This is a genomic window from Curtobacterium sp. 458 (assembly GCF_030406605.1).
In the GTDB taxonomy this organism is placed as follows: Bacteria; Actinomycetota; Actinomycetes; order Actinomycetales; family Microbacteriaceae; genus Curtobacterium.
Genome location: NZ_CP129104.1, coordinates 846,664 through 901,553, shown reverse-complemented (window position 1 = coordinate 901,553; position 54,890 = coordinate 846,664). Strand labels below are relative to the sequence as shown.

The 54,890-nt window shown below is 71.9% G+C and carries 58 protein-coding genes and 3 tRNA genes (2 of these 61 only partly in view); 36 read left to right on the top strand and 25 right to left on the bottom strand.

The window, feature by feature from the left end:
• The 6 genes in view from hemQ to hemL are tightly spaced (at most 59 nt apart) and all read left to right on the top strand, a layout consistent with a single transcriptional unit that may run on beyond the window.
• Positions 1–544 carry the 3' portion of a hydrogen peroxide-dependent heme synthase gene (gene hemQ, locus QPJ90_RS04445; RefSeq protein WP_290133265.1) on the top strand. 188 nt of this gene lie to the left of the window's left edge, so the window shows 544 of its 732 coding nt (coding positions 189–732); its start codon lies beyond the left edge, outside the window; it ends in the stop codon at positions 542–544.
• Complete coding sequence (locus QPJ90_RS04440) at positions 541–1,779, top strand: ferrochelatase (protein ID WP_290133264.1); 1,239 nt, start codon at positions 541–543, stop codon at positions 1,777–1,779. Before hemQ ends, QPJ90_RS04440 begins: the two co-directional genes overlap by 4 nt.
• Positions 1,780–1,838: 59 nt before the next feature.
• The gene (hemC, locus tag QPJ90_RS04435) at positions 1,839–2,894 is read left to right on the top strand and encodes a hydroxymethylbilane synthase (protein ID WP_290134163.1); all 1,056 of its coding nucleotides are present in this window, start codon (positions 1,839–1,841) and stop codon (positions 2,892–2,894) included.
• A 20-nt stretch (positions 2,895–2,914) separates the two neighbouring features.
• Positions 2,915–3,754, top strand: a complete 840-nt coding sequence (locus QPJ90_RS04430; protein ID WP_290133263.1) for a uroporphyrinogen-III synthase — start codon at positions 2,915–2,917, stop codon at positions 3,752–3,754.
• Positions 3,751–4,806, top strand: a complete 1,056-nt coding sequence (hemB, locus tag QPJ90_RS04425) for a porphobilinogen synthase (RefSeq protein ID WP_290133262.1) — start codon at positions 3,751–3,753, stop codon at positions 4,804–4,806. Before QPJ90_RS04430 ends, hemB begins: the two co-directional genes overlap by 4 nt.
• Positions 4,803–6,149: a glutamate-1-semialdehyde 2,1-aminomutase gene (gene hemL / locus QPJ90_RS04420; protein ID WP_290133261.1), complete on the top strand. Its 1,347-nt coding sequence runs from the start codon at positions 4,803–4,805 to the stop codon at positions 6,147–6,149. Before hemB ends, hemL begins: the two co-directional genes overlap by 4 nt.
• A 56-nt stretch (positions 6,150–6,205) precedes the next feature.
• Here the strand turns inward: hemL and QPJ90_RS04415 are convergent, their stop codons facing one another.
• The 4 genes from QPJ90_RS04415 to QPJ90_RS04400 all read right to left on the bottom strand — a co-directional run bounded on the left by QPJ90_RS04415 (position 6,206) and on the right by QPJ90_RS04400 (position 9,854).
• Positions 6,206–6,991: an ATP-binding cassette domain-containing protein gene (locus QPJ90_RS04415; protein ID WP_290133260.1), complete on the bottom strand. Its 786-nt coding sequence runs from the start codon at positions 6,989–6,991 to the stop codon at positions 6,206–6,208.
• Between the two features lie 16 nt (positions 6,992–7,007).
• The gene (locus QPJ90_RS04410; RefSeq protein WP_290133259.1) at positions 7,008–7,682 is read right to left on the bottom strand and encodes a GntR family transcriptional regulator; all 675 of its coding nucleotides are present in this window, start codon (positions 7,680–7,682) and stop codon (positions 7,008–7,010) included.
• A gap of 95 nt (positions 7,683–7,777) precedes the next feature.
• Positions 7,778–8,758 (bottom strand): acryloyl-CoA reductase, encoded by a 981-nt coding sequence (locus QPJ90_RS04405; protein WP_290133258.1) that lies wholly within the window; start codon positions 8,756–8,758, stop codon positions 7,778–7,780.
• 67 nt (positions 8,759–8,825) lie between these two features.
• Positions 8,826–9,854, bottom strand: a complete 1,029-nt coding sequence (locus tag QPJ90_RS04400) for a 6-phosphofructokinase (protein ID WP_290133257.1) — start codon at positions 9,852–9,854, stop codon at positions 8,826–8,828.
• Between the two features lie 72 nt (positions 9,855–9,926).
• Here QPJ90_RS04400 and QPJ90_RS04395 point away from each other — a divergent pair, with 72 nt between their 5' ends.
• Together QPJ90_RS04395 and QPJ90_RS04390 are read left to right on the top strand one after the other, a co-directional pair.
• Entirely contained in the window at positions 9,927–10,892 is a 966-nt protein-coding gene (locus QPJ90_RS04395) for a DNA-3-methyladenine glycosylase 2 family protein (protein WP_290133256.1), read from the top strand.
• 74 nt (positions 10,893–10,966) lie between these two features.
• A complete protein-coding gene (locus QPJ90_RS04390) occupies positions 10,967–11,155 on the top strand; it encodes a zinc transporter permease (protein ID WP_290133255.1) in 189 nt (62 codons plus the stop codon).
• A 208-nt stretch (positions 11,156–11,363) separates the two neighbouring features.
• On the opposite strand, the gene QPJ90_RS04385 is transcribed toward QPJ90_RS04390, so the two are convergent.
• Both QPJ90_RS04385 and QPJ90_RS04380 read right to left on the bottom strand, forming a co-directional pair.
• Entirely contained in the window at positions 11,364–12,221 is an 858-nt protein-coding gene (locus QPJ90_RS04385) for an NAD-dependent epimerase/dehydratase family protein (protein ID WP_290133254.1), read from the bottom strand.
• 111 nt (positions 12,222–12,332) lie between these two features.
• Positions 12,333–12,884 carry an MOSC domain-containing protein gene (locus QPJ90_RS04380; RefSeq protein WP_290133253.1) on the bottom strand — a complete coding sequence of 184 codons (552 nt, stop codon included), beginning with the start codon at positions 12,882–12,884 and terminating at the stop codon, positions 12,333–12,335.
• Between the two features lie 77 nt (positions 12,885–12,961).
• Between QPJ90_RS04380 and QPJ90_RS04375 the strand changes: the two genes are divergently transcribed.
• From QPJ90_RS04375 to QPJ90_RS04365, 3 genes are read left to right on the top strand one after another with little or no spacing between them, the layout of a single operon-like run.
• Complete coding sequence (locus QPJ90_RS04375; RefSeq protein WP_290133252.1) at positions 12,962–13,660, top strand: YceI family protein; 699 nt, start codon at positions 12,962–12,964, stop codon at positions 13,658–13,660.
• Entirely contained in the window at positions 13,660–14,172 is a 513-nt protein-coding gene (locus QPJ90_RS04370) for a sigma-70 family RNA polymerase sigma factor (RefSeq protein ID WP_290133251.1), read from the top strand. Before QPJ90_RS04375 ends, QPJ90_RS04370 begins: the two co-directional genes overlap by 1 nt.
• On the top strand, positions 14,169–14,867 hold the full coding sequence (locus QPJ90_RS04365) for a zf-HC2 domain-containing protein (RefSeq protein ID WP_290133250.1): 699 nt from the start codon (positions 14,169–14,171) through the stop codon (positions 14,865–14,867). Before QPJ90_RS04370 ends, QPJ90_RS04365 begins: the two co-directional genes overlap by 4 nt.
• Here QPJ90_RS04365 and QPJ90_RS04360 read toward each other — a convergent pair.
• Positions 14,864–15,337 carry a MarR family winged helix-turn-helix transcriptional regulator gene (locus QPJ90_RS04360; RefSeq protein WP_290133249.1) on the bottom strand — a complete coding sequence of 158 codons (474 nt, stop codon included), beginning with the start codon at positions 15,335–15,337 and terminating at the stop codon, positions 14,864–14,866. The genes QPJ90_RS04365 and QPJ90_RS04360 overlap by 4 nt on opposite strands.
• A 118-nt stretch (positions 15,338–15,455) precedes the next feature.
• Here QPJ90_RS04360 and QPJ90_RS04355 point away from each other — a divergent pair, with 118 nt between their 5' ends.
• On the top strand, positions 15,456–19,031 hold the full coding sequence (locus tag QPJ90_RS04355; RefSeq protein ID WP_290133248.1) for a bifunctional proline dehydrogenase/L-glutamate gamma-semialdehyde dehydrogenase: 3,576 nt from the start codon (positions 15,456–15,458) through the stop codon (positions 19,029–19,031).
• Positions 19,024–19,752: a tyrosine-protein phosphatase gene (locus QPJ90_RS04350; protein ID WP_290133247.1), complete on the top strand. Its 729-nt coding sequence runs from the start codon at positions 19,024–19,026 to the stop codon at positions 19,750–19,752. The genes QPJ90_RS04355 and QPJ90_RS04350 overlap by 8 nt, the downstream gene beginning before the upstream one ends.
• A 169-nt stretch (positions 19,753–19,921) precedes the next feature.
• Here QPJ90_RS04350 and QPJ90_RS04345 read toward each other — a convergent pair whose 3' ends face one another.
• Genes QPJ90_RS04345 through QPJ90_RS04335 form a run of 3 tightly spaced genes read right to left on the bottom strand, consistent with a single transcriptional unit; the run spans position 19,922 to position 21,807 of the window.
• A complete protein-coding gene (locus tag QPJ90_RS04345; protein ID WP_290133246.1) occupies positions 19,922–20,458 on the bottom strand; it encodes a dihydrofolate reductase family protein in 537 nt (178 codons plus the stop codon).
• Between the two features lie 33 nt (positions 20,459–20,491).
• Positions 20,492–20,815 carry a hypothetical protein gene (locus QPJ90_RS04340; protein WP_290133245.1) on the bottom strand — a complete coding sequence of 108 codons (324 nt, stop codon included), beginning with the start codon at positions 20,813–20,815 and terminating at the stop codon, positions 20,492–20,494.
• Positions 20,812–21,807 carry an SDR family oxidoreductase gene (locus tag QPJ90_RS04335; protein WP_290133244.1) on the bottom strand — a complete coding sequence of 332 codons (996 nt, stop codon included), beginning with the start codon at positions 21,805–21,807 and terminating at the stop codon, positions 20,812–20,814. Before QPJ90_RS04335 ends, QPJ90_RS04340 begins: the two co-directional genes overlap by 4 nt.
• A gap of 94 nt (positions 21,808–21,901) precedes the next feature.
• Between QPJ90_RS04335 and QPJ90_RS04330 the strand changes: the two genes are divergently transcribed.
• Positions 21,902–22,552: a hypothetical protein gene (locus QPJ90_RS04330; RefSeq protein ID WP_290133243.1), complete on the top strand. Its 651-nt coding sequence runs from the start codon at positions 21,902–21,904 to the stop codon at positions 22,550–22,552.
• On the opposite strand, the gene QPJ90_RS04325 is transcribed toward QPJ90_RS04330, so the two are convergent.
• From QPJ90_RS04325 to QPJ90_RS04310, 4 genes are all read right to left on the bottom strand, one after another.
• Complete coding sequence (locus QPJ90_RS04325; protein ID WP_290133242.1) at positions 22,524–23,261, bottom strand: DUF2071 domain-containing protein; 738 nt, start codon at positions 23,259–23,261, stop codon at positions 22,524–22,526. The genes QPJ90_RS04330 and QPJ90_RS04325 overlap by 29 nt on opposite strands.
• Complete coding sequence (locus tag QPJ90_RS04320; protein ID WP_290133241.1) at positions 23,258–24,079, bottom strand: nitroreductase family protein; 822 nt, start codon at positions 24,077–24,079, stop codon at positions 23,258–23,260. The genes QPJ90_RS04325 and QPJ90_RS04320 overlap by 4 nt, the downstream gene beginning before the upstream one ends.
• A gap of 2 nt (positions 24,080–24,081) precedes the next feature.
• A complete protein-coding gene (locus QPJ90_RS04315; protein ID WP_290133240.1) occupies positions 24,082–24,414 on the bottom strand; it encodes a hypothetical protein in 333 nt (110 codons plus the stop codon).
• 85 nt (positions 24,415–24,499) lie between these two features.
• A complete protein-coding gene (locus tag QPJ90_RS04310; protein WP_290133239.1) occupies positions 24,500–24,937 on the bottom strand; it encodes an Lrp/AsnC family transcriptional regulator in 438 nt (145 codons plus the stop codon).
• A gap of 244 nt (positions 24,938–25,181) precedes the next feature.
• Here QPJ90_RS04310 and ddaH point away from each other — a divergent pair, with 244 nt between their 5' ends.
• Together ddaH and rocD are read left to right on the top strand one after the other, a co-directional pair.
• On the top strand, positions 25,182–26,072 hold the full coding sequence (ddaH, locus tag QPJ90_RS04305; protein WP_290133238.1) for a dimethylargininase: 891 nt from the start codon (positions 25,182–25,184) through the stop codon (positions 26,070–26,072).
• The gene (rocD, locus tag QPJ90_RS04300) at positions 26,072–27,295 is read left to right on the top strand and encodes an ornithine--oxo-acid transaminase (RefSeq protein WP_290133237.1); all 1,224 of its coding nucleotides are present in this window, start codon (positions 26,072–26,074) and stop codon (positions 27,293–27,295) included. The genes ddaH and rocD overlap by 1 nt, the downstream gene beginning before the upstream one ends.
• Positions 27,296–27,439: 144 nt before the next feature.
• On the opposite strand, the gene QPJ90_RS04295 is transcribed toward rocD, so the two are convergent.
• The gene (locus QPJ90_RS04295; protein WP_290133236.1) at positions 27,440–28,432 is read right to left on the bottom strand and encodes an NAD-dependent epimerase/dehydratase family protein; all 993 of its coding nucleotides are present in this window, start codon (positions 28,430–28,432) and stop codon (positions 27,440–27,442) included.
• Positions 28,433–28,740: 308 nt separating this feature from the next.
• Here QPJ90_RS04295 and QPJ90_RS04290 point away from each other — a divergent pair, with 308 nt between their 5' ends.
• Complete coding sequence (locus QPJ90_RS04290; RefSeq protein ID WP_290133235.1) at positions 28,741–29,751, top strand: aldo/keto reductase family protein; 1,011 nt, start codon at positions 28,741–28,743, stop codon at positions 29,749–29,751.
• A gap of 77 nt (positions 29,752–29,828) precedes the next feature.
• Here the strand turns inward: QPJ90_RS04290 and QPJ90_RS04285 are convergent.
• The 3 genes from QPJ90_RS04285 to QPJ90_RS04275 all read right to left on the bottom strand — a co-directional run bounded on the left by QPJ90_RS04285 (position 29,829) and on the right by QPJ90_RS04275 (position 30,126).
• Positions 29,829–29,901, bottom strand: a tRNA-Phe gene (locus QPJ90_RS04285).
• 1 nt (position 29,902) lies between these two features.
• Positions 29,903–29,979 (bottom strand) — tRNA-Asp (locus tag QPJ90_RS04280).
• A 74-nt stretch (positions 29,980–30,053) separates the two neighbouring features.
• Positions 30,054–30,126 (bottom strand) — tRNA-Glu (locus QPJ90_RS04275).
• Between the two features lie 302 nt (positions 30,127–30,428).
• Here QPJ90_RS04275 and QPJ90_RS04270 point away from each other — a divergent pair.
• Positions 30,429–31,703 carry a M23 family metallopeptidase gene (locus QPJ90_RS04270; protein ID WP_290133234.1) on the top strand — a complete coding sequence of 425 codons (1,275 nt, stop codon included), beginning with the start codon at positions 30,429–30,431 and terminating at the stop codon, positions 31,701–31,703.
• Between the two features lie 34 nt (positions 31,704–31,737).
• Entirely contained in the window at positions 31,738–33,204 is a 1,467-nt protein-coding gene (locus QPJ90_RS04265; RefSeq protein WP_290133233.1) for an NlpC/P60 family protein, read from the top strand.
• A gap of 80 nt (positions 33,205–33,284) precedes the next feature.
• Here the strand turns inward: QPJ90_RS04265 and QPJ90_RS04260 are convergent, their stop codons facing one another.
• A complete protein-coding gene (locus QPJ90_RS04260; RefSeq protein ID WP_290133232.1) occupies positions 33,285–33,776 on the bottom strand; it encodes an inorganic diphosphatase in 492 nt (163 codons plus the stop codon).
• A gap of 52 nt (positions 33,777–33,828) precedes the next feature.
• Here QPJ90_RS04260 and tilS point away from each other — a divergent pair, with 52 nt between their 5' ends.
• The 15 genes from tilS to QPJ90_RS04185 all read left to right on the top strand — a co-directional run bounded on the left by tilS (position 33,829) and on the right by QPJ90_RS04185 (position 46,711).
• Complete coding sequence (tilS, locus tag QPJ90_RS04255) at positions 33,829–34,851, top strand: tRNA lysidine(34) synthetase TilS (RefSeq protein ID WP_290133231.1); 1,023 nt, start codon at positions 33,829–33,831, stop codon at positions 34,849–34,851.
• 16 nt (positions 34,852–34,867) lie between these two features.
• Entirely contained in the window at positions 34,868–35,419 is a 552-nt protein-coding gene (gene hpt, locus QPJ90_RS04250) for a hypoxanthine phosphoribosyltransferase (RefSeq protein WP_031272831.1), read from the top strand.
• 135 nt (positions 35,420–35,554) lie between these two features.
• Positions 35,555–37,540, top strand: a complete 1,986-nt coding sequence (ftsH, locus tag QPJ90_RS04245; protein ID WP_290133230.1) for an ATP-dependent zinc metalloprotease FtsH — start codon at positions 35,555–35,557, stop codon at positions 37,538–37,540.
• A 6-nt stretch (positions 37,541–37,546) separates the two neighbouring features.
• A complete protein-coding gene (folP, locus tag QPJ90_RS04240; RefSeq protein WP_290133229.1) occupies positions 37,547–38,542 on the top strand; it encodes a dihydropteroate synthase in 996 nt (331 codons plus the stop codon).
• Positions 38,539–38,946, top strand: coding sequence for a dihydroneopterin aldolase (folB, locus tag QPJ90_RS04235; protein WP_290133228.1), 408 nt, complete (start codon positions 38,539–38,541; stop codon positions 38,944–38,946). Before folP ends, folB begins: the two co-directional genes overlap by 4 nt.
• A complete protein-coding gene (folK, locus tag QPJ90_RS04230) occupies positions 38,943–39,539 on the top strand; it encodes a 2-amino-4-hydroxy-6-hydroxymethyldihydropteridine diphosphokinase (protein ID WP_290133227.1) in 597 nt (198 codons plus the stop codon). Before folB ends, folK begins: the two co-directional genes overlap by 4 nt.
• Positions 39,536–40,024: a DUF3180 domain-containing protein gene (locus QPJ90_RS04225; protein WP_290133226.1), complete on the top strand. Its 489-nt coding sequence runs from the start codon at positions 39,536–39,538 to the stop codon at positions 40,022–40,024. The genes folK and QPJ90_RS04225 overlap by 4 nt, the downstream gene beginning before the upstream one ends.
• Before the next feature lie 16 nt (positions 40,025–40,040).
• On the top strand, positions 40,041–40,562 hold the full coding sequence (locus tag QPJ90_RS04220; protein WP_290133225.1) for a PH domain-containing protein: 522 nt from the start codon (positions 40,041–40,043) through the stop codon (positions 40,560–40,562).
• A 10-nt stretch (positions 40,563–40,572) separates the two neighbouring features.
• Positions 40,573–42,336 carry a PH domain-containing protein gene (locus QPJ90_RS04215; RefSeq protein WP_290133224.1) on the top strand — a complete coding sequence of 588 codons (1,764 nt, stop codon included), beginning with the start codon at positions 40,573–40,575 and terminating at the stop codon, positions 42,334–42,336.
• Complete coding sequence (locus tag QPJ90_RS04210; RefSeq protein WP_354670487.1) at positions 42,333–43,025, top strand: DUF2520 domain-containing protein; 693 nt, start codon at positions 42,333–42,335, stop codon at positions 43,023–43,025. Before QPJ90_RS04215 ends, QPJ90_RS04210 begins: the two co-directional genes overlap by 4 nt.
• 92 nt (positions 43,026–43,117) lie before the next feature.
• Positions 43,118–44,626 carry a lysine--tRNA ligase gene (lysS, locus tag QPJ90_RS04205; protein ID WP_290133223.1) on the top strand — a complete coding sequence of 503 codons (1,509 nt, stop codon included), beginning with the start codon at positions 43,118–43,120 and terminating at the stop codon, positions 44,624–44,626.
• A 29-nt stretch (positions 44,627–44,655) separates the two neighbouring features.
• Positions 44,656–44,859, top strand: coding sequence for a hypothetical protein (locus QPJ90_RS04200; RefSeq protein ID WP_290133222.1), 204 nt, complete (start codon positions 44,656–44,658; stop codon positions 44,857–44,859).
• 104 nt (positions 44,860–44,963) lie between these two features.
• Positions 44,964–45,089, top strand: a complete 126-nt coding sequence (locus QPJ90_RS04195) for a hypothetical protein (protein WP_290133221.1) — start codon at positions 44,964–44,966, stop codon at positions 45,087–45,089.
• A gap of 74 nt (positions 45,090–45,163) precedes the next feature.
• Positions 45,164–45,295 (top strand): hypothetical protein, encoded by a 132-nt coding sequence (locus QPJ90_RS04190; RefSeq protein ID WP_275935013.1) that lies wholly within the window; start codon positions 45,164–45,166, stop codon positions 45,293–45,295.
• A 345-nt stretch (positions 45,296–45,640) separates the two neighbouring features.
• Complete coding sequence (locus QPJ90_RS04185) at positions 45,641–46,711, top strand: sigma-70 family RNA polymerase sigma factor (RefSeq protein WP_290133220.1); 1,071 nt, start codon at positions 45,641–45,643, stop codon at positions 46,709–46,711.
• 183 nt (positions 46,712–46,894) lie between these two features.
• On the opposite strand, the gene QPJ90_RS04180 is transcribed toward QPJ90_RS04185, so the two are convergent.
• On the bottom strand, positions 46,895–47,827 hold the full coding sequence (locus QPJ90_RS04180; protein ID WP_290133219.1) for an NAD(+)/NADH kinase: 933 nt from the start codon (positions 47,825–47,827) through the stop codon (positions 46,895–46,897).
• Positions 47,828–48,074: 247 nt separating this feature from the next.
• Here QPJ90_RS04180 and QPJ90_RS04175 point away from each other — a divergent pair, with 247 nt between their 5' ends.
• Complete coding sequence (locus QPJ90_RS04175) at positions 48,075–50,573, top strand: ATP-dependent Clp protease ATP-binding subunit (RefSeq protein ID WP_290133218.1); 2,499 nt, start codon at positions 48,075–48,077, stop codon at positions 50,571–50,573.
• Between the two features lie 297 nt (positions 50,574–50,870).
• On the opposite strand, the gene QPJ90_RS04170 is transcribed toward QPJ90_RS04175, so the two are convergent.
• From QPJ90_RS04170 to QPJ90_RS04150, 5 genes are all read right to left on the bottom strand, one after another.
• Positions 50,871–51,902, bottom strand: coding sequence for a hypothetical protein (locus QPJ90_RS04170; RefSeq protein ID WP_290133217.1), 1,032 nt, complete (start codon positions 51,900–51,902; stop codon positions 50,871–50,873).
• Positions 51,899–52,840, bottom strand: coding sequence for a hypothetical protein (locus QPJ90_RS04165; RefSeq protein WP_290133216.1), 942 nt, complete (start codon positions 52,838–52,840; stop codon positions 51,899–51,901). The genes QPJ90_RS04170 and QPJ90_RS04165 overlap by 4 nt, the downstream gene beginning before the upstream one ends.
• Entirely contained in the window at positions 52,837–53,295 is a 459-nt protein-coding gene (locus tag QPJ90_RS04160; protein ID WP_290133215.1) for a hypothetical protein, read from the bottom strand. Before QPJ90_RS04160 ends, QPJ90_RS04165 begins: the two co-directional genes overlap by 4 nt.
• Positions 53,292–53,765 carry a hypothetical protein gene (locus QPJ90_RS04155; protein WP_290133214.1) on the bottom strand — a complete coding sequence of 158 codons (474 nt, stop codon included), beginning with the start codon at positions 53,763–53,765 and terminating at the stop codon, positions 53,292–53,294. Before QPJ90_RS04155 ends, QPJ90_RS04160 begins: the two co-directional genes overlap by 4 nt.
• A 225-nt stretch (positions 53,766–53,990) precedes the next feature.
• Positions 53,991–54,443 carry an SRPBCC family protein gene (locus QPJ90_RS04150; RefSeq protein WP_290133213.1) on the bottom strand — a complete coding sequence of 151 codons (453 nt, stop codon included), beginning with the start codon at positions 54,441–54,443 and terminating at the stop codon, positions 53,991–53,993.
• A 179-nt stretch (positions 54,444–54,622) separates the two neighbouring features.
• Between QPJ90_RS04150 and QPJ90_RS04145 the strand changes: the two genes are divergently transcribed.
• Positions 54,623–54,890: the beginning of an amino-acid N-acetyltransferase gene (locus QPJ90_RS04145; RefSeq protein WP_290133212.1), read on the top strand. The gene runs 275 nt beyond the window's last position; the window shows 268 of its 543 coding nt (coding positions 1–268); it begins with the start codon at positions 54,623–54,625; its stop codon lies off the right edge, out of view.

The window sequence follows — 54,890 nt, the reverse complement described above, 5'->3', positions numbered from 1 at the left end:
CGTCACGATCCGCGGCTTCTACGACGTCTCCGGCTTCCGTGCCGACGCCGACGTCATGATCTGGCTCCACGGCGACGACGCACAGGCGATCCAGGCCGTGCTCCGCGAGATCCGTCGCACCCCGCTCTTCCGAGACGCCGAGCCGGTCTGGCACGCCATGGCCATGCACCGCGAGGCCGAGTTCAACAAGCGGCACACCCCCGCGTTCCTCCGCGGCAAGGACCCCGAGGCGTGGATCACGGTGTACCCGTTCGTCCGCTCCTACGAGTGGTACCTCCTGCCGGAGGACGAGCGCTCGAAGATGCTCCGCGACCACGGCGTCGCCGGCGCGAAGTACCGCCGTGTGCTGACGAACACCATCGCGACGTTCGCCCTGAGCGACTACGAGTGGATCCTCCCGCTCGAGAGCCCCGACCTGGTGGACCTCGTCGACCTCATGCGCGACCTGCGCTACACCGAGGCACGCCTCCACGTGCGTGAGGAAGTGCCCTTCTACACGGGTCGTCGCGTGACGACCGCCGAGCTGCCGGAGGTGCTGTCGTGACCGACACCAGCCAGATCACGAACGGACACGGAGCCGTCCTCGCCGCGACGCCCGCCGCGGTCGACGGACCCGAGCACGTCGAGGTCCCGACCGCGTACGACGCGATCCTCCTCGCCGGGTTCGGCGGTCCGGAGGGCCAAGACGACGTCATCCCGTTCCTCCGCAACGTCACCCGTGGCCGCGGCATCCCGGACGAGCGGCTCGAAGAGGTCGCGCACCACTACCGGCACTTCGGCGGCGTCAGCCCGATCAACGCGCAGAACCGCGCGCTGAAGGCGGCGCTCGAGGCCGAACTGGCGGAGCGCGGCATCGACCTGCCCGTGCTGTGGGGCAACCGCAACTGGGACCCCTACCTCGAGGACGCCTTCACGGAAGCCGCAGACCGCGGGCTGACGAACCTCATCGCGATCGCGACGAGCGCCTACTCGTCGTTCTCGAGCTGCCGGCAGTACCGCGAGGACTACGCCCGCGTGCTCGACGCCACTGGCCTCATCGACACGATCAAGATCGACAAGGTCCGGCAGTTCTTCGACCACCCGGGCTTCGTGCGGCCGTTCGTGGACGGCGTGCGTGACGGCCTCGCGAAGGCGATCGCGGAGAACGAGGGCCTCGACCTCGGCACCGAGTTGCACGTGCTGTTCTCGACGCACTCGATCCCCTCGGCCGACGCCGCCCGCTCCGGGCCCGACTTCCGCGGCTTCGACGAGCACGGCGCGTACGAGGCGCAGCACCTCGCGGTCGCCGAGGTCGTCCTCGAGCAGGCGTGGAACGAGCTCGTCGAGCAGCCCGAGCACGCGCACCTCGCCGGGACGTCGAAGCCCGCGTGGAAGCTCGTCTACCAGTCGCGTTCGGGCCCCCCGACGCAGCCCTGGCTCGAGCCGGACATCAACGACTACATGAACGAGGAGCTCAAGGGCGGACCGACCCGCGCCGTGCTCATCGTCCCGCTCGGCTTCGTGAGCGACCACATGGAGGTCATGTGGGACCTCGACGAGGAAGCCACCGAGACCGCGCAGGAGCTCGGCTTCTGGTCGGTCCGGACGCAGACGCCCGGCGTCGACCCGGCGTACGTCGCCGGGCTGATCGACCTCGTGCTCGAGCGCGTCAACGGCGTCCCGACGTCGGAGCGTCCGCACCTGACCGACCTCGGCCCCTGGTACGACGTCTGCCGACCGGGCTGCTGCGAGAACGTGCGCGCCGGCTTCAAGCCCGCCGCCGCCGGCCTGGCACCGTGAGCGAGCAGGCAGCAGCCGAGCGGCCGGCAGCCGAGCAGGCGCCGGCCGGTCCGGCACCGATCCGTCTCGGCACCCGGGCCAGCCGGCTCGCGATGTCGCAGTCGCAGGACGTCGCCGACCGCCTCGCGAAGGCGTCCGGCCGTCCCGTCGAACTCGTCGAGGTGACCAGCGAGGGCGACACGAACCGTGCATCGCTCGCCAGCCTCGGCGGCACCGGGGTCTTCGCCAGCGCTCTGCGCGAAGCACTCGTCGCGGGCGAGGTCGACGTCCTCGTGCACTCCCTCAAGGACCTCCCGACCGCGCCGTACCCGGGGCTGACGATCGCGGCGGTGCCCAAGCGTGCCGACGCCCGTGACGTCCTCGTGGCCCGGAACGGCGCCACGGTGGACTCGCTGCCCGAGGGTGCGAAGGTCGGCACGGGGTCGCCCCGCCGGGTCGCGCAGCTCAAGGCCAAGCGTCCGGACCTCGACGTGGTGGACATCCGCGGCAACATCGACACCCGCCTCGGCCGGGTGGAGGACGACCTCGACGCGGTCGTACTCGCCGCCGCGGGACTCGGGCGCATCGACCGACTGAGCGCCGCCACGGAGCTCCTCGACCTCGGCTTCTGGCCGAGTGCCCCCGGTCAGGGAGCGCTCGCGGTCGAGATCCGGTCGGACGAGACGGACCGGAACCTGCTCGCCGCACTCCGGAAGCTCGACCACGCGCCGACCCGCCTCACGGTGACGGCCGAGCGCGAGGTCCTGGCGAAGCTCGAGGCCGGGTGCTCCGCGCCGATCGGTGCGACCGCGGTCGTCGACGCCGAGCTCCTGCTCGTCAGCGCGACGGTGTACCGCCCCGACGGCTCTGAGTACCGCACGGCGTCGCACGCGGCGCACCTCGACGGGTCCGCGCAGGAACGCCTCGACGAGGCCCTCGACGTCGGCCGCCGTGTCGCCGCCGAACTGCTCGAGAACGGCGCGGCCGGACTCGCCGACCTGGCGTCGTCGGTGTCGGACGCGCCGGCCGACGGTCACCACTCGGCCGGACCCGGACTGGCCACCCCGGCCGCCGCGCAGCCCGCCGACGACGCGACGTCGAGCACCGGCTCCGGCACGGCGACCAGCACGGACTAGCCACGGACGGCGACACTCCCGTGCAGGACGAGCCGCGGCCCCCGGTCGTGCTCGTCCCGCGCGGTGGTGCGTGGGGTGCCACGGTCGCCGGGGCTGCGCGCGCACGAGGACTCGATGCCGTCGTGGTGCCACTCATCACCGACGCGCCCCCCGAGGACCCGGCAGCCCTCGACGCGGCGCTCGCGCGCCTGGCGGCGGAAGCCGGGAGGCACGACTCCCCGTCCGCCGTCGGAACCGGTCCCGGCGGGGCCGGGTCGCCAGCCCCCTGGCTCGCGGTGACCAGTGCGACGGCCGTGCGGATGGTCGCCGGACGCATGCCGCGCCTCCCGGCCGGGGTGCGCGTGGCCTGCGTCGGCGAGGCGACCGCGCGGGCCGCGCGGCAGGCGGGCTGGCCCGTCGACGTGGTGCCCGACACGGAGTCCGCTGCCGGACTCGTCGCCGCCTTCCCGCAGCCCGCCGGACGTGTCCTCTTCCCGCGTTCCGAGCTGGCTGCACCCACGCTCGTCGAGGGGCTGCGGGCCCGCGGGATCGACGTCGAGGACGTGGTCGCGTACCGTACCGTGGGGACCGGTGACGAGCCGGTCCGCCTCGACCGGGCACCCGACGCGGTGCTCGTCACGAGCGGCAGCGTCGCCTCGGAGATCGCCCGCCGCATGACCCCGCTCGACCCGCGCACGCGCATCGCGTGCATCGGCCCCGGGACCGCAGCGGCCGCGCGCGAGGTCGGTCTGCCCGTGCACGTCGTCGCACGCAGCCGCTCCGCCGACGCCCTGCTCGACGCCGTCGCCGAGGCACTCCGAACCGAAGCGCCCGAAGCACCCGAAGCCCCAGAACCACCCCGATCAGGAAGGTCATCGTGACCGGACAGTTCCCCCAGGTCCGCCCCCGCCGGCTCCGCGCCACCCCGGCCATGCGACGCCTCGTCGCCGAGACGCGCCTGCACCCGGCCGAACTCGTGCTGCCGATGTTCATCCGCGAGGGCGCGACCGAGGCCGTGCCGATCTCGAGCATGCCCGGTGTGTCGCAGCACTCGCTCGACTCGTTCCGGCGCGCGCTCGTCGAGGCGGCGGAGCAGGGGATCGGCGGCGTGAACCTGTTCGGCGTCCCGACGTCGAAGGACGCCGAGGGGACCGGTGCGACCGACCCGGACGGCATCCTCAACGTGGCGATCCGCGTCGCGCGCGAAGAGGTGGGCGACGCGCTCGTCGTGCAGTCCGACCTGTGCCTCGACGAGTTCACCGACCACGGGCACTGCGGTGTCCTCGCGGCGGACGGCTCGGTCGACAACGACGCGACGCTGCTCCGCTACCGGGACATGGCGGTCGCCCAGGCCGAGGCCGGCGCCGAGCTCGTCTGCATGAGCGGCATGATGGACGGCCAGATCGCCGCCGCACGGGACGCCCTCGACACCGCCGGGCACAGCGGCACCGCCCTGCTGGCCTACTCGGCGAAGTACGCCAGCGCGTTCTACGGGCCGTTCCGCGAAGCCGTCGCGTCCTCGCTGCAGGGTGACCGTCGGACGTACCAGATCGACGCCGCGGACGGGCGCCAGGGCCTCCGCGAGGTGCTGCTCGACATCGAGGAGGGCGCCGACATCGTCATGGTGAAGCCCGCGATGAGCTACCTCGACGTGCTCGCGCGGACGGCGGACGTCTCCGAGGTCCCCGTGTGGGCGTACCAGATCAGCGGTGAGTACGCGATGATCACGGCAGCAGCCCAGAACGGCTGGATCGACCGCGACGCCGCCGCGATGGAGGCACTGGTCGGCATCAAGCGTGCCGGTGCCGACGCGATCCTCACCTACTTCGCGGTCGAGGTCGCGCGGAAGCTCAACCAGGAGGCCGGCCTGCGCACGTCCGGCAGCACCGCGGCGGTGTCCGGCGTCGCCTCGACCGGGAAGGCCCCCGAATGACCACCACGACGACCACCACCAACGACCAGCTGTTCGGGCGTGCGAAGAACAGCATCCCCGGAGGCGTGAACTCGCCGGTGCGCGCCTACGGTTCGGTCGGTGGCACGCCCCGGTTCCTGACCGCCGCGAAGGGCGCGTACGTCACCGACGCCGAGGGTCGTGAGTACGTCGACCTCGTGGCGTCGTGGGGACCGGCGATCCTCGGCCACGCGCACCCCGGCACGGTCGAGGCCGTGCAGCAGGCGGCCTCACGGGGGCTCTCGTTCGGTGCGTCGACGCCGGGCGAGACCGAGCTCGCCGAGCTCGTCAAGCAGCGGGTCTCGGTCGACGGCGACGGGCCGATCGAGAAGATCCGCATGGTGTCGACGGGCACCGAGGCGACGATGACGGCGATCCGACTCGCCCGCGGGTACACCGGCCGTGACCTCCTGGTGAAGTTCGCCGGGCACTACCACGGGCACTCCGACTCGCTCCTCGCCGAGGCCGGGTCCGGTGTCGCGACGCTCGCGATGCCCGGGTCCGCCGGGATCACCGCCGAGACCGCCGCGCAGACGCTCGTGCTGCCGTACAACGACCTCGACGCCGTGCGCCGCGCGTTCGACGAGCACTCCGAACGCATCGCCGGCGTGATCGTCGAGGCAGCCGCGGCGAACATGGGCGTCCTCGCCCCCGAGCGCGGGTTCAACCGCGCCCTGGCGCAGATCACGAGGTCGCACGGTGCGCTCCTCATCGTCGACGAGGTCCTCACCGGCTTCCGTGTCGGCAGCGCCGGGTGGTGGGGCCTCGAGGCGTCGAAGGTCGTGCCCGACGGTGCCGGTTGGAAGCCCGACCTCGTGACGTTCGGCAAGGTCATCGGCGGGGGGATGCCGCTCGCCGCGTTGGGTGGCCGTCGCGAGGTGATGGACTTCCTCGCGCCGCTCGGCCCGGTGTACCAGGCGGGTACCCTCTCCGGGAACCCGCTCGCGGTCGCGGCGGGCATCGCCACCCTGCGTGCCGCGACGTCGGAGGTGTACGCGCACCTCGACCGCACCGCTGCCACGATCGCGACCGCGACGAGCGAGGCGCTGTCCGCCGCCGGGGTCGCCCACACCGTGCAGCACGCCGGGAACCTGTTCTCGTTCGCGTTCACGGAGACCGCGCCGCGGAACTACGACGACGTCCGTGCGCAGGAGGCGTTCCGGTACGCGCCGTTCTTCCACAGCATGCTCGACCAGGGCGTGACGCTCCCGCCGAGCGTCTTCGAGGCGTGGTTCGTCACGGCGGCGCACGACGACCGTGCCGTCGGTCGGGTCCTCGACGCGTTGCCCGCCGCGGCGCGCGCGGCGGCGGCCGCCACGGCCTAGCGGCGCGCCCGGCCGGCGGCTGGTCCCCGCGGGACCGGCCGGGAGGCGCGGGTCGCCTACACCGCTCGGCGAGCGTGCCAGCGCCCCTCCGCACGCACGATGGCGAGCGGGAAGTCGAAGGCGTGCGACACCGCGGACGAGGTGATCACGTCGTCCGCGGTGCCCTGTGCGACCGCACGACCGTCGCGCAGCAGCATCGCGTGCGAGGTCGAGGTCGGCAGGTCCTCGAGGTGGTGCGTGACCATCACGCTGCCGAGTTCGGGGTGCCGGTGCCGGAGCGCATCCACGGTCTCGAGCAGGTGCTCGCGCGCGGCGACGTCGAGTCCGGTCGCGGGTTCGTCGAGCAGCAGCAGCCGCGGTTCGGCCATGAGGGCACGGGCGATGAGTGCCCGACCGCGTTCGCCCTGCGACAGCACCGGCCACCGGGCGTCCCGGCGTGCGGCGAGCCCGACGTCGGCGACGTGCTGTTCGGCGGCGGCCACCTGGTCGGCCGTCGGGGTCCAGCGCAGCATGAGGTCGGTCGTGCCGGTGACGCCCGTGAGCACGGTCTCGAGCACCGTCAGCGGCGAGGTCATGCGGTGCCGAGGGTCCACGTGGCCGATGCGCTCGCGGAGTTCCCGCACGTCGACCCGTCCGAGCCGGCGCCCGAGCAGCTCGACGGTGCCGGCCGTGGGGTGTCCGGTCGCGCCGAGCACGGCGAGCAGCGTGGACTTGCCGGCACCGTTCGGCCCGAGGAGCGCCCAGTGCTCGCCCTGCCGGACGGTCAGGTCGACGTCGTGCAGGAGGTCGCGGCCGGACCGCGTCACCCGGACGCCGGTGGCCTGGATGAGGGTGTCGGTCACGACGCGGCGCCGGTCGTCAGGACGTCGCGCCGGCGGCCCGCAGTTCCTCGGCCTGGTGCTCCGCCGTCGCGGTCAGCGCACGGATGGCCGCGGCTGCACCGTCACCGTCGCGCTTGGCGATCGCCGCGCGGAGCGGCTCGACGGCGTGCTGGTAGTCCCAGAACTCCCACGGGCCCTGTGCCAGCGAGAGGAATCGTGCGCGGGGCAGCAACGACTCGGACAGCTTGTCGAGGAGCTGGTTGTCGGCGGCGCGGATCAGGAGCAGCATGACCTGCTCGATCTCGGCGTCCATGCGCTTGTCGTGCGCGTCGGCGTAGCTGCGGACGGCCTCGAGGTGGTCCACGAGGGCCTTCGCCGCGTCGTCGTCGAGCTGCGGGACGCCCCAGCGGGCGGCCATCTCCATGAACCCGCCGAGGACCTGCGTCGTGTCCGTGGCCTGCTTGCCTGTGGGAGTCGCGATACGTGTGTAGCGGTTCGCCTCCATCTCGACGAGGCCGTAGTCGACGAGCTTCGCGATGGCCTCGCGGATGGGGGTGCGACTCACACCGAGCCAGGCGACGAGTTCGTCGTCGTTGAGTCGTTCGCCGGCCTGCAGCGTGCCGTCCTGGATCGCGGCGAGCATCTTCTCGAGCACCACGTCGCGCAGGAGCTTCCGCGGCGAGTTCTCGACGGTGGACTTCGGGACCGGCATCGGTGCTCCTCACGGGTCAGACGTGTTGTACTCCAATCCTAACGTGTCAATGTGCAAGCGTTTGTGAAATGATGGCGTAGCAGTATTTCGGTTCTTCACGTCGCCGTCACGTCGACGACCGTCCGACCGTGTACTCGTCCCGCGACGACCTCCGCTCCGACGCCGATCGCATCGGGCAGGGACACCGTTCGGGTGACGTCGGCGAGCAGCGCCGGGTCGAGATCGGTCGCGAGCCGGTCCCACGCCCGCTGCCGCAGCGCGTGCGGCGCCTCGACCGAGTTGACGCCGAGCAGCGACACCGCTCGCAGGATGAAGGGCATCACGGTCGTCGGCAGCGCGGAGTCCTGGGCGAGTCCGCACGCCGTGACCGCCCCGCCCCACCGGGTGGCGGCGAGCACGTTGGCGAGGGTCGCGCCCCCGACGCTGTCCACCGCGCCCGCCCACGTCGCACGCTGCAGGGGCTTGCCGAGGTCCGACAGCGCGGCCCGGTCCACCACGTCCGTCGCGCCGAGCCGACGCAGGGAGTCGGCGTTCGCCACCCGCCCGGTCGACGCCGTCACCGAGTACCCGCGGGCCGCGAGCAGGGCGATCGCCAAGGTCCCGACCCCGCCGGACGCACCGGTCACGAGCACCGGCCCGTCGTCGGGCGCGACCACCCGCTCCAGTGCGAGGACGCTGAGCTGCGCCGTGAATCCCGCGGTGCCGATCGCGGCGGCGAAGGAGTCCTCGATGTCGTCGGGCAGCACCACCAGGGCGTCGGCGGGCACCACGGTGTGGGACGCCCACCCGCCGTGCCGGGTCTCACCGAGGCCGGCGCCGTTGCACGTCACCCGGTCACCGATCGCGACGCCGTGCACGCCCGGGCCGAGGGCGGACACCGTGCCGACGACGTCGATGCCGGGCACGAGGGGATCGACCCGCGCCACGCCGGGGTTCCCGGCGAGGGCGAGGCCGTCCTTGTAGTTGACGCTCGACGTCGTGACGTCGACGAGGACCTCGCCCTCGGCGGGGTCCGGGAGGTCGACCTCCGTGAGGGCGGGCGGGGCGGAACGGGAGACGAGGACGGCGCGGGTCACCTGTCGGACGCTACCCCGTGCCTCCAGGCCGGGTCGTCACCACGAGTCTCGGGCTCGCGGGCGGCACTCAGCCGAACATGATGGCGGCTTCGTCGTACCGATCCTGGGGAACGGTCTTGAGCTCGCCGAGCGCCTCGTCGAACGAGACGTGCACGATGTCGGTCCCCTTGAGCGCGACCATGCGACCCCATCGCTCCTCGACGACCGAGTCGATCGCCGCGAGCCCGAGCCGGGTCGAGAGCACCCGGTCGTACGCCGTCGGCGTTCCGCCGCGCTGGATGTGCCCGAGGGTCGTGGCACGGGTCTCGATGCCCGTCATCTCCTCGATGAGTGGCGCGAGCCGCTCCCCGATCCCGCCGAGCCGCGGCCGGCCGAAGGCGTCGAGTCCGCGCTCGGTGTGGGCGTTGTCCTCGTGGTCGGGGACGAATCCCTCCGCGACGACGACGAGCGGCGCACGGCCGCGGTCGTAGGCGGCGCGCACCCACTGCGCGATCTGCTCCATGCTCGTCTTCTGCTCGGGGATGAGGATCGCGTGGGCGCCCGCGGCCATGCCGGAGTGCAGGGCGATCCAGCCGACGTGGCGGCCCATGACCTCGGCGACCATGCAGCGCGAGTGCGACTCACCCGTGGTCCGGAGGCGGTCCATGGCCTCGGTCGCGATCGCGACGGCGGTGTCGAAGCCGAAGGTGTAGTCGGTGGCGCCGAGGTCGTTGTCGACGGTCTTCGGGACGCCGACGATCTTGAGCCCCGCGTCGGTCAGCCGCTTCGCTGCCGCCAGGGTGCCCTCGCCGCCGATCGCGACGATGGCGTCGATGCCGTGCCGCTCCAGCGTCCGCTCGATGTTCTCCACGCCGCCGCGTTCGCCCTCGAACGGGTTCGTGCGGCTCGTCCCGAGGATCGTGCCGCCCTGCTTCGCGATGCCCTGGATGTCCTTGCGGCCGAGCGGGACGATGTCGCCGTCGACGACGCCCCGCCAGCCGTCGCGGAAGCCCACGAACTCGTGTCCGTGGATCGCGATGCCCTTGAGCACGATCGCGCGGATGACCGCGTTGAGGCCGGGGCAGTCGCCGCCGGAGGTGAGGATGCCGATGCGCACGGGAACTCCATCGTCGGTGGTGGTGGGACACGCCCATCATGACTGACGGTGGTTCCGCATTACCATCCTGGGGTGTCCCTCGCTGTGTCCGCCACCGCCGTCGGTTGCGTCGACCACGCAGCCGGACGGATCGACACGGTCTACCGACCCACCGGGGCGGTGGACGTCCGCGCGACGCTCCGTCCCCTGCAGCGCGGTTCCGGTGACCCCGCCTTCCGTGTGGTCGGTGCGGACACCTGGCTCGCGCTCCGGACGCCCGCGGGGCCGGCGTCGGTGCTCGTCCGCCGGGCCGGACCCGACGCGATCGCCGTCTCGGCGTGGGGCGACGGCGCCGAGTGGGCGGTGGCGCACGCCCCCGAGATGCTCGGCCGCGGTGACGACTGGTCCGACCTCGACGTGACCTCGCACCCGTTCCTCGTCGACGCCCGGCACCGGCAGCCAGGCCTGCGCCTGCTCCGGACGAACGCGGTGGTCGCGGCCCTCGTGCCGGCGATCATGGAGCAGAAGGTGACCTCGCGACAGGCGTGGCGCGCGTGGCGGTACCTCCTGCGGCGCTTCGGGACGCCCGCGCCCGGTCCGGCCCCGGCCGACATGTGGGTGCAGCCGACCGCGTCCGGGTGGGCGGCGATCCCGAGCTGGGAGTGGCACCGTGCCGGCATCGAGCCCGGGCGTTCGGCCACCGTGATGCGCGCGATGCGGGTCGCGCCGGCCCTCGAGCGCACCCTGACGCTCGGCCGTGGTGGCGCGGTGGTGTCCGACCGGCTGCAGTCGGTGCCCGGTGTCGGCAGGTGGACCGCCGCCGAGACGGCCCAGCGGGCGCACGGGGATCCGGATGCTCCGAGCGTGGGCGACTACCACGTGCCGGCCCTCGTCGGGTGGGCGCTGACGGGCGGTCCCGTCGACGACGACGGGATGCTCGAGCTGCTCGAGCCGTACCGCGGTCACCGGGAGCGGGTCGTGCGGCTCATCGGGGGCTCGGGCTTCCGGAAGCCGTCGTTCGGGCCGCGCATGACGATCCAGGACCACCGGCACCACTGAGCGTCGACACAGTCGCCGGACACACGCCGTCCGCACCCGTATCCTCCTGTTGAGAACCGATCTCAGGAGGAATCATGACCGACACCGACCCCACTCCGGCACCCGGCGACGACGAGCACCGCATCGCCGAGCACGACGTCTCGGAGCACGACCACGAGCACGACGGCGGCGAGCACGAGACCGTCGACCACGGCGACCACGTCGACTTCGTCCACGACGGCCACCGCCACGCTCGGCACGATGACCACTACGACGAGCACTGACGGTCGCTGACGCGACCACAGGACGGACGGGAGGCCCGTGGCGGCGCCGCCACGGGCCTCCCGTCCGCGACCTGGTCGGGGGCTGCCGCCGCGCGGTGTCGGCGCACGACGCGGGTCACCTCGAACCGCAGCTCCCGGTGGTTCCGCGTGACTTCCGTCGTGCGCTGCGCGACCGCACGACGGACGCGCACCGCGACCGACCCGCACGTCAGGGGTGCCGCGTGCCCTCGCCGGCGAGGACGGCTCGGTAGCCCTCGCGGAAGGTCGGGTACCGCGGTGCCCAGCCCGTCGAGCGGAGCAGCGCGTTCGAGAGCCGCTTGTCCCCGCCCGCCTGCCGCCCGTCGCCGTCACCGCGGACGGGTTGGTCGACGCCGAGCTCGGCGGCGAGGAACCGGAGCACGTCGTCGAGGCGGACCGGCTCGTCGTCGGTCCCGAGGTAGGTCGGCGCCGGGTCCTCCACGGCCGCGAGGTGCACGAGCGCCGCGGCCGCGTCGTCCCGGTGGATGCGGTTCGTGTGCGGGGAGGTGTCCGGCGCGAGTCGGGCGCTGCCGGAGCGGACCTGGTCGACCAACCGCTCGCGACCGGGACCGTAGACCCCCGACAGCCGGAGCAGCACGGCACCGGGTGCGCGCCGTCGGAGCAGCTCCTCGGCCTCGACGAGCACGGCGGCCGTCGGGGTGCTGCCACGGACCGGGGTGTCCTCGGTGACCTCGCTCCCGTCGTCCACGTCGTACACCGCGGTCGAGGACACGACGACGATGCGCGGTTCGGCGGTGGATGCGTCGACGCCGTCGAGGACGTTCCGGAGTCCGTCGACGTAGGTCGCCCGGTACTCGTCGACGTCCCTGCTGCCCGCTGCGGTCGCGACGACCACGAGCGCGGTGTCGTCCGGAATCGTCGGGACCTCGTTCCGGAGGTCCGTGCTCCGACCGACCAAGGGCGCCGGCAGGAGCTCGGCGCGTCGACGCAGGCCGATCACGTGGTGGCCGAGCGCGGCGAAGCGGAGACCGGCCTCGGTCCCCAGGTCGCCGCAGCCGGCGACGACGACGGTTCCGTGGTGCTGCACAGGTCCACTGTGCCAGGCGTTGGCAGACGAAACGCGCGCGTTTCGACGACGCACGTGTCGATCGACGCGCGGGACGTCGGGACGCGCGCGTTTCGTGCGCCGTAGACCGGGTCAGACGGGCTGCAGCGGCTCCGGGGCGCCCTCGGGCAGCTCGACCCGGACGGTGTCGCCCGGTCGGACGGTCCCACCCGTGAGCACGACGGACATCACGCCGCCCTTCCGCTCCACGGACCCGTCCTCGGCGCGGCCGAGCACCGCCTTGAGCAACCCCGGCTCGAACCCGTTGATCTGCTGGCACGGGTTCCGGAGGCCCGTCACCCGCACGCTCGCGGTCTCGCCGAGGTGCAGGACGGTCCCGGTCGGCAGCCCGAGCAGGTCGACGCCGCGCGTCGTGACGTTCTCGCCCATGTCGCCCGGAGCGACCTCGAAGCCGGCGTCCGCGACCTCGTCGAAGAGCTCGGCGTGCAGCAGGTGCACCTGGCGGAGGTTCGGCTGCGAGGGGTCCCGCGCCACCCGGGACCGGTGCTGCACGGTGGTGCCGGCGTGGGCGTCCCCCTCGATGCCCCACCCGGCGACGAGCACGACCTCGTCCACGAGCGGCTTGCTGAAGTGGTGACCCCCGTCACGGGCCACGGCGACGACGACCGGTGACTGCGCTCCCACACCCTCAGCCTGGCACGGATCGACACGCCGATCGAGACCCGGTGAACGATCCGGTCCGCTGTCTCGTCGTGAAGGGTATGGGACTCCGCACACGCACCAAGGTCATCATCGGCATCGCCTCCGGCGTCGTGGTCGTCGGCGCCGTCGCAGCGATCGCCGGCCCGGTCATCTACGCGAACACCGTCAACGGGCAGGCCGCGGCCGCTCCGTCGCTCAGCGCCGCGCCGTCCGGCGGCACGGGGAAGCTCTCCGCGTCCGAGGCGGACGGCAGCTGGAAGTCCACTGGCGACTCGTTCGCCGGCTACCGGGTGCACGAGACGCTCCAGGGCCAGGATGTGAACGTGGTCGGACGCACGAAGGACGTCGAGGGCACCGCCGAGGTCAGCGGCGGCTCCCTCACGAAGGCGACCGTCACGGTCCAGGTCGCGAAGATCAGCACGCCGGAGTCCGCGCGCGACGAGTACTTCCGGAACACCGCGCTGCAGACCGACCAGCACCCCACGGCGACCTTCACGCTGACGAAGCCCGTCGACGTATCCGGCGCGCTCGACGGCTCCACCCAGGACGTCACCCTCACCGGCACCATGGACCTGCACGGCGTCGAGAAGCCCGTCACCGCCGACGCCCAGGTCGCCGTGGCGGCGGACGGCACGGTGCAGGTCGCCGGCAGCATCCCGATCACGTTCGAGGACTACGGCGTCCAGGCCCCGTCGCTCGGCTTCGTCACGGTGGACCCGAAGGGCTCCGTGGAGTTCTCCCTCGACCTGGAGAAGTGATGGTCACCGGACGCTCCGCCGACGAGCTGCTCGCCACGCTCCACCGGGAGCACGGCGACGCGCTCACGCGGTACGTCCGGCACCTGACGCGGGACGGGCACACCGTCGAGGACGTCGTGCAGGAGACGATGGTGCGCGCCTGGCAGCGACCGGCCGTGCTCGAGCGGACGCCCGACAGTGTCCGGGCATGGCTCTTCACGGTCGCGCGGAACCTCGTCGTGGACGACGCCCGGTCGGCCCGGAACCGACACGAGCACGGCACGGAGCAGCCGGTCGACCGTGCCGAGGCCGACCGCACCGACGCCGTGCTCGACCGCATCGTCGTGGCGGACGCGCTCGCCTCGCTCAGCCCGGAGCACCGTCGGGTGGTGGTGGACGCGTACTGGCTCGGCCACACCGTGCCGGAGATCGCCCGGCGGCACGACATCCCGGAGGGCACCGCGAAGTCGCGGCTGCACTACGGTCTGCGGGCCCTCCGGCTCGCACTGCAGGAACGAGGAGTGACCCGATGAGCGACGACCGCTACGCCGAGTGGGACGCCGCCTACGTGCTCGGCTCGCTGCCGGCGGACGAGCGGCTCGAGTACGAGCGTCACCTCGAGACGTGCGACCGCTGCGCGGCCGCCGTCGCCGAGCTGGTCGGACTGCCCGGCCTGCTCGGGAAGCTCCCGGCCGACCAGGCGGTCGAGATCGCGGAGCCGGACGGGAGGCCCGACACCGGTTCCGAGGGCACCCTCGCCTCCGTGGCCCACCGGGTCCGTCACCGTCGGCGCCGTCGTCGGGTGTGGGTCGCCGCCACCACGGCGGCGGCCGTGCTCGCAGCCGTGCTCGGCGGGCTCGCGGTCGGGACCGCACGGGTCGACCCGGCGTCCGTGCAGGCCGCCTCGCAGAGCGCTGCCGACCGGTACTCGCTCGTCGGTGCCCGTGGCCTCGACGTCGACCTCGCCGTCAGCGGCGAGCCGTGGGGCACGCGCTTCGACTGGGGCTGCTCGTACGGCGGGAAGTCCTGGGCGTCGGACGGCTCGGTCCAGTACGACCTCGTCGTGGTGCGTGACGACGGCACGGCGGAGACGGTGGCCTCGTGGTCAGCGGCAGGGGAGGACGCCCGCGGGCTGTCGGCCTCGACGACCGTGCCCCGAGGCGACATCGCGAGCGTGCAGGTCCGGCTCCGCGGCGACGACCGCGTCCTCGCGGACGTCGACCTCTAGCGGTCCGCTGCTTCCAGGTCCACCGGACCGATCGCGGTGTGGATGCGCGCGCTGACGGTCCGCAGCGTGCCCGCGTCGGTCCCCACGGGCCTCCAGAACAGGTCCTCCAACGCGGCCGTGTGCGCACGGATGCCGGACAGCACCGCGCGACGGCCGTCGGGGGTCATCGAGACCCAGCTGCCGCGGCCGTCGGTGGGACAGTCGGCCCGCTCGACCAGACCCCGCGCGACCATGCGCGTGACCTGGTGGCTGACGCGGGACTTCTCCCAGCCGATGCCCGCGGCGATGTCCCGCACGCGCAGCCGGTGGTCGGGGTCGCGGTGCAGCCCGATGAGGATCTCGAACTCCGGGATCGAGATGCCCGCCCCCTCCTGCACGGCGTGGTCGAGCGCCCGGTCCAGCCGTCGCCAGGCGTCGTGGTAGGTGTCCCACGTGACCCAGTCGTGCCCCTCGTCGTCCTGCGTCACCATGCTCGACAGCGTATCGACGGATGCCCGGAGCGACGCCGGTTTCATCCGTCCGGATGACCCTCCGGCGACGCACGGCGTGCTCCGAGGGAGCGTCGGTGCGGCGGCATACGATCGGGACATGCCGACCCCCAGCATCGCCGACTGCACCGACGACGCCGTGGCCCTCGTGCGTCGCTGGCTGGCGGCCTCCGCGGGCACCAAGCCGGACCCGGGTGCGGCACGGCTGGCGGGGGTGCTCCGCGACGAGCAGGGGCTGGACTTCACCCGCGGCTTCGTCGACCGGGTGATCCGACCGGAGGACCCCAGGGTCGCCGCCCGCAACCTCGAGAAGCTCAGCCAGGACGTCCCCGAGTTCCTCGCCTGGTACCTCCGCGGCGCGGTCACGCTCGGCGGCGGGTTCGCGACGATGGCGCCGTGGGCCGTGATCCCGACCGCGCGGCGGATCCTGCGCCGGATGACCGGGCACCTCGTGATCGACGCAACCGCGGCGAAGCTCGGTCCGGCGCTCGCGAAGGTCGGCGGCGCGGGCACCCGACTCAACGTCAACCTGCTCGGCGAGGCCGTGCTCGGCACCGCCGAGAGCGACCGTCGACTGCAGGGCACGACGGACCTCCTCGCCCGCGACGACGTCGACTACGTCTCGATCAAGGTGAGCTCGGTCGTGCCGCAGATGTCGGCGTGGGCGTTCGACCAGACGGTCGAGCGGGTGGTCGACCGGCTCGTCCCGCTGTACCGCCTCGCCGCCGCTCCGCTCGCCGAGGGTCGCCCGGCGAAGTTCATCAACCTCGACATGGAGGAGTACCGCGACCTCGACGTCACGCTCGCGGTGTTCACGACGCTGCTCGACCGCGACGAGTTCGTGGGGCTCGAGGCCGGCATCGTGCTGCAGGCGTACCTGCCCGACGCCGCAGGGGCCCTCGACCGGCTGACCACGTGGGCACAGGCACGCCGGGCCCGAGGGGGAGCGCCGGTCAAGGTGCGGCTCGTCAAGGGTGCGAACCTCGCGATGGAGCACGTCGACGCGATCCTGCACGAGTGGCCGCTCGCGACGTGGGGCAGCAAGCGCGAGACCGACACGGCCTACCTCCGGATGCTCGACACCGCCCTGACGCCGGAGCGCACCGACGCCGTCCGGGTCGGGGTCGCCGGGCACAACCTCTTCGACCTCGCCACCGCGTGGGTGCTCGCGCAGCGCCGCGGGGTCACCGACGCGGTCGACGTCGAGATGCTGCTCGGCATGGCGTCCACGCACGCCGAGGCGGTGCGCGCCGACGTCGGCCGGATCCTGCTCTACACGCCCGTCGTGCAGCCGGAGGAGTTCGACTCCGCCATCGCCTACCTCGCCCGACGCCTGCAGGAGAGCGCGAGCCCCGAGAACTTCATCTCCGGAGCCTTCGACATCGACCGCGACGCCAGCGTCTTCGACCGCGAGCACGGCCGGTACCTGGCCTCGGTCGCCGCCCTCGACGAGCCGGTGCCCGTGACGAACCGCACGCAGGACCGCCGTCGCCCGCTCGGTGAACCCGAGCACCGCGACGCCTTCCGGAACGCCCCCGACACCGACCCCTCCATCGCCGCCAACCGCAGCTGGGCGCTGGACGTCCTCCGACGTGTCCCGAAGTCCCAGCTGGGCGCGCAGACCATCCGCGGGGCCAAGGTCGTCGACCGGTCGACGCTCGAACGGATCGTCGCCCGGACCGCCCAGGCCGGCGTGAACTGGGGACGGCAGGACCCGACCGACCGCGCCGAGCTCCTCGACCTCATCGGGCACGAGCTCGAGACCCGCCGCGCCGACCTCATCGAGGTGATGGCCGCCGAGACGGGCAAGACCATCGGCGAGGCCGACGTCGAGGTCACCGAGGCCGTCGACGCCGCCCACCACTACGCCGAGAGCGCCCGACAGTTGGCCGCGCTCGACGGGGACGGCGCCCGGTTCGTCCCGCCCCGGCTGACCGTCGTCGTCCCGCCGTGGAACTTCCCGGTCGCCATCCCCGCCGGTGGGGTGCTCGCCGCGCTCGCCGCGGGCAGCGGGGTCGTGCTCAAGCCCGCGCCCGAGGCCAAGCGGTGCGGTGCGCTCCTCGCCGACGTGCTCTGGGACGCCGGGGTACCGCACTCGCTCCTCCAGCTGGTCGACCTCGACGAGGACGCCCTGGGCCGCGAGCTCGTCGCCCACCCCGCGGTCGACCGCGTGCTGCTGACCGGCAGTGCCGACACCGCCCGCTCCTTCCGGTGGTGGCGCGCCGGCCTCCCGCTGACCGCCGAGACGAGCGGCAAGAACGCGATCGTCGTGACGCCGAGCGCCGACCTCGACCTCGCCGTGCAGGACGTCGTGCAGTCGGCGTTCGGGCACGCCGGGCAGAAGTGCTCCGCCGCGTCGCTCGTCGTGCTCGTCGGCTCCGTCGGCGAGAGCGAGCGGTTCCGACGCCAGCTCGTGGACGCCACCCGGACGCTGCGGGTGGCCTGGCCGGACGACCCGAGCGCGCAGGTGGGTCCGGTGATCGCCGAGCCGACGGGCAAGCTCCGCGCCGGACTCACCGAGCTCGGCCCGGGGGAGTCCTGGCTCGTGCAGCCGGAGCCCCTCGACGACTCCGGACGGCTGTGGTCCCCCGGCATCCGCGACGGCGTCCGACCCGGCAGCGACTTCCACCAGACGGAGTACTTCGGCCCGGTGCTCGGCATCGTGCGGGCGGAGACCCTCGAGCAGGCGGTGGCGATCCAGAACGGGACCGACTACGGCCTCACCGCGGGCATCCACTCGCTCGACGTCGACGAGGTCGCGGACTGGCTCGCCACCGTGCAGGCAGGCAACCTGTACGTCAACCGGGGCATCACCGGCGCGGTCATCGGTCGGCAGCCGTTCGGTGGTTGGAAGCGGTCGTCGGTCGGCACCGGCACCAAGGCCGGCGGGCCGTTGTACGTCGCGACGCTCGGCCGCTGGGAGCGCACCGAGCGGACGGTCCACAAGAGCATCCAGCTGCACGGGCTCCCGCCACGGGTGACGGCCCTCATCGAGGCGGCACGGAGCGGGCTGTCGTTCGAGGAGTTCGACCAGGTCCGTGCCGGTGCACTGAGCGACGTCCGTGCCCGCGAATCACGGTACGGCCGCTCGCACGACGACTCCGGGCTCGTCGTGCAGCGCAACGTGCTCCGCTACCGCCCGCAGTCCGTGATCCTCCGACACGCGGAGGACTCGGCGACGGGCGACCTCGTCCGGGTGCTCGCCGCCGCGACCGCCGCCCGCGCCCACCTCATGCTGAGCACGTCCCGTCCGCTGCCCGGACCGCTCACGCAGTTGCTCGCGTCCTCCCGGTCCCCGCTCGACGTCGTCGACCACGTGGTCGAGAGCGACGAGGAGTTCCTCGCGCGGGCGGCGTCCGGCGCGGTGTTCGACCAGCGGTGGAGCGACCCCGACGACGAGCAGCAGGACGCCCTCGACCAGGTGCTCTCCCAGCCGGACGACCGACCGCGCCACACCGCGTTCGGCGGCCCGGGGAGCCGCATCCGTCTGCTCGGCGGCGACCCCCTCGCCCTCGAGGAAGCCCTCGGCGTCAGCGTGGACACCGCGATCCACGACGCACCCGTGGTCGAGTCCGGAGTCATCGAGATGCTCCCGTTCCTCCGCGAGCAGTCCGTGTCGATCACCGCGCACCGCTTCGGCGACCTCGACCCCGACTTCCAGGAGCTCCGTGTCTGACGACCGCACGCTCCACGTCGAGGGCCTGTTCAACGCCCGAGACCTCGGCGGACTCCCGCTCCGCGCCGGCGGGACGACCCCGCCCGGCAGGATCGTCCGGTCGGAGAGCGTCGACCGGGTCACCACCGAGGGCTGGCGGACGCTCCACGACGCCGGGATCCGGACCGTCGTCGACCTCCGTGCACCGTCCGAGCGGGCGAAGGACACCGGTCCCCGCCCGGAGTGGCTCACGACGGTGGTCGTCGACCACGACGGGCTCGACGACGCCCCGGGGTTCTGGGAGGCCTACTGGGAGTCCGGGCTGGTCGGGACGCCGCTGTACTACGGGCCGCACCTCGCGGAACTGCCCGAGCGCACCGGCCGTGCACTCGCCGCGATCGCGGACGCGCCCCCGGGCGGGGTGCTCTTCCACTGCGCGGGTGGCCGCGACCGCACCGGCATCGTCGCCCTCGCGCTCCTCACGATCGCGGGCGTCCAGCCTTCCGCCGTCGTCGACGACTTCCTCGTGACCGTCGAGACCGCTCCCGCCTTGTACGAGTCGATCGGCGTGCCGCTCCCGGAGGGGAAGATCGAGGCGCTCTGCGCGGAGCACGGCACGACCGTCGCGGGCGCGTTCCGCGCTGCGGTCGACGGGTTCGACGTCGACCGCTTCGTCGAACGGTCGGGTCTCGACGCGGACCGCCTGGAGGCCCTGCGCACGTTCCGTGCGCACGTCGCGTGACGCGACCCTCCGCCGGAAGGCCCTGCGCACGTTCCGTGCGCACGTCGCGTGACGCGACCCCTCCGACTGGAGGCCCGGCGCACGTTCCGCGCGCACGTCGCGTGACCGACGACCTGTCCCGGGGCCCTGCCCGCGGGCCGTGCGCGCGTCACGCGACCCGTGCCTCCCGTCAGTCGCGTCCGCGACGGTGGTGCAGTTCGACCGCACCGCCCTCGAACGTCGTCGTGCCGACCAGGTCGAAGACGGACGTCGGGGCCGCGACCGGCAGGAGCGGCGTGCCCGCGCCGAGCGCGACGGGCATGACGGTCACGCGTAGTTCGTCGAGGAGGCCGGCCTCCTGGTACTGGGCGGCGAGCAGCCCGCCGCCAACCACCCAGACGTCGCGACCGGCGGCGGCCGCGACGATCGCGTCCTGGTGCCCCGTGACGTCACCGGAGACGAACCGGACGTCCGCGCCGGACGGGACGGCGAGCTCGCGACTCGTGAACACCCAGGTCGGGCGGTCCGGGTACGCCCACGTGTCGTCGTGCTCCAGGAGCCACTCGTACGTCGTCGCTCCCATGACGAGCACGCCGACGTCGGCGAAGAACCGGTCGTGGTGCTCCTGGAACGGCTCGAACCCGAACCGGAGGAGCCAGTCGAGGTCGTCCCCGGGGGCGGCGACGAAGCCGTCGAGGGACGACGCGACGGAGTAGATCGTGCTCATGGCGGGACGGTACCGACCACCGCCGACAGACCGTCAGCGGTGGCGCCGACCGTGCCCGTGTCCGACGGCGGCGACCTCCGCGACCGTGAGGACCGCCGCGAGGAGCACCTGCACGGCCGCGATCCCGCGCAGACGACCACCGAGCAGCGCGACCGGGACCATCGACGCGCCGTGCAGCACGTCCACGACGGCGCTCGCGGTGTGGGCGTCCCGGGAACCGGACCGCGACACGAGCACCGCCTGCGCCGTCTGCCGCACCGCGAGCACCGCGTCGAGCACCGGTGTCCCGCGCCGGCCGACGAGCCGGACCGCGTGGCCACCGGCGACCGCGAGCCGGAGGACCTCGACCGTCCTCACTTCCGACGCCCCGCCGCGAGCGCGATGACCCCGACGGCACCGAGCGCGGCGCCGAGGATGCCGTTGCCGAGCCGGCGGTGCTCGACCCACCACGTCTGCGGCGACCAGGCGTGCGCCGAGTCGTCGAACACGCCGTGTGCTCCGTGGTCACCGGGGATCGGGTCGTAGAGGTTGACACCGAGTGCGGCGCCGTCCTTCTGCGGTGCCTGCTGCCCGGACACCAGGGTCTTCGCGGCGTACCAGTCGGCGAACCGTCCGCTGATGCGGTTGCCGAGGATCGTGTAGACGGTCGACTCGCCCACCCACGTGCGGCGTCGGGGCCGTTCGGCCGTCGTGGCGATCGCCCGTGCGCCCACCTCGGGCTGGTAGATCGGCGCGACGGGCTGCGCCTGGTGCGGCAGCTTCGACTTCACCCACTGGAACTGGATCGTGTTGAGTGCCGGCATGTCGACCCGGGAGATCGCGACCTTGCTGCCCTGCTCCTCGAGCTCGGACACGACCGACTCGGTGAACCCGACGATCGCGTGCTTGGCGCCGCAGTACGCGGCCTGCAGGGGGATCCCGCGGAAGCCCAGTGCCGAACCGACCTGGATCACCTGGCCCCGATCGCGGGGGACCATGCGGGACAGTGCCGCCCGGGTGCCGTTCACGCAGCCCAGGTAGGTGACGTGGAGCGCCCGTTCGAAGTCGTCGGGGTCGGTGTCGAGGAACCGTCCGAAGACGCCGACCATCACGTCGTTCACCCAGAGGTCGATCGGCCCGAGCTCGGCTTCGACCCGGTCGGCCGCGGCCTCGACGGCCTCGCGCTCGGAGACGTCCACGAGCACCGCCAGCCCGCGGCGCCCTGCCGCCTCGACCTCGGCGACCGCAGCGTCGACACCGTCCTTGCCGCGGGCGAGGACCGCGACGTCCCAGCCCCGGGCGGCGAGCTCGCGCACCGTCGCCCGTCCGAGTCCCGCCGAACCACCGGTCACCACAGCCACACGTGTCATGGATCCGTTCTACCGAGGGTGGTGCCGCTCCCCGCCCAGCCGCGGTGTCCCCCGGTGCCGCGCGCGGGAGGACGGCCACGAGGATGATGGGCCGGTGGACACCCGAGCAGAGGACACCGTCGAGGAGGCGCCGCCGCCCGGCTGGGTGCTGAACACCCCGACGCGGATCCACGAGGTCTGGACGCTCCCGGTCTGCCTAGTGGCGCTCGCCGTTCTCATCGCGCTGCTCGGGACGCGGTTCGGCGAGGTGCTCGGCGCGGTCGTGTGCGTGACGTGTGCCGTCGTCGTCGCAGCCGGTGCGGTCGCCCTGGCCGTGGCCGGACGGACGGCGTACCACGGCCAGAACCTCCGGGCTTCGTGGCGGCTGCACGTCGTCCGGGTGGCCGTCGGCGTGACCACGGCCTCGATCGTCGCGATCGGGACGTTGGTGATCGGCCTCCCGTTCGGCTGGCTCTTCGGCGCCGTCGGCTGGGTCCCGACGATGTTCCGCTTCGCACGCTCGGTGCCCCGGATCGACCGGTTGCTCGTGGCCGGGGCATCGGTCTTCATCGCTGTTTCGTGCGCGGTCCTGTCCGTCGCCGGACTCACTGTCCATGGCTTGCCGGAGCGTCTCTCCGCGGTGTGGATCGGTCCCGGTGCGATCCTCGCAGCGCTCGCCCTCGTGATGGCGGTCGTGCAGTTCGCCGTCGCCGAGCGCACGCCTCCGGACCGCCCCCTCAGCGCCCCAGACCGAACCGCGTCGTGACCCCCGGCGCGTAGAGCACCGAGTCCGGCTCGAGCTCCGTCAACGCGAACGGCAGCCCGGCCGCCGCGACGAGGTCGTCCCGCAGGTGCACGACCGACGCCCGGTGCAGCGGCCACGTCTCGTGCTCGTTCGGCCAGAAGCGCGTCCGGCCTGCCCGGTGCACGTGCATGCCCCAGCGTGCGGTGAGGAAGGTCTCGAGCGCTGTCGGCTCCTCGATCCGCGAGCCGATCCGCACGTCCACCACCGACCTCGTGTGCGTGCCGTGCCGGCGCATCGCGTACGCGGCCCGGTCCGGCTCCGGTCGGCGGAACTCGGCGTGCGCCCACCAGTACGGCAGCGCCGTCGCGGCCCGGGCACCGAGGGTCGGCAGGAGCTTCCCGGCGTCGAGCGAGAGGAACACGACGCCGTGCCGGCCCTGGTCGTCGACCGTGTAGACGCGGACGTTCACCTCGACGAAGTCCCCGACGCGACCGACCCGGACGGGCGGGAACGCGGTGTCGGTGAACTGGAACGCGATGAGGCCCACCCACGTGGTCGTGCCGTCGTCGACACCGTCCGCACCGAGCGTGTCGGGCCGGACCCCGGCCGGGAGGTGCTGGGCGACGGCCGAGATGTCCACCCGCCAGTGCACGAAGACGACGTCGAGCCAGTCCTGTTGGATCCACGGGCGACCCGGCAGCCGCGGGGCCACCGCCGAGATCGCCGTCACCGGGTGTCCGCTCCGCCCGCGGGCGCGGCGTCGTCCCACCCCTGCTGCGGGGTGTCGCACGTGCCCCGGAAGACGTACTGCGACGGCCGCTTCCGTTCGCTCGACGTCCAGTCGATCGCCGGACGTCGACGCTCGGGTGGCAGGTACCCGATCCGGTACACGGCCATGAGCTCCAGGGACGGGGGGACCCGCAGCAGCCCCTCGATCTCCTCCCACGCTCCCGGTGTCTCCATCGGGAAGGACACGAACTGGATGCCGAGGCCGAGCTCGGTGGTGGCGAGCCAGATGTTCTCCATCGCCGCGCCCATGCTGAACACCGAGTAGAAGCCGGACAGCTCCTCCTTCCGGTACTCGTGCCGGTCGAGCATCACGCCGAGCAGCAGCGGCGACCCGGCCACGAGCTTCCGGTTCTCCTCGCCGAGGGTCTGCGGCACGCGGAGGGTGTTCATGAGCAGCTGCCCGCGCTTCGTGAACACCTGCTTCGTGAACGGCTTGAGCGGCCCGGGGAGCTTGTCGAACAGCATCCCGTCGCGCCGCTCGTCCATCTCGGCCTGCGAGAACCGGAAGTAGGGCTTGTACCGCTCGAAGAACGTGCCCTCGGCCATCGTCCGCGTCATCGACGACCCGCTGATCTGCGCAACCCGTTCGATCGTCGCCCGCTCCTCGACGAGCACGAACCGCCACGGTTGGCTGTTCAGCTGCGACGGCGCCCGCCCCGCGAGCTCCATCAGCAGCCGCTGGTGCTCCTCGGACACGGGGTCGGGCAGGAACGCCCCGTTGGTCGTGCGTCGGCGTCGGATGGCTTCGAAGAGCTCCACTGCTACCTCTCTGGTCGTCGGCGCGCGAGCATCGCCCCCAGGTAGGACGGTGCGGCGGCGACCGCGACTCTCCAGTGTGCTCCGGCGCGGGGGTTCGTGCGTGGAGCGACGGCGAGCGGGACGAGCGCGGGGAGCAGGAACAGTGCGCTGCGGTCGCGGGTCCAGACGGGTGTCGTCGCGGCCGCTCCGGTCAGGGTCGCGGTGACGACGAACAGTCCGTGGTGCACGACCCGGAGCTTCCTCGTCCGGATGAGGCGCAGGGCCACGGCCGTGCCCCAGAGGCAGTTGGCCACGTACGCGGCGGTCGCGGCGGTGACCATCCGACGGGCCGTCACGGACCGTCCGGGAGGCACGCCGCGCCTCCCGGCTGTCGTCTTCCGTCCCACAGGGGCGAACCTACGCGCCGGAGGCGCCCCGTCGTCAGGCGGATTCGCGGGTGACCAGCTTGGACAGCACGATGGCGCTCCGGGTGTGGTCGACCTGCGGTGCGAGCCGCACCTTGTCGAGCGCCTCCTCGAGGGCGGGCAGGTCACGCGAGCGCATGTGCACGACGGCGTCGGCGCTGCCCGTGACGGTGCCGGCGTCGATGACCTCGGGGACGCTGTCGAGCAGCGACCGCAGTTCGTCGGGCGAGACGGTGCCGCGGCAGTAGAGCTCGACCCAGGCCTCGGTGCCGCGGTCCTCGACGGCGGGGTCGACCTTGATCGTGAAGCCCTGGATGACACCGTCGGCGACGAGTCGGTCGACGCGACGCTTCACCGCGGAGGCCGAGAGTCCGACCACCGACCCGATGTCGCCGTAGCCGGCGCGGGCGTTCTCCCGGAGTTGATCCAGGATGCGGTGGTCGAGCGAATCCATTGCACCAATGCTACGCGGACTTCTTGCACGCCAGGTGGGTCCCGCGCAGGAAACGTGCGTCACCCGAACGGGTGCCACTGCCCCGCAGTGTGGGGGACTGCACCCGCTGGACGGTGTGTGCAAGACTCGGGACCGGCGTCGACCTGGTCCGCTACGGCGAGTGAGCCTGCATCTCGCCGGAGCTCTGCAACTCGTCCAGTGGTGGTTCCTGGCAGGCTCGGGCCCCGGTCCCCCAGGAGGACTGATGTCGAACACCGCTCCCGAATCCCTCGCCGCTCCGGCCCGTGTCGCCACCAAGCGCACGATCCTCATGTGCAAGCCGACCCACTACACGGTCAGCTACCGGATCAACCCGTGGATGCACCCCGAGGAGCCGACCGACACGTCGAAGGCCGTCGAGCAGTGGCAGTCGCTCGTCGACGTCTACGAGCAGCTCGGCTTCGACATCTCGTACATCGAGCCGATCGAGGGCCTGCCGGACATGGTCTACGCGGCCAACGGCGGGTTCGTGCTCGACGGCGTCGCGTACGGCGCGAAGTTCCAGTACCCCGAGCGCCAGCCCGAGGGCCCCGCGTACATGGACTGGTTCCGCAGCGCGGGCCTGACCGTGGCCGAGCCCGAGGAGACGAACGAGGGTGAGGGCGACTTCCTGCTCATCGGGGACACCATCTTCGCCGGGACCGGGTTCCGCTCCGACAGCACCTCGCACGAGGAGCTCGCGACGATCTACGGCCGCGAGGTCGTCACGCTCAAGCTGATCAACCCGAACTTCTACCACCTCGACACGGCCATCGCGGTGCTCGACCCGGAACCCGCGGCCGACGGCACCTCGAACATCGCCTACCTCGAGAGCGCCTTCGACGACGCCTCGCTCGCGATCCTGCGCGAGCGCTTCCCGGACGCGATCATCGCGACCGAGGAGGACGCCGCGATCCTCGGGCTGAACTCGTACTCCGACGGGTACAACGTCGTGATCGCGTCGCGCGCCACGACGTTCGCGGAGCAGCTGCGGGAGAAGGGCTACAACCCGATCGGCGTCGACCTGTCCGAGCTGCTGCTCGGCGGCGGCGGTGTGAAGTGCTGCACGCTCGACCTGCACCCGGTCGGCACCGGCAACTCGGTCGCGCGGTCCTGATGAGCACCGCGACCGGCACCGCCACCGCTGCTGCGCTCGCCGTCGAGGACCGCTCCCTCGCCCACAACTACAGCCCGCTGCCCGTCGTCATCGCGTCGGGTGACGGGGCGTGGGTTACGGACGTCGACGGGAAGCGCTACCTCGACGGGCTCGCCGCGTACTCCGCGGTGAACTTCGGCCACGGCAACGCCCGCCTCCTCGACGCCGCCCGGGCCCAGCTCGACCGGGTCACGCTGACGAGCCGCGCGTTCGTGAACGACCGCCTCGGGCCGTTCGCCGCGGCCCTCGCCGACCTGACGGGCACCGACATGGTGCTCCCGATGAACACCGGAGCCGAGGCCGTCGAGTCCGCGATCAAGGTCTCCCGCGCCTGGGGCTACCGCGTGAAGGGCGTCCCGGCCGACCGTGCCACGATCATCGTCGCGTCCGGGAACTTCCACGGCCGCACGACCACGATCGTCTCCTTCTCGGACGACCCGTCGGCCCGTGACGACTTCGGGCCGTTCACGCCCGGGTTCCGCACGGTGCCGTACGGCGATGCCGCGGCGTTGCGAGCAGCGATGGACGAGACCGTCGTCGCCGTGCTGCTCGAGCCGATCCAGGGCGAGGGCGGCGTGGTCATACCGCCGGCGTCGTACCTCCCCGCCGTCCGCGAGGTCTGCGACGAGTTCGGCGCCCTGCTCGTCGCCGACGAGATCCAGTCCGGCCTCGGCCGCACCGGGCACACCCTCGCGGTGCAGCGCGTCGGCGTCACGCCGGACCTCATCACGCTCGGCAAGGCGCTCGGCGGCGGGATCGTCCCGGTGTCCGCCGTGGTCGGTCGCCGCGACGTCCTGGGCGTCCTGCGCCCGGGCGAGCACGGCTCGACGTTCGGCGGGAACCCGCTCGCGGCCGCCGTCGGCTCCGAGGTCGTGGTCATGCTCGGCGAGGGCACGTTCCAGCAGCGGGCCCTCGACGGCGAGCCGCTGCTCCGCGGGCTGCTCGAGGACCTCGTCGGCCAGGGCGTCGTGACGCACCGCGTGGCCGGGCTCTGGGCCGGGATCGACATCGACCCGGCGCTCGGGACCGGCAAGGAGATCGCGCACGACATGGCCGACCGCGGCGTCCTCGTGAAGGACACCCACGGCTCGACGATCCGCTTCGCGCCGCCGCTCGTCGTCACCGACGACGAGGTGCGCCACGCCATCGACGTGCTCGGCGAGGTCCTGCGCGCCCGCAGCTGACGGGGCGGGCGCGCGCCGTGCCTCCCGGCCGGTGGGTGCGCGCGCCCCGCGAGTCGCACCACGAAAGCGACATCGAACCAGGTCCGCGGCCCGGTTCGATGTCGCTTTCGTGGTTCATCGGACGCGACCGCGACCGCGCCCGCGTCAGACCGCCCAGCGCTCCGCGAGCTCGTCCATCAGCCCGTCGAGCCGTTCGTCGACGACCTGCTCCTCCGGGTGCGCCTCGTACCAGGCGATCACCTCGCGCACGCCCTGACGGTAGGGGATCCGCGGCCGGTACCACGGCACGAGCGAGCGCACCTTGCTGTTGTCGAACACCGAGCTGTTCGCCTTGTCGCCGAGCAGCGCCGCACCCCACTCCGGGTCCACCGCGTTGATCGCGTCCGCGGGCACGTGCAGGATCCGCAGGTCGTCGACGCCCGCCGCCGCAGCGATCTCCTGCGCGATCTGGTTCCAGGTCGGCGCCTCGTCGCTCGTGATCGTGAAGGCCTCGCCGATCGCCGAGGCGTTGTCGAGCAGCCCCGTGAAGCCGACCGCGAAGTCCCGGCTGTTCGTCAGCGTCCAGAGCGACGAGCCATCACCCGTGATGATGATGGGCTTGCCCGCGCGCATGCGGGCGACCGCGGTCCAGCCGCCGGTCAGCGGGAGCTTCGTCTCGTCGTACGTGTGCGACGGCCGGATGATCGTGACCGGGAAGTCCTGCTCGCGGTACGCCTGCACGAGCAGTTCCTCGCACGCGATCTTGTCGCGCGAGTACTGCCAGTAGGGGTTCTTCAACGGCGTCGACTCCGTGATCGGCAGGTGGGTCGCCGGGGTCTGGTACGCCGACGCCGAGCTGATGAACACGTACTGCCGCGTCCTCCCGGCGAAGGTCTCCACGTCGGCCTGCACCTGGTCGGGGGTGAACGCGATCCAGTTGATGACGACGTCCCACCGACGGTCGCCCAGCGCTTCCGCCAGGGCGGCGCGGTCCGAGACGTCGGCCTGGAGGCGCGTCACACCCTCTGGGATCGGCCTGCCCCCGGTGGTCCCCCGGTTGAGCACCGTCACGTCGAACCCCTGCTCGACGGCTTCGCGGACGCACGCGGCGCTGATCACGCCGCTCCCGCCGATGAACAGGACACTCGCTCCGGTCATGGATGCTCCCTCGCTCCCCGCGGCACCGCGTTGCGCCGCACCCCTGCGATCCTGCACCTCAGGGGCTGGGTCGGGTGGCGAGGACCGCACTTGCGGTCGGACTTGTCCCGTCACTGCGGTGGCTGCCATGATGAGCCCGAAGACCCCGGAACGATCACTGGCCCCGGCCACATCGCCGGGGTTTCGTCTTGCCCCGGCGCGTCACGCTGATACATCACCCTACAGTTGCTGGTCGCCGTGCGGGGCTGGCGGACTACCGTCACGGTTCGGACCGCACCGATGCGGTCCACGACAGGAGTGACACGCACATGGAGTACCGCTACCTCGGCAACTCGGGCCTCAAGGTCTCCGAGATCACCTACGGCAACTGGCTGACCCACGCCTCCCAGGTCGAGAACGACGCGGCCATCGCCTGCGTCCGGGCAGCGCTCGACGTCGGCATCTCGACGTTCGACACCGCCGACGTCTACGCGAACACCGGCGCCGAGACCGTCCTCGGCGAAGCGCTCAAGGGGGAGCGGCGGCAGTCGCTCGAGATCGCCACGAAGGTGTTCGGACCCACCGGACCGAAGGGTCACAACGACACCGGTCTGAGCCGGAAGCACATCCTCGAGTCGATCGACGGGTCGCTCGAGCGCCTGCAGACGGACTACGTCGACCTCTACCAGGCGCACCGGTTCGACCACGAGACCCCGCTCGAGGAGACCATGCTCGCCTTCGCGGACGTCGTGCGTCAGGGCAAGGCGCTGTACATCGGCGTGAGCGAGTGGACGGCCGAGCAGCTCCGGGCCGGGCACGAGCTCGCCGACGACCTCGGCGTGCAGCTCATCTCGAACCAGCCGCAGTACTCCGCGCTCTGGCGGGTCATCGAAGGCGAGGTCGTGCCGACGTCGAAGGAACTGGGCATCTCGCAGATCGTCTGGTCGCCGATCGCCCAGGGCGTCCTGACCGGGAAGTACCAGCCGGGTCAGCCGCTGCCGGAGGGCTCGCGCGCGACCGACGACAAGGGCGGCGCGAAGATGATCCAGCGCTTCATGAACGACGAGGTGCTCACGGCCGTGCAGGAGCTCAAGCCGATCGCCGACGAACTGGACCTGTCGATGGCCCAGCTCGCGGTCGCGTGGGTGCTGCAGAACGAGAACGTGGCGTCGGCGATCATCGGGGCGTCGCGGCCGGAGCAGGTGCACGACAACGCCGGCGCTGCCGGGGTCACGATCCCCGCGGAGCTGATGTCACGGATCGACGACGCCCTCGGCGGTGTGGTCGAGCGGGACCCGGCGAAGACGAACGACAGCAGCCCGAAGACCCGCGAGGCGTAGCGGAAGCCCCGCGCAACCACTGCGGGACACCACGGAACGCGAAAAGGCCCCCTACCGGAGTAGGGGGCCTTTCACCGTGGCTGGACACGGCATCGATCCGTGGACCTTTCGATTTTCAGTCGAACGCTCTACCAACTGAGCTATCCAGCCGTGGCGACCCTGACGGGACTTGAACCCGCGACCTCCGCCGTGACAGGGCGGCACGCTAACCAACTGCGCTACAGGGCCATGTTGAATTACTGTCTTGCTTGAACTGCTGTCTTGCTCGGTGTTGCTCTGCCTGCCTGCTCACTCACGAAGAGTGACCCCAACGGGATTCGAACCCGTGCTGCCGCCGTGAAAGGGCGGTGTCCTAGGCCACTAAACGATAGGGCCGCAAGCGGTGCAGTGCGCTACCGATGGACAAGCATACGGATGCCCCCCGCGTTTCACAAATCGAGCGGCCTCGGCGTGGCATCCCCGGCGTGTCGCGTGGGCCCGACCGGTCCGCGGGCATTCACTCACCGTGGAGCACCAGGCTCCGATCCGTGCCGTCGGTGCCCGCGTGCGAGCATCGTCGTCGCACCGTGCTGCCCCTCGCACGAGGGGTGACCGGCTGCGACACCTGTTGTTACTGTTGCGTCTGTTAACAGTGTTACGTGCGTGAGCCTTGCCGCGCTGTTACGAAATCGAGACACATGTCGACCTCACCGTTCTCCCTCCGCTCCCGCAGCCGCCTCGTCGCCGCAGCGGTCGCCGTCGCGCTCACCGCGGGGACCCTCGCCGCGCTCACGCCGAGCGGGCCGGCCAGTGCCGCGAGCTACCCGAGCTGGGACGACGTGGAGAAGGCCAAGGCCTCCACGCAGGCCCAGCAGGACAAGGTCTCCGAGATCAAGTCGTTGATCGAGACCCTGAAGGACGAGGCCGCCGCGAAGCAGAAGGCCGCGGAGGCAGCAGGCACGGCCTACCAGACGGCGCAGACGGAGTACGACCAGGCGACGCTCAAGCAGCAGAAGCTCCAGGGGCAGGCGGACGAGGCGAAGAAGACCGCCGCCGCGTCGGAGGCCCAGGCCGGCCAGCTCGCGGCACAGCTCGGCCGTGCGAGCTCGAGCGACGTCTCGACCGACCTCCTGACGCACCCGGGCAAGTCCGGCGACCTGCTCTACGAACTCGGGGCGATGTCGAAGCTCAGCGAGCAGGCGGACGGCATCTACGCGCAGGCCTCGCAGGACCGCGGCACGGCACAGGGCCTCGCCGACAAGGCGGACGTCGCGCAGCGTGCCCTCGGCTCCCTCGCGGACGCTGCCGAGGCGAAGATGCAGCAGGCACAGGGCGCTGCGGACGCCGCCCAGACCGCCGTCGACGCGCAGAACGACAACCAGGACCGCCTGGAGGCGCAGCTCACCCTCCTCACCACCAAGCAGCACGGCGTCGAGGCGAAGTACCGCAAGGGGGTCGAGGAGGAGAAGAAGCGGCAGGCGCGCATCGCCGCCGCGGCCGCCCGTGCCGCCGCCCGCGCGGCCGCGACGAGCCAGGGCGGCTCGGGCGGTGGGGCGCCGAACTCGTCCGGCTGGGTCCGCCCCGCCGGCGGCTACCAGACCAGCGGGTTCGGCATGCGCGTCGACCCGTACACGCACGCCACGGCACTCCACGCCGGCGTCGACCTCGCGCCCGCCTGCTACTCCCCGATCTACGCCGCGCACGACGGCACCGTGACCTTCGCGGGCAACGGCGGCGGGTACGGCAACGAGGTCGTCCTGGACAACGGCGGCGGCATCTCCACGGCGTACGGCCACATCGTCGACGGCGGGATCCTGGTCGCCTACGGCCAGCACGTCAGTGCCGGACAGCAGATCGCGAAGATCGGCTCGACCGGCTGGTCGACCGGGTGCCACCTCCACTTCGAGACCCGGGTCAACGGTGCCGCCACCGACCCGGTCCCCTTCATGGCAGCGCGGGGGATCTCGGTATGACCACGAGCGTCGCCAGGAGGCGTTGACCCGACCCATGAAGCAGCCCGCCCGGTCCCTGACCTGCACCGCGGTCGTCGCCGTCCTCGGCATCGGCCTGTCGGTCGCCCTCGCCGCCCCGGCGCAGGCGACCCCGTCGGCCCCGAGCTGGGACGACGTGCGGGCTGCGAAGTCCGACGCGGCGGCGGCGCAGCAGACCGTCGACGAGCTGGGCTCGCGCCTCGAGGACCTGCAGGACGAGTCCGACCGTGCGTCGATCGCCGAGCAGCAGGCTGCGCAGACCTTCTCGCTCGCGGCGTCGGAGCAGCAGGAGGCCCAGTCGGACCTCGACGACCTGGCCGACCAGGCGAAGCGCGCGAAGGCCACGGCCCGTGACTCGGCGGCGCAGGTGGCCGGGCTCGTCGTCGAGCTCGCCCGGACCGGTGGCGGGGACCTGTCGACCTCGATGCTCGTCGACACGCGGGACGCGAAGGACCTGCTCTACCGCGTCGGCACGATGTCGCACCTGTCCGAGCGCTCGGCGACCGTGCTGGCGCGGGCGCAGGCCGACCAGAACACCGTCGACTCCCTCGCCGCCCAGCAGCGGCAGGCGACGACGGCGCTCGCGCAGGCGACCGACGCGACGAAGTCCGCGCTCGCCGAGGCGAAGGACGCTTCGTCGGACGCGCAGGGACGCCTCCAGCGCGAGCAGGACCAGCAGGAGGTCGTCCTGAAGCAGCTCGCCTACCTCAAGGGCACGAGCGTCGCCACGGAGACCGCCTACTGGAACACGCAGCAGGCGAAGCGGGCCGAGGTCGAACTCGCCGCGCAAGCAGGGCCGACCGCGGGCGACACCGGTGCATCGACGACGAGCCCGGCGACCGGGGGATCGACCCCGACGAACCCGGGCACCGGTGGCGGCTCGACGACGACGAACCCCGGCTCCGGCGGCGGTTCCACGTCGACGAAGCCCAGCGGCGGCGGCTCCTCGACCAACCCGTCCCCGAGCAACCCGTCCCCGGCGAACCCCGCCCCGAGCAACCCGAGTCCGGCGCAGCCCGCTCCGTCCAAGCCGCAGCCGAGCAAGCCCACCCCGGCGAAGCCGACCCCGACACCGCCGCCCAGCAGCCCCTCGAAGGCAGCCGGCGCGATCGCGTTCGCTCGCGCGCAGCTCGGCGACCCGTACGGCTGGGGCGACGCCGGCCCGAACTCCTGGGACTGCTCCGGTCTCGTGATGGGGGCGTACGGATCCCAGGGCGTCGCGACCGGTGGCCACAACGTCGTCTGGCAGTACAACTACTTCGCGTCGATCGGTCGGCTCGTCCCGCTCTCGCAGCGGCAGCCGGGCGACATCCTCTTCTACTCGAACAACGGAACCGCCAGCGGGGGTTACCACGACTCGATCTACACCGGCAACGGCCAGATGATCGAGGCTGCCAAGCCCGGCGTCGGCGTGGTCGAGCGCGCCGTGTGGCTCCCGAACCAGCTCCTGCCGTACGTCGCCCGCCCCACCGGCTCGCTCTAGACGGACAGACAGACCGACAGACGGACGGACGAAGGGCCCCGCTCTCGCCAGGAGTGCGGGGCCCTTCGTGTGGAGGACGGTCAGTGACCGGCGGGCACGTAGGCCTCCTGGCCGGCCTGCACGATCGCCTCGGCCTCGGCGGCGTCGCCCCAGCCCTCGGCCTTGACCCACTTGTTCGGCTCGAGGTCCTTGTAGCGCTCGAAGAAGTGCGCGATCTCGGCCTTCGTCTGCTCGTCGACGTCCGAGATGTCCTGGATGTGCTGCCAGCGCGGGTCCTTCGCGGGGACCACGAGGACCTTCGCGTCGTTGCCGGCCTCGTCGCTCATCTTGAAGACGCCGACCGGGCGGACCTTGACCCCGACGCCCGGGAAGACCGGGTACTCGAGCAGGAGGAGCGCGTCGACGGGGTCGCCGTCGTCCGCGAGCGTGTTCTCGAAGAACCCGTAGTCGGTCGGGTACACGAACGAGGTGAACAGCACGCGGTCGAGGTACACGCGACCGGTCTCGTGGTCGACCTCGTACTTGTTGCGGCTGCCCTTGGGGATCTCGACGACGACGTCGTACGCGGCCATGTTGCGCTCCTGAGTCTGATGTGCGGGGGGAAAGCGCGGCTAACGTTACCGGGTGAACACTCCGCGTCCCCGGTTGGACCCCGCCGTCGCCGAGACCCGGCGTGCGGTGCGCACCCTGCTCGAGACGGCCCGCGCGGAGGGCATCGTCGCGGACGGCGACCTCGTCCTCGTCGCGCTGAGCGGGGGAGCGGACTCGCTCGCGCTCGCCGCCGCGACCGCGTTCGAGGCGCCGAGGCAGGCGCTCCGCGCCGGCGCGGTCATCGTCGACCACGCGCTCCAGGCGGGCTCCGCGGACGTGGCGAGCCGTGCCTCCAGGCAGGGTGCGGAGCTGGGTCTCGACCCGGTGTCGGTCCGTCAGGTGGCCGTCGGTTCCGCAGGTGGGCCCGAAGGGGCCGCCCGGGAGGCACGGCACGCCTCGATCGCGGAGGTCGCCGCCGACCGCGGGTCACCACTGGTGCTGTTCGGCCACACGCTCGACGACCAGGCCGAGACCGTGCTGCTCGGTCTGCTCCGCGGGAGCGGACCGGACGCGCTCTCCGGCATGCCGCCGCTCGCCGTCCGCACGTCGGGACCGGCCTACGGCCGTCCACTCCTCGGCGTCCGCCGGCACACGACGCGGGCCGCGTGCGTGGCCGCCGGGCTCGCGCCGTGGGACGACCCGCAGAACGACGACCCGGCGTACGGGCGCGTCCGGGTGCGGAACGCGCTCATGCCGGCGCTCGAACGCGAGCTCGGGGCCGGCGTCCCGGAGGCACTCGCCCGCACCGCCGACCAGCTGCGGGAGGACTCCGCCGCGCTCGACCACTTCGCCGAGGAGATGGCGGAGGACCTCGCGGAGCACTCGGAGGCGGGGATCTCCCTGTCGGTGCGCGGGCTCGCCGCGAACCCGCCCGCGCTGCGGCAGCGCCTCGTGCGGCTCGCCGTCGAGGGCGAGTTCGGTGTGACGCTCTCGCGGGTGCAGACGCTCGAGGTCTGCCGACTCGTCACCGACTGGCACGGACAGGGCCCGATCGACCTCCCGGGCGTCCGGGCGTCGCGGGACGGCGACCGTCTGGCGTTCAGCGCCTCGTCCTGACGGTTACCCTGGACCGGTGGAACTCTCCGACGTCCAGGCAGACCTGTCCGAAGTGCTCTTCACCCCCGAGCAGATCGACGAGAAGCTCGCCGAACTCGCCGCGGTGGTCGACCGTGACTACGCGGGGAAGGACCCCCTGCTCGTCGGCGTGCTGAAGGGTGCCGTCATGGTGATGGCCGACTTCTCCCGCCACCTCAAGATGCAGGCACGCATGGACTGGATGGCGGTGTCGTCGTACGGCTCCGGCACGAAGTCGTCCGGCGTGGTGCGGATCCTCAAGGACCTCGACACCGACCTGCACGGCCGCGACGTCATCATCGTCGAGGACATCATCGACTCCGGCCTGACGCTGTCCTGGCTCAAGCAGAACCTCGAGTCCCGTGGGGCCGCGAGCGTCGAGATCGTCGCGCTGCTCCGCAAGCCCGAGGCCGCCAAGGTCGAGGTCGACGTGAAGTACGCCGGCTTCGAGATCCCGGACGCGTTCGTGGTCGGGTACGGCCTCGACTTCGACGAGCGCTACCGCAACCTGCGCGGCATCGGCGTCCTGGCGCCGCACGTCTACTCCTGAGCGCGTCCGACTGACCCGGGCGGGGCGTGGAGTTCGCCCGCAGAGGACACCCATTCTCGCCACAGAATCGCGGCCGTATGCTGACCTGCACGCAACTTCGGCAGAGAAAGGTGTCGGGCGACCTGCCCGGATCACATGGACTTCAAGCGAATCCTCCGCGGGCCGTACATCTACATCCTGATCGCGCTCGTGGGGATCTGGATCGGGTGGGCGGTCATCAGTCAGGCCGGCACCCAGCAGATCGACACCCAGAAGGGCCTGCAGCAGCTCGCCGACGACAAGGTCTCGTCCGTCGTCGTGAACTCCACCGAGCAGCGTGTCGACCTCAAGCTCAAGGACGGCGCGACCGAGCAGTTCTACTACGCGACGCCGCGTGGTGCTGACGTCATCAAGGCCGTCGATGACGCCAACCTGCCGGACGGCTACACCGACCGCGTGCAGCAGGGGAACTGGTTCCTCTCGCTCCTCGGCATCGTCCTGCCGTTCCTGATCATCGGCGCGCTCTTCTGGTTCCTGCTCTCGAGCGCCCAGGGCGGCGGCTCGAAGGTCATGCAGTTCGGCAAATCCCGCGCGAAGATGAACAACAAGGAGAACCCGCAGGTCTCCTTCGCGGACGTCGCCGGCTCGGACGAGGCGATCGAGGAGCTCCACGAGATCAAGGAGTTCCTGCAGGAGCCCGCGAAGTTCCAGGCGGTCGGCGCGAAGATCCCCAAGGGCGTGCTGCTGTACGGCCCTCCCGGAACCGGCAAGACCCTGCTCGCGCGGGCCGTGGCGGGCGAGGCCGGCGTGCCGTTCTACTCGATCTCCGGTTCGGACTTCGTCGAGATGTTCGTCGGTGTCGGTGCGAGCCGCGTCCGTGACCTCTTCGACCAGGCCAAGCAGAACGCCCCGGCGATCGTCTTCATCGACGAGATCGACGCCGTCGGTCGTCACCGCGGCGCCGGCATCGGCGGTGGCAACGACGAGCGCGAGCAGACGCTGAACCAGCTCCTCGTCGAGATGGACGGCTTCGACGGCAAGACCAACGTCATCCTGATCGCCGCGACCAACCGTCCCGACGTGCTCGACCCCGCGCTCCTGCGCCCCGGCCGCTTCGACCGGCAGATCGGCGTGGACGCCCCGTCGCTCGGCGGCCGCAAGCAGATCCTCGAGGTGCACGCGAAGGGCAAGCCGCTCGCCGCGAGCGTCGACCTCGAGCTCCTCGCCCGCAAGACGCCGGGCTTCACCGGTGCGGACCTCGCGAACGTCCTCAACGAGGCCGCGCTGCTGACCGCCCGCTCGAACGCGCAGCTCATCGACAACCGGGCCCTGGACGAGGCCGTCGACCGCGTGATGGCCGGCCCGCAGCGTCGGACGCGCATCATGTCCGACCAGGAGAAGCTCATCACGGCGTACCACGAGGGTGGACACGCTCTCGCGGCCGCGGCGATGCGGCACACCGACCCCGTCACGAAGATCACGATCCTGCCGCGCGGCCGTGCCCTCGGCTACACGATGGTGCTCCCGCTCGAGGACAAGTACTCCGTCACCCGCAACGAGCTGCTCGACCAGCTCACGTACGCCATGGGTGGTCGCGTGGCCGAGGAGATCGTCTTCCACGACCCCACCACGGGTGCGTCGAACGACATCGAGAAGGCCACCTCCACGGCCCGCAAGATGGTCACCGAGTACGGCATGAGCCGTGCGGTCGGGTCCGTCAAGCTCGGGTCGGGTTCGAGCGAGCCGTTCGTCGGACGCGACATGGGTGGCAGCGGTGGTCGCGACTACTCGGAGAACATCGCCGAGACGGTCGACGCCGAGACCCGTGCGCTGCTCGAGGCCGCGCACGACGAGGCCTACGAGGTCCTCAACGCCAACCGCGACATCCTCGACCGCCTGGCCGGCGAGCTCCTCGAGAAGGAGACGCTCGACGCGCCGGAGCTCGTGGAGATCTTCAAGGACGTCCGCAAGCTGCCCGAGCGCCCGCAGTGGCTGTCGAGCGACAAGCGGCCGGTCTCGAACCTCCCGGCGATCGAGTTCCCGGGGAAGGCCGCCTCGACCGCTGCCGAGCCGAGCGACACCGAGTCGTCGTCGAAGCCCCGTCGTCGCCCGTTCGGCAACCCCGGTATCGCCCCCGCGTAGGCCGGTATGACCGACCTGCCGACGAGACGCTCGCGTCGCCTCGCCGAGGCGGACCGTGCGCGCGCCGCAGAGCACGAGGCGCGCGCCGCCGCGGCGGAGCCGCCGACGGTCGCGATCGACCTCCGTGCACCCGCGCCGGTGCCGGAGATCGTGACCGGCCGTCGGCGTGACCGCGCGCCGGAGCAGCCCGCCGAGGACCGCACGCGCGTCATGGGGATCCTCAACGTCACGCCGGACTCGTTCAGCGACGGCGGACTGCACCAGGCGTACGACGACGCCGTGCAGCACGCCCGTGACCTCGTCGCAGCCGGGGCCGACCTCGTCGACGTCGGTGGGGAGTCCACCCGGCCCGGCGCCGAGCGCGTCCCGGTCGACGTCGAGCAGGACCGCGTCGTCCCGGTCGTCCGCGAGCTGGTGGCCGAGGGCATCGCGGTCAGCGTGGACACGATGAACGCGTCGACGGCCGAACGCGCCGTCGAGGCCGGCGCGGCGATCGTGAACGACGTGTCCGGCGGGCTCGCCGACGACGACATGGCCCGGGTGGTCCGCGACACCGGTGCCGGCTTCGTCGTGATGCACTGGCGTGGGCACAGCGATCGGATGTACCGGAACGCCGAGTACGCGCACGCCGTCGAGGAGGTCCGTCGCGAGGTCGAGCACCGCGTCGCCGAGCTCATCATCCTCGGCGTGCGCGAGGAGCAGGTGGTCATCGATCCGGGCCTCGGGTTCGCCAAGCAGGGTGTCCAGAACTGGGAGATCCTGGCCGGCTACGAACGCTTCGCCTCGATCGGGCTGCCGGTCCTCGTCGCCGCCTCCCGCAAGCGGTTCCTCGACGGGGTCGGCAGCGCTGCCGGCGCTCCGCCGAGGGACCGCGACCTCGCCACCGCCGCCATCAGCCTGCTCGCCGCCGAACGCGGCGCGTGGGGGGTGCGCGTGCACGACCCCGCACCGACCCGTGCGGTACTCGACGTCTGGGACGCCTGGAGGGCAGCACGATCGTGAGGGACACCATCCGACTGACCGGGGTCCGTGCCCGGGGGAACCACGGCGTCTTCGACCACGAGCGGGCCGACGGACAGGACTTCGTCGTCGACGTCGCGGTCGAGGTCGACGCCCGTGTGTCGTCCGGCTCCGACGACCTCGCCGACACGGTCCACTACGGTGTCGTCGCCGAGCAGGTCGTCGCGGAGATCGAGGGCGGTCCGGTCGACCTCATCGAGACGCTCGCCGAGCGCATCGCCGCCGCCGTCCTGAGCCACCGGGCCGCGCTCGCGGTCGAGGTCACGGTCCACAAGCCGCAGGCGCCCATCACGGTGCCGTTCACCGACGTCTCGATCACGATCCGGCGGGCCCGCGGTGGCGCCCTGCCCGAGGGCGACGACGCCCGCGCCGAGGAAGAAGAGTGAGCCGCGCGGTCATCGCGCTCGGCGCCAACCTCGGTGACCGGGGCAGCACCCTGCGCGCCGCGGCCTCGGCCATCGCGGCGCTCCCCGGCGTGACCCCGGTGGCTTCCAGCCGTGAGGTCGAGTCCGTGGCCGTGACGCTCGACGGTCGCGACGAGACGAAGCCGCGCTACCGGAACGCCGTCGTCGTCGTGGACACCGACCTCGAGCCGCAGGCGCTCCTCGACGCGCTGCACGGCATCGAGGACGAGCACGGCCGCACGCGCGAGGTCCGGTGGGGCGACCGCACGCTCGACCTCGACGTCGTGGCGATCGACGACCTGGTGATCGACACGGCCACGCTCACGGTGCCGCACCCGCGCGCGGCCGAGCGGGCGTTCGTGCTCGCGCCGTGGGTCGACGCGGACCCGGCGGCGGTGCTGCCGGGCGCCGGGTCGGTGGCCGAGCTGCTCGACACCATCGGCGACGACACCGAGCGCGTCGACGAGCCACGCCTGTTCGACGACGCGACCGCGCCGGGCGCCGCGACCGGCCCGGCCACCACGACCCGCGGGGTCGACCCGACCCGCGCCTCCAGGCCGGGGGAGCACGCATGAAACCGACCCGCGCCTCCGTCCTCGTCAGCGTCGCGGTCGTCGCCGCCGTCGCGGGCTTCGCCGTCGACGCCGTCCTCGCCTCCCGTGGCGCCCCGACGCTCCTGCTCTCCGTCCCGCTCGGCCTGACCCTCGCGTTCATCGGCGTCGCGGTCGTCCTGATGGCCCGCCCCGTCCGACGTCACGCCAAGGAGGGCGTCCTCCGGCAGCGCCCGGTCGACCCGCTGTACGCGACGCGGGTCGTGGTCCTCGCGAAGGCGTCCAGCATCGGCGGCGCGCTCTTCGGCGGGTTCGGCATCGGGCTGTTGCTGTACCTCCTGACCCGCAACGTCACCCCTTCGCTAGGCTCGACCCTGCCGAACGCCGTGGCGCTCGGCGGAGCCGTCGTCCTGACGGTGTGTGCCCTGGTCGCCGAACGGATGTGCATCGCACCGCCCGGCGACGACGACCAGGACGACCACCGCGGCGGCTCGGCGGCCACCAACTGAGGGAGCGGAGCCCGCGATGCCGAGAGAACGACTCGACGAGCCGGGCCTCGGCCTGAGCGGCACCACCTGGACCCGGGTGTCGCCGAAGCTCGTGTGGACGGAACTGGTGACCTCCGTCGCGATCGGTGTCATCGTGACCGCCGGGTGCGTGCTCCTCGGTGTGGTGAACGGCGGGTTCGACCGGACCGCCGGCACCGTGTGGACGCTGATCGGCATCGCCGTCGGCATCGTCGCGCTCGTCACGGCCGTGCTCACCCCGCGACGGGTCCGCTCGATCGGGTACGCGCTCCGGGACGACGACCTCGTCTTCCGTCGCGGTCTGATGTGGCAGCGCTTCACGGCCGTGCCGTACGGCCGCATGCAGCTCGTCGACGTCGCGCGTGGCCCGCTCGACCGGGCGCTCGGCATGAGCGAGCTGAAGTTCGTCACCGCTGCGGCCGCGACGAACGTCCGGATCCCCGGGATCCCCGCGGCGGACGCCGACGACCTCCGCGACCGCCTGGTGGAGCTCGCCGAGTCCCGCCGCGCCGGACTCTGAGGGGGTCGTCGTGACCTTCCGCCCCGGACCTCCGCCGCCGACCCCGCCGAGCCAGGTCGGCAACGCCGCAGCAGCGGCCCCGCTGACCGACGGGGAGTGGCACCGGCTGCACCCGCTGACGCCCCTGCTGCGCGGCGGCATCTTCCTCATCGTCGTGCTCGGCTACGTGCTCAACAGCCTGCGCGACCAGCTCGTCGAGTTCTTCATCCCCGGCGGTGGACCGTCCGACGACGGCGACCCGGTCCGCTACGTGTACGAGCACGGGGCCGTGGGCTGGGTGCTGCTCGGCATCGCGGTGCTCCTGGTGGTGCTGATCGGGCTGTTCTACCTGTCGTGGCGGATGCACGAGTTCCGCGTCACGGGCGAGATCGTCGAGGTCCGCTCGGGCGTGCTCTTCCGCAACCACCGGAAGGCCCGGCTCGACCGCATCCAGGGCATCAACATCTCGCGGCCGATCATCCCGCGGCTCTTCGGCACCGCGAAGCTCGAGATCGCGCAGGCCGGCAACGACGCCAACGTGCAGCTCGCCTACCTCGGGTCGAAGCCCGCGGAGGACCTCCGCCGCCGCATCCTCGTGCTCGCCTCGGGCGCCAAGGAGGACGAGCAGCAGGCTCCGGGGCGACCGTCCTCCGGCGTGCTGCAGGACCGGCTGGACGAGGTCTTCTCGCCCGAGCTCGACCCCGCCGCGGTGCAGGCCACCCGGGTCGTCAAGGTCCACCCCGGTCGGCTCATCGCGTCGATGCTGCTCTCCGGGACCACCGTGTTCCTGCTCGCGGCGATCGTGGCGATGGTCGTGAGCATCGCCGTCACCGGCGAGTACGGCATCCTCTTCGGACTCTTCCCTGCCGTGATCGGCGCCGGCGGCTACTACGTGCGGAAGTTCTCACGGTCGCTGCAGTACACGATCGCCGAGACGCGTGACGGCATCCGCATCGGCTTCGGCCTCGTCTCGACGTCGAACGAGACCCTCCCTCCCGGGCGCATCCACGCCGTGAGCGTTGCGCAGCCGCTGCTCTGGCGTCCGTTCGGCTGGTGGGACATCCGCATCAACCGCGCCACGAACGCCGGCAACGGGCAGTCCACCAACCAGCAGGCGTCCTCAATCGTGCTGCCCGTCGGCCGCGCAGAGGACGTCCGCGAGGTCCTCGACATCATCCTCCCCGGCCTGGTCGGCACCGCCGTCGCGGGCCCGCGGGCATCGCAGGAGGAACTGCGCGAGGGGTCGGCGGAGGCCGTCAGCGTCGTCGACGACAGCCTCACCACCTCCGGCGACCGCGGCGGCTTCGTCCACTCGCCCCGCCGCGGCGCGTGGCTCCGCCCGCTGTCCTTCCGCCGCAACGGGTACCGGTTCGTGCAGGGCGCGGTCCTGCTCCGCCTCGGTGCCGTGTGGCGGTCCCTCGTCATCGTGCCGCTGCCGCGCGTCCAGAGCGTCAAGGTCGAGCAGGGGCCGCTCGAACGCGCCCTCCGGCTCGCCTCGGTGCACGTGCACACCGTGCAGGGCCCCGTGAGCGCGCGCCTCGGTGCGCTCGACGCGCACGACGCGCAGCGGCTGTGGTCGGACACCGCGCACCGTGCCGTCGAGGCCGCCGCGGTCGACACCTCCCACCGGTGGCGCGAACGGGAGGCACGGCTCGCGCCCGCCGCGGACGGACCCGACGCGCAGGGGGTCGCCCCCGGCGCCGCGCCGACCACGTCGACGCCCGAGCCCGCCTGGCGGGGGCAGGACGGGCCTCCCGGCTGGGACCGCACCCCCACCCCCGGAGCTGCGCGGTGAGGGCGGGACGGCTCGGCGTCGGCATCGTCGGCGCGGGACGGGTCGGCCCGGTCCTCGGAGCGGCGCTCGCGAACGCGGAGCACGCCGTGGTCGGCGTGACCGCGGTGTCCGACGCCGGGCGGGACCGCGCCGAGGCCATGCTCCCGGGGGTGCCCGTCCTCGCGACGCCGGACCTCGTCGAGCGGAGCGAACTCGTGCTGCTCGCCGTACCGGACGACCAGCTCGGGTCCCTCGTCCAGGGCCTCGCGGACGCCGGGATCTGGCAGCCAGGACAGCTCGTCGTGCACACGAGTCCCGACCACGGCACCGACGTCCTCCGACCGGCGCTCGCCGCAGGAGCGATCCCGCTCGCGATCCACCCGGCGATGGTCTTCACCGGCACGAGCGTCGACCTCACCCGCCTCCGCGACGCGTACTGCGCCGTCACCGCCCCGGCACCCGTGCTCCCGATCGCGCAGGCGCTCGTGGTCGAGATGGGTGCGGAGCCGTTCGTCGTCGCCGAGCAGGACCGGCCCGCGTACGCCGACGCCGTCCGGGCAGCCGCGAGCTTCTCGACCGCGATCGTCGAGCAGTCCGCCGGGACCCTCGACGGCATCGGGGTCGAGCACCCCGGCCGGGTCCTCGGCGCCCTGGTCCGCAGCGCGGTCGACAACGCGCTCGCCGCGGCCGACGGCCAGGCGCGGCTCTGACAGTCGGTCCTGACGTCCGCGGTTCCCGGCCGGCCGTCCGCGCCGGGTAGCATTTCCGCATCCCCCACGACCCCACCGGAGCCGCACCCTTCATGAGCGAAGCAACCGCCGCCGCAGCAGACGACCTGTCCGCCGAGGAGACCAGCGAGCAGCGACAGGTCCGGCTCGACAAGCGGTCGAAGCTCCTCGACGCGGGGATCGAGGCCTACCCGGCCGCAGTCCCGATCACGACGACGATCCCCGAGGTCCGCGCGCAGTACGCGACGCTGGAGACCGGCGAGGAGACCCAGGACGTCGTCGGCGTCGCCGGGCGCATCGTGTTCTCGCGCAACACCGGCAAGCTCTGCTTCGCGTCCCTGCAGTCCGGTGACGGCTCCCGCATCCAGGCGATGGTGTCCCTCGCCGAGGTGGGCGAGGAGTCGCTCGCGTGCTGGAAGGAGTTCGTCGACCTCGGCGACCACGTCTTCGTGCACGGCCGCGTCATCTCCTCGCGTCGTGGCGAGCTGTCGATCATGGTCGACGACTGGGCGATCGCGGCGAAGGCCATCCTGCCGCTCCCGAACCTCCACAACGAGCTCAACGAGGAGACCCGGGTCCGCCAGCGGTACCTGGACCTCATCGTGCGCGAGGACGCCCGGAAGACCGTCCGAGCCCGTGCCGCCGTGATGGCCTCGCTCCGGCAGACCTTCGCGTCGCACGAGTACCTCGAGGTCGAGACCCCGATGCTGCAGACCCAGCACGGCGGGGCGTCGGCTCGCCCGTTCGTCACGCACTCGAACGCGTTCGACACCGAGCTGTTCCTCCGCATCGCGCCCGAGCTCTTCCTCAAGCGTGCGGTCGTCGGCGGCATCGACCGGGTGTTCGAGGTCAACCGGAACTTCCGCAACGAGGGCGCCGACTCGACGCACTCGCCCGAGTTCGCGATGCTCGAGGCCTACCAGGCGTACGGCGACTACGAGCAGATGGCCGACCTCACCCAGGAGCTCGTGCAGAACGCCGCCCGTGCGGTGACCGGCGGCTCGCTCGAGGTCACCTGGGCCGACGGCACCACGTACGACCTCGGCGGCGAGTGGCCGCGCATCGACATGTACGGCTCGCTGTCCGAAGCGGCCGGGCGCGCGATCACCCCGGAGACGCCGCTGTCCGAGCTGCAGGCACTCGCCGATGCCGAGGGCGTCGAGGTCGCACACGCCACGCACGGCAAGTACGTCGAGGAGCTCTGGGAGCACTTCGTCATCGACTCGCTCGACCGCCCGACGTTCGTGATGAACTTCCCGGTCGACACCTCGCCGCTCACCCGACAGCACCGCACGCGTCCCGGCATCGTCGAGAAGTGGGACCTCTACGTCCGCGGGTTCGAGCTCGCGACGGCGTACTCGGAGCTCGTCGACCCCGTGGTGCAGCGGGAGCGGTTCGTCGAACAGGCGAAGCTCGCGGCCGGCGGTGACCCCGAGGCGATGCGCGTCGACGAGGAGTTCCTGCGGGCCCTCGAGCACGCGATGCCGCCGTCGGGTGGCATGGGCATGGGCATCGACCGGCTGCTCATGGCGATCACCGGCCTCGGCATCCGCGAGACGATCCTCTTCCCGCTGGTCAAGTAGCCTTCGGTCGGGGGAGTTAGGATGACCCGGTGCCGCATGGAGTCGTGACCGGGATCATCTTCGCCCTGACGCCGACCGTCATCGTCGGCCTCATCTTCTGGTTCGTCATGCGCGCGATCCTGCGGGCGGACCGCACCGAGCGCGCCGCCTACGCCAAGGTCGAGGCCGAGGAGCGCGCCCGCTTCGAGCGGGAGCACGGCCGTCCCGCGCCGTCGCCCGCGTCCGCCGAGTAGTCGCCCACCGAGTCGGCAGCGCCGCTGACGGCGACGCCGTCCGGGTCGGTGTGCACACTCATCGCGTTCACCGGCGGTTCACGCAGCGGCGCTGCACTGGCGGCATGACCACCGTCCCGCCGGACCCCGCCGACCTCGACCCCGAGGACGCCTTCGGCCACCCGGTGCTCGGCGACCCCGCACGGGACGAGCAGTGGGTCGACGGGGACGAGGACGACGTCGACGTCTGACCGCCCGGGCTTCGTCACCCACCGTTCACCGGCCCGTCGCGAGCAGGTCGCTCCGTGGGGCGAGCATCGTCGGCATGCCCATGCAGCAGTTCCCCGCCGGTCGCAGCCTCGTCGGCGACATCGAGAGCGAGTACGACGAGTTCGACCGCGACGCCGACCTCGAGGTCTCGAAGCGCCGTGACGGGTGGCTCGAACCCTCCTGGTGACCCCCACCCGTTCGGTATTCGGGGTACGACGGCCAGATCACACCGACCTGGTCCGCCGTACCCCTTTCTTGTGTCCACCCGGCGCGGTGAGCCGGGGTACACCCTCGGAAACGCGGAAGAAACACCACTGCAACGCCGGAAACATCGCGTCACACCCTTGTTCTCGGGCCTGGAGTGGGGCCAGACTGGCCCCACGCTGTACCCCGTGGGGGACGGTTCGGAGGCTGAAGCACGGAGAAGCCTGGGAATCGATCACATCGATTTGTGGGGTACACCTCGCAACCGCTTTACTCATCAACACCCCCACCTGAGGCCCATCACCGTCGAACGCAGGGAGAGCGTCACATGACGATCGCAACGGCAGCACCGACCACGAACGGCACCACCACCCGCCGCAGCACGACCAAGAAGGCCGCGGCCGCGAAGACCGCGGACGCGACCGTCGAGTCGACCACCCTCGGCACCGAGGTCGAGGCCGACGAGCAGCTCGCCGGCGTCCGCGGCGCCTCCGTCGATCAGGTCGGCGACTACCTCCGCCACATCGGCCGCCTCTCGCTCCTCACCGCCGAGGAAGAGGCACAGATCGCCCGGCGCATCGAGGTCGGCCTGTTCGCCGAGGAGAAGCTGCACACCGAGTCCGGGCTCGACAAGAACCTCCAGCGCGAGCTGCGCTGGCTCGTCCGCGACGGTGAGCGCGCCAAGGAGCGCATGATCACGTCGAACCTGCGCCTCGTCGTGAGCATCGCCAAGCGCTACTCGCAGCGCGGCCTGCCCTTCATGGACGTCATCCAGGAGGGCAACCTCGGCCTCGTCCGCGCGGTGGAGAAGTTCGACTTCACCCAGGGCTACAAGTTCTCGACCTACGCCACGTGGTGGATCCGCCAGGCCATCTCGCGCGGTCTCGCCGACAAGGCCCGCACGATCCGCATCCCGGTCCACACCGTGGAGCTCATCAACAAGATCAGTCGCACCGAGCGCGACCTCACCGTCGACCTCGGCCGTGCGCCGATGCCCGACGAGGTCGCGGCGGAGCTGAGCATGAGCGTCGAGGAGCTCCTCGACCTGAAGGGCCGTTCGCACGAGCCGGTGTCGATCCACACCGTCGTCGGCGACTCGGACGACAGCGAACTCGGTGACTTCATCGAGGACGAGGACGCCGCGAGCCCCAACGAGCTCACCGAGACCACGCTGCTGCACCGGGACATCCGGTCGATCGTGGCCGAGCTGCCGAGCGACGAGGCGAACGTGATCCGCATGCGCTACGGCCTCGACGACGACAAGCCGATGACGCTCGACGAGATCTCGAAGATCGTGCACACGACCCGTCAGGCCGTCAGCCGGGTGGAGTCGCGCGCCAAGCTGCGCCTGTTCGCCAAGGCGGTCTCGCAGGACATGCAGCTGTACCTGACCGACTGAGGTCAGCGAGGAACTTCGGCCGGGGCAGCTGCTCCGGCTCGGGGAACCGGACCGACCTGTGGGAAGGCGGTCCGGTGGGGTGATGGGAAGGCCCGTCCCGGCGATTCCGGGGCGGGCCACTCGCACGTCCGGGCCCGGTACGACCCCGCCCGAGGCGGCTGCGAGCGGCCCCGCCCGCAGCGTCTACTGCTCGAGGTCGTGCGAGAGCCGCTGGCGCAGGTCCTGCGGGATGAGTTCGATGAGCTGGTCGGGACGCACCGGCAGGTCGAGCAGGCTGAGCTTCACCCGCCCGGTGCGGCCGTGCCGTGCTGCGTCGAGCCGGACCACGCTCGACGCGTCCTTCCGGAGGCGGATGTCGATCTGGGCGCCCGTCGCGACCTCGCCGACGACGAGACCGTCGACCTCGAGTGCCGCACTCCGCGTGCCCTCGGCGATGTCGAGTCGGTACCGCTCCCGCGCCGCCAGGACCACCGAGCGGTCGATGCCGGCCATCGGGGCGACCGGGGTGACGACCGATCCCGAGAGCGCGGGGGAGAGCACCGGGCCGCCCGCTGCGTAGTTGTAGGCGGTCGACCCGGCCGGGGTTGAGGCCACGATGGCGTCGGCCCGGTAGTAGCCGTAGCCGAGGCCGCCCACGCTGAGGTCCGCCGAGACCTGCCCGGCCCCGGGGCGTCGCACCACCGTGAGGTCGTTGAACGCGAGGTACTCCGTGCGGGCACCGCTCCAGGACAGCTTCGCCTCGAGGGCGTGGTGCGGCTCGAGCTGGTACTCGCCGGCGGAGAGCCGTTCGAGCGCCGCCTCGAGCTCCGGCGGCTCGATCTCGACGAGGAAGCCCACGTTGCCGTAGTTGACGCCGAGCACGGGGACCGGGCGTCGGGCGACGAGCCGCATCGCCCCGAGCATGGTGCCGTCGCCACCGAGCGCCACGACCATGTCGACCCGGTCGGTGAACTCGTCCTCGTCGACGACGTCGATCGTGCCGCCGAGGCGCTGCGCGTCCGCCCGTCGGGCGAGGAGCTCGCCGCGGCCGGAGGCGTTCCAGCGGCGCAGGGTCTCGACGGACTCCTGCACGTTCTTGGTCGGGTGGACGACGAGGCCGACGACGGGCTGCTCCATGCCCGGATGGTACCGACTCCCGCCGGACAGCACCCTCCGGGTCGCGTCGTGACGGACCGCCGGACGGGAGGCGCGGGGCGGGCCCTCACCGTCCCTCCCGTCCGCTCCGTGGTCGCGCGGCGACCGCGCTGTGCGCCAGGCGCACCAGGGGTCACGCCCACGGCGAACAGGGGCAGACCACTCGGGGTCGGCTGGTTAGTCTCGATGTACGTCACCGGGCCAGTACCGGTCCGGCAAGGGAGAGCACATGTTCGAGAGATTCACCGACCGAGCCCGTCGTGTTGTCGTCCTCGCTCAAGAAGAAGCGAAGATGCTCAACCACAACTACATCGGCACCGAGCACATCCTCCTCGGCCTCATCCACGAGGGCGAGGGCGTCGCCGCCAAGGCGCTGGAGTCGCTCGGCATCTCGCTCGATGCCGTCCGCGAGCAGGTCCAGGACATCATCGGGCAGGGGCAGCAGCAGCCGACCGGGCACATCCCGTTCACGCCGCGCGCCAAGAAGGTGCTCGAGCTGTCCCTGCGCGAGGCGCTGCAGCTCGGCCACAACTACATCGGCACCGAGCACATCCTCCTCGGCCTCATCCGCGAGGGCGAGGGCGTCGCCGCCCAGGTGCTCGTCAAGCTCGGCGCGGACCTCAACCGCGTCCGCCAGCAGGTCATCCAGCTCCTGTCCGGCTACCAGGGCAAGGAAGCCGTCGCCGTCGGCGGCGAGACCCAGCAGAACGCGCAGCAGGGGTCGCAGGTCCTCGACCAGTTCGGTCGGAACCTCACCCAGGCCGCCCGCGACGCCAAGCTCGACCCGGTCATCGGGCGCGAGAAGGAGATGGAGCGGGTCATGCAGATCCTCTCCCGTCGCTCCAAGAACAACCCCGTCCTGATCGGTGAGCCCGGCGTCGGCAAGACCGCGGTCGTCGAGGGCCTCGCCCAGGCGATCGTCAAGGGCGACGTCCCGGAGACGCTGAAGGACAAGCAGCTCTACTCGCTCGACCTCGGGTCGCTCATCGCCGGGTCCCGCTACCGCGGTGACTTCGAGGAGCGCCTCAAGAAGGTCACGAAGGAGATCCGCACCCGCGGCGACATCATCGTCTTCATCGACGAGATCCACACGCTCGTCGGTGCGGGTGCTGCCGAGGGCGCGATCGACGCCGCGTCGATCCTCAAGCCGCTCCTCGCCCGCGGTGAGCTGCAGACCATCGGTGCGACCACGCTCGACGAGTACCGCAAGCACTTCGAGAAGGACGCCGCACTCGAGCGCCGCTTCCAGCCGGTGCAGGTCAACGAGCCGTCGCTGCCGCACGCGATCAACATCCTCAAGGGCCTCCGCGACAAGTACGAGGCGTTCCACAAGGTGTCCATCACCGACGGTGCGATCGTCGCCGCGGCGAACCTCGCGGACCGCTACGTGCAGGACCGCTTCCTGCCGGACAAGGCCATCGACCTGATCGACGAGGCCGGCGCACGCCTCCGCCTGTCGATCCTGTCGGCGCCGCCGGAGCTCCGCGAGTTCGACGAGAAGATCTCGACGGTCCGCGGGTCGAAGGAAGCCGCGATCGAGGAACAGGACTTCGAGAAGGCCGCGTCGCTCCGCGACGAGGAGAAGAAGCTCCTCGGCGAGCGTCTCCGCCTCGAGAAGCAGTGGCGTGCGGGTGACGTAGCCGCGTCCGGCACCGTCGACGAGGGCATCATCGCCGAGGTCCTGGCGCAGGCCACGGGCATCCCGGTGTTCAAGCTCACGGAAGAGGAGACCTCGCGCCTCGTCTTCATGGAGAAGGCCCTGCACGAGCGCGTCATCGGTCAGGAAGAGGCCATCTCGGCACTCTCGAAGACGATCCGCCGCACCCGCGCTGGCCTGAAGGACCCGAACCGCCCCTCGGGCTCGTTCATCTTCGCCGGCCCCACGGGCGTCGGGAAGACCGAGCTCGCCAAGGCGCTCGCCGAGTTCCTCTTCGACGACGAGGGCGCGCTGATCTCCCTCGACATGTCGGAGTTCGGCGAGAAGCACACGGTCTCGCGGCTCTTCGGTGCCCCTCCCGGGTTCGTCGGCTTCGAGGAGGGCGGCCAGCTCACCGAGAAGGTCCGCCGCAAGCCGTTCTCCGTGGTTCTCTTCGACGAGATCGAGAAGGCCCACCCGGACATCTTCAACTCGTTGCTGCAGGTCCTCGAAGAGGGTCGTCTGACCGATGGTCAGGGCCGGGTCGTCGACTTCAAGAACACCGTCATCATCATGACCACGAACCTCGGTTCGCAGGGCATCGCTGGTGGTCCGGTGGGCTTCCAGATCGAGGGCGACTCGGGCGTCGGCTACGACCGCATGCGCTCGAAGGTGAACGAGGAGCTCAAGAAGCACTTCAAGCCGGAGTTCCTCAACCGCGTCGACGACACGATCGTGTTCCCGCAGCTCTCGCAGTCCGAGCTGCTGCAGATCGTGGACCTCTTCGTGAAGCGTCTGGCGGACCGCCTGCTCGACCGCGACATGACGGTGGAGCTCACGCTCGCCGCCAAGGAGCAGCTCATCAAGGTCGGGTTCGACCCGGCTCTCGGGGCTCGCCCCCTGCGTCGCGCGATGCAGCACGAGGTCGAGGACCAGCTGTCCGAGCACATCCTGCAGGGTGAGCTGAACGCCGGCGACCACGTGAAGGTCGACTTCCACGACGGTGCGTTCCAGTTCGAGACCGGGCGTCAGCCGGGTCGCGAGGAGGTCCTCACCGGCGCTGCCGAGCCGGCTGGCGAGATCGAGTCCTAGGACGCGACCACCTTCTGACGGGAGGCACGGTGCCAGCTGGCACCGTGCCTCCCGTCCGTCGTGGGTCGTGACCAGTCCGTATCCCGTCACGTTGCGCGGATGGCACACCACATCCACTGCTCGGTCGCGGTACGGTGGTTCCACACCCGAGGCGTTCCCCCCAGCTCCTCGGATGTGAGCGGCTCGACTGTTCCCCCCAACGTGTCGAGTCGCCGACGGCCCCGGTCCTCACGGACCGGGGCCGTTGCTCTGTGCCGGCCGTTGCTGTGTGCCGGGTGGCGCTGTGTGCCGGAGCGGTCAGGCGTCGCGCAGCGTCGTCGCGAAGGTCCGGACGGCGTCGTCGAAGCGCTCCGGGTCCTCGTTCCACTCGAGCGTGTGCGGCGCCGTCGCGAAGCTGACCACCGTCGCGCCGCGCTGGACGGCGGCGGACACGTCGGTCGCCGCCACGAACGGGTCCGCCGTGGACCGCAGCAGGAGGGTCCGCGTGCCGGATGCCTGCCAGGTCGCGGTCCGGACCGGTTCCGCAGCACCCGCGAGCCGCGAGAGGACCGGTGTCGTCGCGATCCGTGCGGCGACGCTCCCGACGAACCGGGGTAGTCGGACGGCGCTCACGGCACCGCGGAGGGCGGACCGGACGTCGAGCAGTGGCGCGATGCCGACCAGACCGTCGACGGGTGTGCGTGACGCGGCGATCGAGCACGCCAGGGCACCCGCCGACCAACCCTGCAGGACGACGCGCTCGGCGCCGCGGGCGCGGGCGGAACGGACCCGGTCGACGATGCGTTCCGCAGCGCCTGGGTCGAGGGAGCGGAGCGGCAGGTCGGTGGTGTCGACGATCTCCGACGATGCCTCGAGGGCGTCCCAGACCGGGATGCCGCGGAGGACCTGCCGCGGGCCGAGCGACTGGCCGTGCACGTGGACGACGTGCGTGCGCGAGACGGTGGTGTCGGGGCCGGTGGCCGGGCCGGGGAGGACCTCGGCGACGACGTCGTGCATGAGCGCGTCCCACGTCCAGTCGCCGGCCTCGGGTGCGGGGCCGTCGAGGAGCTGCCGACGCACGGTGTCGCCGTCGCCGTCGCCGTCGCTCTCGCCGAGGACCGCGCCGACACGGACCGAGGTGCTGCCACGGGTGATCCGGTAGGTGCCGGGGAGCCGGGTGTCGCGGGTCGCTGCGAACTCGACCTCCGTCGACGACGAGGACCGGACCGTCGCGGTCGCGGTGTAGGGCGTGGGGAAGAGCAGCCGGCGGGCGACCAGGGCGCCGAGGCCGAACGTCCCCGCGGCGCCGATCGCGGTCCCGATCGCGGTGGTGCGTCCTGTGGCGGTCATCTCGCTCCTGACGGGTCGGGTTCGGTGGTGGAGGGCGCGGCGAGCCCGGCCTCGCGGGCGCGGTCCTCGATCTCGAGCTCCAGGCGGTGCAGACGGCTCCGCCACTCTCGACGCTGCCACACGTTGGTGAAGTACAGCCCTCGGTTCCCCGACGCCGACTCGAGTCGGTGCAGGTCGGGTTCGAGCGTGCGGAACCGCCGGCGGGCAGCGCGCCACTCGCGGAACTCACGGACGGCGTCGGGCAGCACTCCGCCTGCAGCGCCGAGGGCCAGCAGGACCATCGAGGTCAGGAAGACCGGCGCGTAGACGACCGACAGCGCGCCGACGACCGTGGACGCACCGAGCACGTGGGCGGCGTCCATCGCGACGGCGATCGCGGCGAGCAGCACCATCGCCGCGGCCCCGACGACGAAGAGCCAGTACATCCGACCCATCTGCTCGCCGCGCCGGAACGCACCGAGCACGGCGACGGCCGACCGCGCGATGACGATCGCGATGAAGGACATCTCCACCGCGGAGTAGAGGGCGGTCGGGAGCTGGTCGCCGTACACGACCATGAACTGCGCCGTCGGGCGCGGGGCGTCGATCAGCGAGAACAGCACCACCAGGGTGACGAGCACCGCGACGCACGCGACGATCCGACCCGGTCGCAGCAGCCGGGCCGTGCGTGCAGCGGCCTCGACCGACTGCGCGAGCGCGAACATCCCGCAGACCATCAAGCAGCGCCCGACGACGTCCGCGACGTTCGGCACGCCGGTGGCCCGCGCGAGCACCCCGAGCACGTCGGGCTGGTTGATCGAGAGGCCGACCGCGACGAACGCGCAGCACACCGTGAGCCACGTCACGCTCGCGGACTGGGTGCGGACGAGCCCCAGCCGCACGAGGAGCACCACGAGGATGCCCCAGACCGGCAACGACCCCCAGACGTGCAGGGTCACCGGAAGATCCCGGGCGTGCGCTCGCCGGGGTCGAGCAGACCGATGTGGAGGGCCAGCTGGTCGGCGACGAGCTCCACCGTCTGCTCGTGCGGGGTGTCGAGCGACCGGGTGAACGCCGTCCGTCCGGTGAGCAGCCCCGTGTACGCCTCGTGGTCGCAGCCGTGGTCGGCGAGGAACACGTGCGCGAGCTCGTGGAGCACGGATGCCGTACGCGACCGCTCGGACAGGCCGGAGCGAGTCTCCAGCAGCGCGCGGTCGCGACGTTGGATGAGCCGTGCGGACAGGTCGCCGGGGAGGTCCGACGTGCGCACCTCGATCGGCTTGCCGAGCGTCGCCTCCGCCCGTGCGACGAGCTCCGCCAGGGTCAGGCGTCGGGGGAGCCCGAGCCGCTGCACCCGCCGACGGGCGTCCGCCTGCCGCCGCAGGGCTGCAGCGCGCTCGCGGACGGTGCTCACGACGTGCTCCCCGGACCGTCGAGCGCCCGCAGGTGTTCGGTGAACTCGCGGATCTCGTCGGCCGAGGCGAACTCCCCGAGCCGGCGAGTGGCGAACGCGAGGACCTCGCGCTTGCGGAGCTCCAGGACGAGTTCGAGCTGCGCCTGAACCCGCGCCGGGACGTCGGTGCTGCCCGCGGCGTCGGTGAGGTAGGCCGCCGGGACGCCGAAGAACGCGGCGAGGGCCTCGAGCAGACGCTGGTCACGGACAGCCGGGCCGTTCCCGCCGAGCATGTAGCCCCAGCGCGGACGGCTCATCGACGCGCCCTGCGCCTCGATCTCCGCCGCGATCTCCTTGTAGGACGGACGCTGCCCCGAGTTCGCCTCGACGACGTCCATCAGGAGCTGCAGCTTCCGCGACAACTCGCGTCGGTGTGCGTCGTCGTCCGTGTACTCGATCACGGCTCCCCTTCCCGCGCTTGTCTCAGACATGGTAAAACGGTGTCCGAGGGATCGACCGTTCGTTCTACCCTGGCACGTCCGGCCGGTCCTGTCAGGTCGGCATTTCGTGGGGGGATGCCGAGGTGACCGCACGACGGACGGGAGGCACGGTGCCAGCTGGCACCGTGCCTCCCGTCCGGATCGTGGTCGCTTTGCGATCCGTTGGCCGCGTTGCGACCCGTTGGTCGCGTTGCGACCCGTTGGTCCCGTTCCGGCTCAGGCGGGGACGTCGCCGCGCCAGCCGGGCTCCGTCGGAGCCGCCTCGACGCGCTCCTTGAAGTTCTGCAGGTCCTTCTTCACGGCGTGGCCACCGACGCCGACCGCCGAGCCGAGCTTCTCGAGGAGGCCCGACGGCTGCCAGTCGATCTGCGCCGTGACGCGGGTCGTCGTGTCGGAGAGCTTGTGGAACGTCACCGCGCCGGCGTGGTCGGTGTCGCCGTCCTTGACGGTCCACGCGACGCGCTCGTCCGGGTGCTGCTCGGTGATGACGGCGCGGAAGTCGCGCTCCTGACCGGCGACCTCCACGGTCCAGTCGGTGGTGGTGTCGTCGACCTGGACGATCTTCTTCACCTCGTCGAGGAACTCCGGGAACTCCTCGAAGCGGGTCCACTGGTCGTAGGCCTGGCGGACGGGGACGTCCACGTCGACGGTCTCGATGATCTGGGGCATGGTGCTCCTTCGTCGTGTTCGGTCTCGATTGCCCGTGCGACGGTAGGCGTGGCGGTCTGGGTGCGCGTCCGGGGTCCGCGTCCCCCGGTCGCACGCTCGCATTCGGGCGCTCGCGTTCGGGCGCTTGTGTTCGGGCGCTCGGGCGCTCGCGCTCGGGCGCTCGCGCTATCGTGAGGTCGATGAGCGAACACGGCCGGCACGCCTTCCACGAACGCGACGAGCACGGGATCCTCGTGCGACCGGCCGTCGCCTCCGACGTCCCGCACATCCAGCGCCTCATCGCGCCGTACGTCGACCGCCGCATCCTGCTCGGCAAGGAGAACGTCGCCCTCTACGGCTCGATCCAGCAGTTCCGCATCGCCGAGGGGCCCGACGGCGTCCCGATCGGCTGCGGCGCCCTCGCCGTCTTCTGGGACGACATCGCCGAGGTGCGGACCCTGGCCCTCG

Bases quoted from the DNA above. Each gene is read 5' to 3' on its own strand.
- hemL (WP_290133261.1), top strand. From the start codon at position 4,803: ATGACCACCACGACGACCACCACCAACGACCAGCTGTTCGGGCGTGCG.
- QPJ90_RS04410 (WP_290133259.1), bottom strand. From the start codon at position 7,682: ATGCCGGTCCCGAAGTCCACCGTCGAGAACTCGCCGCGGAAGCTCCTG.
- QPJ90_RS04390 (WP_290133255.1), top strand. From the start codon at position 10,967: ATGACCGACACCGACCCCACTCCGGCACCCGGCGACGACGAGCACCGC.
- QPJ90_RS04375 (WP_290133252.1), top strand. From the start codon at position 12,962: ATGGGACTCCGCACACGCACCAAGGTCATCATCGGCATCGCCTCCGGC.
- QPJ90_RS04370 (WP_290133251.1), top strand. From the start codon at position 13,660: ATGGTCACCGGACGCTCCGCCGACGAGCTGCTCGCCACGCTCCACCGG.
- QPJ90_RS04365 (WP_290133250.1), top strand. From the start codon at position 14,169: ATGAGCGACGACCGCTACGCCGAGTGGGACGCCGCCTACGTGCTCGGC.
- QPJ90_RS04360 (WP_290133249.1), bottom strand. From the start codon at position 15,337: ATGGTGACGCAGGACGACGAGGGGCACGACTGGGTCACGTGGGACACC.
- QPJ90_RS04355 (WP_290133248.1), top strand. From the start codon at position 15,456: ATGCCGACCCCCAGCATCGCCGACTGCACCGACGACGCCGTGGCCCTC.
- QPJ90_RS04345 (WP_290133246.1), bottom strand. From the start codon at position 20,458: ATGAGCACGATCTACTCCGTCGCGTCGTCCCTCGACGGCTTCGTCGCC.
- QPJ90_RS04335 (WP_290133244.1), bottom strand. From the start codon at position 21,807: ATGACACGTGTGGCTGTGGTGACCGGTGGTTCGGCGGGACTCGGACGG.
- QPJ90_RS04310 (WP_290133239.1), bottom strand. From the start codon at position 24,937: ATGGATTCGCTCGACCACCGCATCCTGGATCAACTCCGGGAGAACGCC.
- ddaH (WP_290133238.1), top strand. From the start codon at position 25,182: ATGTCGAACACCGCTCCCGAATCCCTCGCCGCTCCGGCCCGTGTCGCC.
- rocD (WP_290133237.1), top strand. From the start codon at position 26,072: ATGAGCACCGCGACCGGCACCGCCACCGCTGCTGCGCTCGCCGTCGAG.
- QPJ90_RS04295 (WP_290133236.1), bottom strand. From the start codon at position 28,432: ATGACCGGAGCGAGTGTCCTGTTCATCGGCGGGAGCGGCGTGATCAGC.
- QPJ90_RS04290 (WP_290133235.1), top strand. From the start codon at position 28,741: ATGGAGTACCGCTACCTCGGCAACTCGGGCCTCAAGGTCTCCGAGATC.
- QPJ90_RS04270 (WP_290133234.1), top strand. From the start codon at position 30,429: ATGTCGACCTCACCGTTCTCCCTCCGCTCCCGCAGCCGCCTCGTCGCC.
- QPJ90_RS04265 (WP_290133233.1), top strand. From the start codon at position 31,738: ATGAAGCAGCCCGCCCGGTCCCTGACCTGCACCGCGGTCGTCGCCGTC.
- QPJ90_RS04260 (WP_290133232.1), bottom strand. From the start codon at position 33,776: ATGGCCGCGTACGACGTCGTCGTCGAGATCCCCAAGGGCAGCCGCAAC.
- ftsH (WP_290133230.1), top strand. From the start codon at position 35,555: ATGGACTTCAAGCGAATCCTCCGCGGGCCGTACATCTACATCCTGATC.
- folP (WP_290133229.1), top strand. From the start codon at position 37,547: ATGACCGACCTGCCGACGAGACGCTCGCGTCGCCTCGCCGAGGCGGAC.
- QPJ90_RS04225 (WP_290133226.1), top strand. From the start codon at position 39,536: ATGAAACCGACCCGCGCCTCCGTCCTCGTCAGCGTCGCGGTCGTCGCC.
- QPJ90_RS04220 (WP_290133225.1), top strand. From the start codon at position 40,041: ATGCCGAGAGAACGACTCGACGAGCCGGGCCTCGGCCTGAGCGGCACC.
- lysS (WP_290133223.1), top strand. From the start codon at position 43,118: ATGAGCGAAGCAACCGCCGCCGCAGCAGACGACCTGTCCGCCGAGGAG.
- QPJ90_RS04195 (WP_290133221.1), top strand. From the start codon at position 44,964: ATGACCACCGTCCCGCCGGACCCCGCCGACCTCGACCCCGAGGACGCC.
- QPJ90_RS04190 (WP_275935013.1), top strand. From the start codon at position 45,164: ATGCCCATGCAGCAGTTCCCCGCCGGTCGCAGCCTCGTCGGCGACATC.
- QPJ90_RS04185 (WP_290133220.1), top strand. From the start codon at position 45,641: ATGACGATCGCAACGGCAGCACCGACCACGAACGGCACCACCACCCGC.
- QPJ90_RS04180 (WP_290133219.1), bottom strand. From the start codon at position 47,827: ATGGAGCAGCCCGTCGTCGGCCTCGTCGTCCACCCGACCAAGAACGTG.
- QPJ90_RS04175 (WP_290133218.1), top strand. From the start codon at position 48,075: ATGTTCGAGAGATTCACCGACCGAGCCCGTCGTGTTGTCGTCCTCGCT.
- QPJ90_RS04170 (WP_290133217.1), bottom strand. From the start codon at position 51,902: ATGACCGCCACAGGACGCACCACCGCGATCGGGACCGCGATCGGCGCC.
- QPJ90_RS04155 (WP_290133214.1), bottom strand. From the start codon at position 53,765: ATGTCTGAGACAAGCGCGGGAAGGGGAGCCGTGATCGAGTACACGGAC.
- QPJ90_RS04150 (WP_290133213.1), bottom strand. From the start codon at position 54,443: ATGCCCCAGATCATCGAGACCGTCGACGTGGACGTCCCCGTCCGCCAG.